This window comes from Rhizobium yanglingense, from assembly GCF_977109285.1.
The window spans coordinates 57,672-114,891 of the sequence record NZ_CDSAWY010000001.1 but is presented as its reverse complement, the minus strand read 5'-3'; the positions used below and the strand labels follow the sequence as shown (position 1 = coordinate 114,891).

Annotated in this window: 48 protein-coding genes and 7 pseudogenes (2 of these 55 only partly in view); 28 read left to right on the top strand and 27 right to left on the bottom strand. The window is 60.1% G+C overall.

Annotated features, from left to right (window positions below; all coding sequences use genetic code 11):
- Positions 1 to 868, bottom strand: the 5' portion of a protein-coding gene (locus tag ACW4PC_RS00555) for a LysR family transcriptional regulator (protein WP_455872519.1). Its footprint begins 32 nt before the window's first position; only the first 868 of its 900 coding nucleotides appear in the window; its start codon is at positions 866 to 868; its stop codon lies beyond the left edge, outside the window.
- Positions 869 to 970: 102 nt separating this feature from the next.
- On the opposite strand from ACW4PC_RS00555, the gene ACW4PC_RS00550 reads away from it, so the two are divergent.
- Positions 971 to 1,981, top strand: a complete 1,011-nt coding sequence (locus ACW4PC_RS00550) for a zinc-dependent alcohol dehydrogenase family protein (RefSeq protein WP_455872518.1) — start codon at positions 971 to 973, stop codon at positions 1,979 to 1,981.
- A 45-nt stretch (positions 1,982 to 2,026) separates the two neighbouring features.
- Here ACW4PC_RS00550 and ACW4PC_RS00545 read toward each other — a convergent pair whose 3' ends face one another.
- Both ACW4PC_RS00545 and ACW4PC_RS00540 read right to left on the bottom strand, forming a co-directional pair.
- A complete protein-coding gene (locus tag ACW4PC_RS00545; RefSeq protein WP_455872517.1) occupies positions 2,027 to 3,079 on the bottom strand; it encodes a magnesium and cobalt transport protein CorA in 1,053 nt (350 codons plus the stop codon).
- A 111-nt stretch (positions 3,080 to 3,190) separates the two neighbouring features.
- Entirely contained in the window at positions 3,191 to 3,607 is a 417-nt protein-coding gene (locus ACW4PC_RS00540) for a rhodanese-like domain-containing protein (RefSeq protein WP_455872516.1), read from the bottom strand.
- A gap of 69 nt (positions 3,608 to 3,676) precedes the next feature.
- On the opposite strand from ACW4PC_RS00540, the gene ftrA reads away from it, so the two are divergent.
- Positions 3,677 to 4,666 (top strand): transcriptional regulator FtrA, encoded by a 990-nt coding sequence (gene ftrA, locus ACW4PC_RS00535; protein ID WP_455872515.1) that lies wholly within the window; start codon positions 3,677 to 3,679, stop codon positions 4,664 to 4,666.
- 181 nt (positions 4,667 to 4,847) lie between these two features.
- On the opposite strand, the gene preA is transcribed toward ftrA, so the two are convergent.
- The 4 genes and pseudogenes from preA to ACW4PC_RS00515 all read right to left on the bottom strand — a co-directional run bounded on the left by preA (position 4,848) and on the right by ACW4PC_RS00515 (position 9,921).
- On the bottom strand, positions 4,848 to 6,161 hold the full coding sequence (preA, locus tag ACW4PC_RS00530; RefSeq protein ID WP_455872514.1) for an NAD-dependent dihydropyrimidine dehydrogenase subunit PreA: 1,314 nt from the start codon (positions 6,159 to 6,161) through the stop codon (positions 4,848 to 4,850).
- A gap of 12 nt (positions 6,162 to 6,173) precedes the next feature.
- Positions 6,174 to 7,535, bottom strand: coding sequence for an NAD(P)-dependent oxidoreductase (locus tag ACW4PC_RS00525; RefSeq protein ID WP_283068933.1), 1,362 nt, complete (start codon positions 7,533 to 7,535; stop codon positions 6,174 to 6,176).
- Between the two features lie 398 nt (positions 7,536 to 7,933).
- Positions 7,934 to 8,888, bottom strand: a pseudogene (locus tag ACW4PC_RS00520) (sensor histidine kinase).
- A gap of 238 nt (positions 8,889 to 9,126) precedes the next feature.
- Complete coding sequence (locus tag ACW4PC_RS00515) at positions 9,127 to 9,921, bottom strand: response regulator (protein WP_455872513.1); 795 nt, start codon at positions 9,919 to 9,921, stop codon at positions 9,127 to 9,129.
- Between the two features lie 269 nt (positions 9,922 to 10,190).
- Here ACW4PC_RS00515 and ACW4PC_RS00510 point away from each other — a divergent pair, with 269 nt between their 5' ends.
- From ACW4PC_RS00510 to ACW4PC_RS00495, 4 genes and pseudogenes are all read left to right on the top strand, one after another.
- Positions 10,191 to 10,397 carry a NepR family anti-sigma factor gene (locus tag ACW4PC_RS00510; RefSeq protein WP_074069245.1) on the top strand — a complete coding sequence of 69 codons (207 nt, stop codon included), beginning with the start codon at positions 10,191 to 10,193 and terminating at the stop codon, positions 10,395 to 10,397.
- Positions 10,398 to 10,407: 10 nt separating this feature from the next.
- Positions 10,408 to 10,963 (top strand): annotated as a pseudogene (locus ACW4PC_RS00505) (RNA polymerase sigma factor).
- An 81-nt stretch (positions 10,964 to 11,044) separates the two neighbouring features.
- Positions 11,045 to 11,149 (top strand): annotated as a pseudogene (locus tag ACW4PC_RS00500) (hypothetical protein); the annotation flags it as partial.
- Between the two features lie 403 nt (positions 11,150 to 11,552).
- Entirely contained in the window at positions 11,553 to 11,984 is a 432-nt protein-coding gene (locus tag ACW4PC_RS00495) for a GNAT family N-acetyltransferase (protein ID WP_455872512.1), read from the top strand.
- A 90-nt stretch (positions 11,985 to 12,074) separates the two neighbouring features.
- On the opposite strand, the gene ACW4PC_RS00490 is transcribed toward ACW4PC_RS00495, so the two are convergent.
- The 7 genes from ACW4PC_RS00490 to hemP form a co-directional block, all read right to left on the bottom strand.
- Entirely contained in the window at positions 12,075 to 12,476 is a 402-nt protein-coding gene (locus ACW4PC_RS00490; protein WP_455872511.1) for a hypothetical protein, read from the bottom strand.
- Positions 12,477 to 12,485: 9 nt separating this feature from the next.
- Positions 12,486 to 12,833, bottom strand: coding sequence for a DUF883 family protein (locus ACW4PC_RS00485; RefSeq protein ID WP_455872510.1), 348 nt, complete (start codon positions 12,831 to 12,833; stop codon positions 12,486 to 12,488).
- A gap of 146 nt (positions 12,834 to 12,979) precedes the next feature.
- Positions 12,980 to 13,774 carry a heme ABC transporter ATP-binding protein gene (locus ACW4PC_RS00480; RefSeq protein ID WP_455872509.1) on the bottom strand — a complete coding sequence of 265 codons (795 nt, stop codon included), beginning with the start codon at positions 13,772 to 13,774 and terminating at the stop codon, positions 12,980 to 12,982.
- 12 nt (positions 13,775 to 13,786) lie between these two features.
- On the bottom strand, positions 13,787 to 14,902 hold the full coding sequence (locus tag ACW4PC_RS00475; protein ID WP_455872508.1) for a FecCD family ABC transporter permease: 1,116 nt from the start codon (positions 14,900 to 14,902) through the stop codon (positions 13,787 to 13,789).
- A gap of 1 nt (position 14,903) precedes the next feature.
- Entirely contained in the window at positions 14,904 to 15,830 is a 927-nt protein-coding gene (locus tag ACW4PC_RS00470; RefSeq protein WP_455872507.1) for a heme/hemin ABC transporter substrate-binding protein, read from the bottom strand.
- Positions 15,831 to 15,842: 12 nt separating this feature from the next.
- Entirely contained in the window at positions 15,843 to 16,895 is a 1,053-nt protein-coding gene (locus ACW4PC_RS00465) for a hemin-degrading factor (RefSeq protein ID WP_455872506.1), read from the bottom strand.
- A gap of 9 nt (positions 16,896 to 16,904) precedes the next feature.
- Positions 16,905 to 17,084 (bottom strand): hemin uptake protein HemP, encoded by a 180-nt coding sequence (gene hemP, locus ACW4PC_RS00460; protein WP_455872505.1) that lies wholly within the window; start codon positions 17,082 to 17,084, stop codon positions 16,905 to 16,907.
- A gap of 143 nt (positions 17,085 to 17,227) precedes the next feature.
- Between hemP and ACW4PC_RS00455 the strand changes: the two genes are divergently transcribed.
- The 6 genes from ACW4PC_RS00455 (at position 17,228) to ACW4PC_RS00430 (ending at position 20,484) form a co-directional block, all read left to right on the top strand.
- Positions 17,228 to 17,671, top strand: coding sequence for a hypothetical protein (locus ACW4PC_RS00455; RefSeq protein ID WP_455872504.1), 444 nt, complete (start codon positions 17,228 to 17,230; stop codon positions 17,669 to 17,671).
- 62 nt (positions 17,672 to 17,733) lie between these two features.
- Positions 17,734 to 19,014 (top strand): cell envelope integrity protein TolA, encoded by a 1,281-nt coding sequence (locus tag ACW4PC_RS00450; RefSeq protein WP_455872503.1) that lies wholly within the window; start codon positions 17,734 to 17,736, stop codon positions 19,012 to 19,014.
- 109 nt (positions 19,015 to 19,123) lie between these two features.
- Positions 19,124 to 19,537, top strand: a complete 414-nt coding sequence (locus ACW4PC_RS00445) for a DUF2325 domain-containing protein (protein ID WP_039845630.1) — start codon at positions 19,124 to 19,126, stop codon at positions 19,535 to 19,537.
- Complete coding sequence (locus ACW4PC_RS00440; RefSeq protein WP_194727730.1) at positions 19,534 to 19,800, top strand: hypothetical protein; 267 nt, start codon at positions 19,534 to 19,536, stop codon at positions 19,798 to 19,800. The genes ACW4PC_RS00445 and ACW4PC_RS00440 overlap by 4 nt, the downstream gene beginning before the upstream one ends.
- 10 nt (positions 19,801 to 19,810) lie before the next feature.
- Complete coding sequence (locus ACW4PC_RS00435) at positions 19,811 to 20,125, top strand: antibiotic biosynthesis monooxygenase family protein (protein ID WP_455872502.1); 315 nt, start codon at positions 19,811 to 19,813, stop codon at positions 20,123 to 20,125.
- On the top strand, positions 20,122 to 20,484 hold the full coding sequence (locus ACW4PC_RS00430) for a bleomycin resistance protein (protein WP_455872501.1): 363 nt from the start codon (positions 20,122 to 20,124) through the stop codon (positions 20,482 to 20,484). The genes ACW4PC_RS00435 and ACW4PC_RS00430 overlap by 4 nt, the downstream gene beginning before the upstream one ends.
- A gap of 2 nt (positions 20,485 to 20,486) precedes the next feature.
- Here ACW4PC_RS00430 and ACW4PC_RS00425 read toward each other — a convergent pair whose 3' ends face one another.
- Both ACW4PC_RS00425 and ACW4PC_RS00420 read right to left on the bottom strand, forming a co-directional pair.
- Positions 20,487 to 20,858: a DUF423 domain-containing protein gene (locus tag ACW4PC_RS00425; protein WP_455872500.1), complete on the bottom strand. Its 372-nt coding sequence runs from the start codon at positions 20,856 to 20,858 to the stop codon at positions 20,487 to 20,489.
- Between the two features lie 8 nt (positions 20,859 to 20,866).
- Positions 20,867 to 21,256, bottom strand: a complete 390-nt coding sequence (locus ACW4PC_RS00420) for a group II truncated hemoglobin (protein WP_455872499.1) — start codon at positions 21,254 to 21,256, stop codon at positions 20,867 to 20,869.
- 154 nt (positions 21,257 to 21,410) lie between these two features.
- Here ACW4PC_RS00420 and ACW4PC_RS00415 point away from each other — a divergent pair, with 154 nt between their 5' ends.
- From ACW4PC_RS00415 to ACW4PC_RS00405, 3 genes are all read left to right on the top strand, one after another.
- Positions 21,411 to 21,974 carry a TetR/AcrR family transcriptional regulator gene (locus tag ACW4PC_RS00415; protein WP_455872498.1) on the top strand — a complete coding sequence of 188 codons (564 nt, stop codon included), beginning with the start codon at positions 21,411 to 21,413 and terminating at the stop codon, positions 21,972 to 21,974.
- Positions 21,975 to 21,995: 21 nt separating this feature from the next.
- A complete protein-coding gene (locus tag ACW4PC_RS00410) occupies positions 21,996 to 22,337 on the top strand; it encodes an SMR family transporter (RefSeq protein WP_455872497.1) in 342 nt (113 codons plus the stop codon).
- 188 nt (positions 22,338 to 22,525) lie between these two features.
- Entirely contained in the window at positions 22,526 to 23,569 is a 1,044-nt protein-coding gene (locus tag ACW4PC_RS00405; protein ID WP_455872496.1) for a Gfo/Idh/MocA family protein, read from the top strand.
- A 54-nt stretch (positions 23,570 to 23,623) separates the two neighbouring features.
- Here the strand turns inward: ACW4PC_RS00405 and ACW4PC_RS00400 are convergent, their stop codons facing one another.
- The gene (locus ACW4PC_RS00400) at positions 23,624 to 24,814 is read right to left on the bottom strand and encodes a glycosyltransferase (protein ID WP_455872495.1); all 1,191 of its coding nucleotides are present in this window, start codon (positions 24,812 to 24,814) and stop codon (positions 23,624 to 23,626) included.
- A 302-nt stretch (positions 24,815 to 25,116) separates the two neighbouring features.
- On the opposite strand from ACW4PC_RS00400, the gene ACW4PC_RS00395 reads away from it, so the two are divergent.
- From ACW4PC_RS00395 to ACW4PC_RS00380, 4 genes are all read left to right on the top strand, one after another.
- Positions 25,117 to 26,457: a polysaccharide biosynthesis/export family protein gene (locus tag ACW4PC_RS00395; protein ID WP_455872494.1), complete on the top strand. Its 1,341-nt coding sequence runs from the start codon at positions 25,117 to 25,119 to the stop codon at positions 26,455 to 26,457.
- A gap of 32 nt (positions 26,458 to 26,489) precedes the next feature.
- A complete protein-coding gene (locus ACW4PC_RS00390) occupies positions 26,490 to 29,750 on the top strand; it encodes a nucleotide-binding protein (protein ID WP_455872493.1) in 3,261 nt (1,086 codons plus the stop codon).
- Between the two features lie 4 nt (positions 29,751 to 29,754).
- Entirely contained in the window at positions 29,755 to 31,056 is a 1,302-nt protein-coding gene (locus ACW4PC_RS00385) for a glycosyltransferase family 4 protein (RefSeq protein ID WP_455872492.1), read from the top strand.
- Positions 31,057 to 31,265: 209 nt separating this feature from the next.
- Positions 31,266 to 31,949 (top strand): sugar transferase, encoded by a 684-nt coding sequence (locus ACW4PC_RS00380; RefSeq protein WP_455872491.1) that lies wholly within the window; start codon positions 31,266 to 31,268, stop codon positions 31,947 to 31,949.
- Positions 31,950 to 32,400: 451 nt separating this feature from the next.
- Here ACW4PC_RS00380 and ACW4PC_RS00375 read toward each other — a convergent pair whose 3' ends face one another.
- Positions 32,401 to 33,894 (bottom strand): oligosaccharide flippase family protein, encoded by a 1,494-nt coding sequence (locus ACW4PC_RS00375; protein WP_455872490.1) that lies wholly within the window; start codon positions 33,892 to 33,894, stop codon positions 32,401 to 32,403.
- 242 nt (positions 33,895 to 34,136) lie between these two features.
- Here ACW4PC_RS00375 and ACW4PC_RS00370 point away from each other — a divergent pair, with 242 nt between their 5' ends.
- Positions 34,137 to 34,931, top strand: coding sequence for a 4'-phosphopantetheinyl transferase family protein (locus tag ACW4PC_RS00370; RefSeq protein WP_455872489.1), 795 nt, complete (start codon positions 34,137 to 34,139; stop codon positions 34,929 to 34,931).
- On the opposite strand, the gene ACW4PC_RS00365 is transcribed toward ACW4PC_RS00370, so the two are convergent.
- From ACW4PC_RS00365 to ACW4PC_RS00335, 7 genes are all read right to left on the bottom strand, one after another.
- On the bottom strand, positions 34,855 to 35,217 hold the full coding sequence (locus ACW4PC_RS00365; RefSeq protein ID WP_455872582.1) for a glucosamine inositolphosphorylceramide transferase family protein: 363 nt from the start codon (positions 35,215 to 35,217) through the stop codon (positions 34,855 to 34,857). The two genes, ACW4PC_RS00370 and ACW4PC_RS00365, sit on opposite strands and share 77 nt — an antisense overlap.
- Positions 35,218 to 35,245: 28 nt before the next feature.
- Positions 35,246 to 36,451, bottom strand: a complete 1,206-nt coding sequence (locus tag ACW4PC_RS00360) for a glucosamine inositolphosphorylceramide transferase family protein (RefSeq protein WP_455872488.1) — start codon at positions 36,449 to 36,451, stop codon at positions 35,246 to 35,248.
- 210 nt (positions 36,452 to 36,661) lie between these two features.
- Positions 36,662 to 43,981: an amino acid adenylation domain-containing protein gene (locus ACW4PC_RS00355; protein ID WP_455872487.1), complete on the bottom strand. Its 7,320-nt coding sequence runs from the start codon at positions 43,979 to 43,981 to the stop codon at positions 36,662 to 36,664.
- The gene (locus ACW4PC_RS00350) at positions 43,953 to 44,102 is read right to left on the bottom strand and encodes a hypothetical protein (protein WP_455872486.1); all 150 of its coding nucleotides are present in this window, start codon (positions 44,100 to 44,102) and stop codon (positions 43,953 to 43,955) included. Before ACW4PC_RS00350 ends, ACW4PC_RS00355 begins: the two co-directional genes overlap by 29 nt.
- Positions 44,099 to 44,668, bottom strand: coding sequence for a phosphopantetheine-binding protein (locus ACW4PC_RS00345; protein WP_455872581.1), 570 nt, complete (start codon positions 44,666 to 44,668; stop codon positions 44,099 to 44,101). Before ACW4PC_RS00345 ends, ACW4PC_RS00350 begins: the two co-directional genes overlap by 4 nt.
- A gap of 46 nt (positions 44,669 to 44,714) precedes the next feature.
- The gene (locus ACW4PC_RS00340; protein ID WP_455872485.1) at positions 44,715 to 45,974 is read right to left on the bottom strand and encodes an AMP-binding protein; all 1,260 of its coding nucleotides are present in this window, start codon (positions 45,972 to 45,974) and stop codon (positions 44,715 to 44,717) included.
- 311 nt (positions 45,975 to 46,285) lie between these two features.
- The gene (locus ACW4PC_RS00335; RefSeq protein WP_455872484.1) at positions 46,286 to 47,068 is read right to left on the bottom strand and encodes a glycoside hydrolase family 16 protein; all 783 of its coding nucleotides are present in this window, start codon (positions 47,066 to 47,068) and stop codon (positions 46,286 to 46,288) included.
- Between the two features lie 217 nt (positions 47,069 to 47,285).
- Between ACW4PC_RS00335 and ACW4PC_RS00330 the strand changes: the two genes are divergently transcribed.
- The 4 genes from ACW4PC_RS00330 (at position 47,286) to ACW4PC_RS00315 (ending at position 52,100) form a co-directional block, all read left to right on the top strand.
- Complete coding sequence (locus ACW4PC_RS00330; protein ID WP_455872483.1) at positions 47,286 to 48,719, top strand: hypothetical protein; 1,434 nt, start codon at positions 47,286 to 47,288, stop codon at positions 48,717 to 48,719.
- Positions 48,716 to 49,771 (top strand): polysaccharide pyruvyl transferase family protein, encoded by a 1,056-nt coding sequence (locus ACW4PC_RS00325; protein WP_455872482.1) that lies wholly within the window; start codon positions 48,716 to 48,718, stop codon positions 49,769 to 49,771. The genes ACW4PC_RS00330 and ACW4PC_RS00325 overlap by 4 nt, the downstream gene beginning before the upstream one ends.
- Before the next feature lie 448 nt (positions 49,772 to 50,219).
- A complete protein-coding gene (locus tag ACW4PC_RS00320) occupies positions 50,220 to 50,927 on the top strand; it encodes a Crp/Fnr family transcriptional regulator (protein ID WP_455872481.1) in 708 nt (235 codons plus the stop codon).
- A gap of 384 nt (positions 50,928 to 51,311) precedes the next feature.
- Complete coding sequence (locus ACW4PC_RS00315; protein WP_455872480.1) at positions 51,312 to 52,100, top strand: DNA-binding response regulator; 789 nt, start codon at positions 51,312 to 51,314, stop codon at positions 52,098 to 52,100.
- Positions 52,101 to 52,771: 671 nt separating this feature from the next.
- On the opposite strand, the gene ACW4PC_RS00310 is transcribed toward ACW4PC_RS00315, so the two are convergent.
- Positions 52,772 to 54,184 carry an efflux transporter outer membrane subunit gene (locus tag ACW4PC_RS00310; protein ID WP_455872580.1) on the bottom strand — a complete coding sequence of 471 codons (1,413 nt, stop codon included), beginning with the start codon at positions 54,182 to 54,184 and terminating at the stop codon, positions 52,772 to 52,774.
- Positions 54,185 to 54,784: 600 nt separating this feature from the next.
- Positions 54,785 to 55,312, bottom strand: a complete 528-nt coding sequence (locus ACW4PC_RS00305) for a DUF6428 family protein (protein ID WP_455872479.1) — start codon at positions 55,310 to 55,312, stop codon at positions 54,785 to 54,787.
- 42 nt (positions 55,313 to 55,354) lie between these two features.
- Between ACW4PC_RS00305 and ACW4PC_RS00300 the strand changes: the two are divergent.
- The 4 pseudogenes from ACW4PC_RS00300 to arsC form a co-directional block, all read left to right on the top strand.
- Positions 55,355 to 55,714, top strand: a pseudogene (locus ACW4PC_RS00300) (ArsR/SmtB family transcription factor).
- Positions 55,711 to 56,242: pseudogene (locus ACW4PC_RS00295) on the top strand (arsenate reductase ArsC). Before ACW4PC_RS00300 ends, ACW4PC_RS00295 begins: the two co-directional pseudogenes overlap by 4 nt.
- Positions 56,243 to 56,244: 2 nt before the next feature.
- Positions 56,245 to 56,942 (top strand): annotated as a pseudogene (locus ACW4PC_RS00290) (aquaporin).
- Positions 56,939 to 57,220 (top strand): annotated as a pseudogene (gene arsC / locus ACW4PC_RS00285) (arsenate reductase (glutaredoxin)) (it continues 143 nt past the right edge of the window). Before ACW4PC_RS00290 ends, arsC begins: the two co-directional pseudogenes overlap by 4 nt.

The window sequence follows — 57,220 nt, the reverse complement described above, 5'->3', positions numbered from 1 at the left end:
AGGTGTCGATCACGAGCCGAACCTTCGGCTGCATTGCAGGCGACTTTACCCAGATGACATTGGCGTCAAAGGCAACAGCGGCAATATCGGTCAAGACCCGGCGAAGCTCGCCGGATGCAACGCGCTCCCGCACGAGCCAGCACGGTAGCCAGGCAAGGCCGACGCCTTGTGCCGCGGCGTCGGCGATGGTGGCAAGATCGTCGAGCCGCAGCCGGGATCGCGGCAACACCTGCCGGAAGGGTTCGGCGTTTGTCGGGAATATCCAGGTGCGGTTTCGATCCTGCCTCCCATAGACGATGCCGTCATGGGTTTCGAGGTCTTCGAGCTTGGCTGGAATGCCGCGGCGTTCCAGGTAGCCCGGCGAGGCGCAAACCGTCATGCGCTGCTGGGCGATGACGCGCACCATCAGGCCGGGATAGTCCCCGAGAGGGCCGTTGCGCACGGCAATATCGAAGCCGTCTTCGACCAGATCCACGATCCGGTCGTTGAAGGAAAGATCAAGTTCGAGATGCGGATGTTCGTCGAGAAGCTTGATGAGTATCGGCGCCACACACTGACGGCCGAAAAGAACCGGCATTGTGACCCGCAGGCGCCCGCGTACCTCCCGCTTGCCGCTTTCGAGCAGCGCTTCGCCACGCGTGATCTCCTCGACCGCGCGCAGGCAGTGCTCGTAAAAGAACTGGCCTTCCTCCGTCAGGCTCTGCGCTCTGGTCGTGCGGTGAAACAGGCGCACACCAAGCCTCTGTTCCAGCCGTGCGATCGTCTTTCCGACGGCTGAGCGCGTCAAATGAAGGCGTTCGGCGGCTGCGGAAAAGCCGCCTGCTTCCGCGACCTCGACAAACACCGATATGCCTTTGAGCTGTTCCATTATTGTATCCTTTAGGTAAACATTCTGTGGAATTAATAACGCGACTGTCGATCAAATTTCAACGATATGCTTCGGCTCCGTCAACCGAATGGAGTGAGAAGAATGTTGGCAAAGCAATGGTCGATCGACGATATCGGACCGACGAGCCTGATGGTGCGTGAAGCGGCGGTCGAAGAGGCGACCGGCAACAAGGTGCTGGTCCGTGCCGAGGCCGTATCGCTGAACTATCGCGACAAGCTGGTGCTGGAGACCGGCATGGGTCTGCCGCTGCAGTTTCCGTTCGTTCCGGCATCGGACCTTGCCGGCGTGGTCGAAGCTGTCGGCCCCGGCGTCACGCGCTTCAAGCCGGGCGACCGCGTCATCACGACCTTTCTTCCCGGGCGCATCAACGGGCCAGGCCTCGGCGATGCGCGCCACCCGCCCTACAAGACGCTCGGCGGATATTATCCGGGCGTGCTTTCCGAGTATGTGACCTTTTGCGAGGACTGGTTCGTGCACGCGCCCAAGACGCTCGATGCCGTTGAGGCGAGCACGCTGCCGTGCGCAGGTCTGACGGCGTGGTTCGCGCTCATCGAACTCGGCAGGCTGAAGGCGGGCGACAAGGTGGTCATTCAGGGAACCGGAGGGGTGGCGCTCTTCGGTCTTCAACTTGCCAAGATGCACGGTGCCGAAGTCATCATCACCTCGGCAAATGCCGAGAAGCTCGAGCGCGCCCGTGCTCTCGGCGCCGATCATGGGATCGGCAGGGAGAATTGGGCCGAAAGCGTCCTCGAACTGACGGAGGATTATGGCGCCGACCATGTCTTCGAAATCGCAGCCGGCGCCAATTTCGGCGAGTCCCTAAAGGCTGTGGCGGTCAACGGCCGGATTTCGGTGATCGGTGTCATGGATGGCTTCGATCTATCTGCGCCGGTGCAATCGCTGCTATTGAAGTCGCCGACGGTACAGGGCCTCAGTGTGGGACACCGCCGCGCGCTGGAGGACCTGGTCCGCGCCGTCGATCGCACCGGCCTGAAGCCGGTGATCGACAAGCGCTACACCTTCGACGAACTGCCAAAGGCGCTTGAGCACCTTAATCGCGGACCCTTCGGAAAGATCGTCATCGAGTTTTGAGCCGGTTTCTCCACTCCCGTCTGAGCATTCTGGCGGGAGCCCGGGCTATAGCCACTTCGCCCGGCGGAACAAGGCGAAGAGCGTTACGCACAGGGTTGCGATCACGCCCAGCACCACGAAATAGCCGTACTGGAATTTCAGTTCCGGCATTTCGTTGAAATTCATCCCGTAGATACCAGCGATCGCCGTCGGAACAGCAAGGATCGCCGCCCAGGCGGCGAGCTTGCGGGCAATCGCGGTCTGTTCGGTCTGGCCGATCATCACGCTGGCTTCGAAGGCGAAGGCGAGGACTTCACGCAGCGCGTCGATATCCTCCTGGACCCGGCGCACATGGTCTGTGACGTCGCGAAACAGCGATTGAAGCGTCGAGTCCATACCCGGAAGGTCGATATGCTCATAGCGGCGACAGACGTCCACGAGCGGCACGACGGCATTGCGCAGCCGCAGCAGCTTGCGCCGCAGCATGTAGAGGCGCTCGATGTCGACCTTCGTAAGCTGTTCGCGCAGCATCAGATCTTCGAGCGTCTCGACTTCTTCCTGCACCACTTCGATCACCGGCATGTAGTTGTCGACGATGAAATCGAGGATGGAATAGAGAATGTAGTTCTCCCCATGGGCGAGCGCGGCCGGCGTCGCCTCGCACCGCTGCCGCACCGCCAGGTAAGAGGACGATGCGCCATGGCGCACGGAAACGACATAGCCCCGGCCGACGAAAAGATGGGTTTCGCCGAAGACGATTTCGCCGTCCTTCATGTGGGCGGTACGGGCAACGATGAACATGGCGTCGCCATAAATCTCCAGCTTCGGGCGCTGATGCGGCTGGGCAGCATCCTCGATCGCCAGTGGGTGGAGATTGAACTCGGCCTGTACCTGGTGCAGCAGCATCTCGTCCGGCTCGTGCAAGCCGATCCAGACGACTGCATTCTCGTGCGTTCGCCATTCGCCGGCCTCTTCTATCCGGATATCGCGGATGCGCTGTCCCTGCTGGTAAACGGCAGCTGCCACGACCCCCGGACGGGCAGAGGGCGACGATGCCGGCGCAACCGCGCCGGTTTGCGCGCGAGCCAAGGTGCTGTTCAGATCTTTGGTTCGTTCCAAAACCGTCTATTCCTCCCACTGCGGCATCCCCGGCCGATTGCTGCCCAAACGCAAAGAACCATAGCCCCATTTTGCGAAATACGCATCCGCAATAGCGTTAAAGGAGGTCCGTCACTGCGCGGCCATTGGGGCTTCACCGTCCGTAAAGGCGAAGCCCTCGTCAGCCCAGCCGGTCATGCCGCCGATCATGACCTTGACGGAGAGGCCGAGCCGCGCCAGGCGCAGCGCCGCCTTGTCGGTGCCGTTGCAATGGGGCCCGGCGCAATAGACGACGAAGAGCGTATCGGCCGGCCACTCCGACATGCGGTGGGCGGTCATCTTGCCATGCGGCAGGTTGATCGCGCCCGGCACATGCGAGCGGGAAAAGAGCGCCGGGGATCGAACGTCGATAAGGACGAAGTCAGCCTTGCCCGAGGAAATGGAGGCCTGGACGTCCCAGCAGTCCGTTTCGAAGGCGAGCTTGCGGGCGTAGCAGGCGGCGGTTTCCTCCGGGGAGGCGGCGGGTGTTTCGCTGACGGGGCTCGGCATGGTTTTCCTTTCACGGTTCGAGTTGCCGCCGACCATCGCCGATGTTATGGCATGGTGAAATTGGCTTTAATGACGGTTAGCGTAAAGATCATGCCAAATTCGCCCAGACGGCCGCATGTCGTCGTGCTTGCCTATGACGGGCTATGCACTTTCGAATTCGGTATTGCCTACGAAGTCTTCGGTCTTCCACGTCCGGAAATGGGCGAGGGCTGGTATCATTATTCGGTCTGCGGCGTCGAACCGGGGCCGCTCCGTGCTGCGGGCGGATTGAGCGTTTCGGCCGATCGCGGCCTGGAGGTTCTGGCCGAAGCCGATCTCATCGTCGTGCCGGGCTGGCGGTCGATCGATGCGCCGGTGCCGGCGCCTTTGATCGATGCGCTGTGTCAGGCTCATGAGCGCGGTGCCCGTATCATGTCGCTCTGCTCCGGCGTTGCCGTGCTTGCCGCGTCCGGTCTTTTGAGCGGCCGGCGTGCGACGACGCACTGGCGCTATGTCGCGTCGCTCGCAGCGCGCTATCCGCAGATCGCCTTCGATGCGAGCGTTCTTTACATGGACGAGGGCAGTATCCTGACGGCCGCGGGCAGTGCGGCCGGCATTGATCTATGCTTGCACGTCGTGCGCGGTGATTTTGGCGCAGAAGCCGCAAACAGTGTGGCGCGCCGTCTGGTAGTTCCGCCGCATCGCGAAGGCGGGCAGGCGCAATTCATCAGCGCGCCCGTGCTCGAAGAGCGGGAGGGAATGCGGCTAGGGCCGCTGCTCCAATGGATGCGGGAGCGGCTGGACGAGGAGCAGTCGATCAGCCTGCTGGCGCAAAAGGCGGGCATGAGCCTGCGCACCTTCCAGCGCCGCTTCGAAAAGTCGACGGGCCTCAGTGTGGGCGAATGGCTGCTCAAAGAGCGGCTTCGCCACGCCCGCAATCTCCTGGAAAAGGAACTTGCCGCATCGCTTGACGACATCGCCGCCGCCAGCGGCTTCGGCACACTGGCGACGATGCGGCATCATTTCCGCAAGCGGCTCGGGACAAGCCCGAGTGCCTACAGGAAGTCGTTCGGGGTTTAGTTGCGGGGCGCGCGCCATGTTGCTGCCCCTCACCCTCACCCTCGCATGCGGGGAGAGGGTAGGCACCATGCTCAAGGTCGAGAAAGCCCAAACGGTGCGGCCTACTTCCTTCTCCCCGCCTGCGGGGAGAAGGTGGCGGCAGCCGGATGAGGGCATCGCCGCAGTCTTGCGAGGTCGCGACCTACTCTGCCGCCTGTCTTGCCATCGGGTTGTTCGGGTGGGTCGTCCAGTTGGCGTAGTTCGGGTCGACGAGACGGCCCGTGCGCTTGTCAAGCGCACCGGCGGGCAGGGCTTCCAGGGTGATGCAGTTTTCGACCGGGCAGACGTTGACGCAAAGGTTGCAGCCGACGCATTCGTCTTCCATCACCTCGAAATGGCGCATGCCGTTGACGAACTGCGTGATCGCCTGATGCGAGGTGTCCTCGCAGGCGATGTGACAGCGGCCACATTTGATGCAGGCGTCTTGGTCGATCTTTGCCTTGGCGACATAGTTGAGGTTCAGATACTGCCAGTCGGAGACGTTCGGAACAGCACGGCCGGTGATATCGTCGAGCGACCTGTGGCCCTTGGCGTCCATCCAGTCGGAGAGCCCGGTGATCATCTCCTGCACGATCTTGAAGCCATAGGTCATGGCCGCGGTGCAGACCTGCACGTTGCCGGCGCCGAGCGCCAGGAACTCGGCAGCATCGCGCCAGGTGGTCACCCCGCCGATACCGGAGATCGGCAGGCCATAGGTTTCCGGATCGCGGGCGATCTCGGCCACCATGTTGAGCGCAATCGGCTTCACCGCCGGGCCGCAATAACCGCCATGGCTGCCGCGGCCATCGATCGACGGTTCAGGCGAAAACGTGTCGAGATTGACCGCGGTGATCGAGTTGATCGTGTTGATCAGCGAGACGGCGTCCGTACCGCCGGCCTTGGCGGCGCGTGCCGGCTTGCGGATGTCGGTGATGTTCGGCGTCAGCTTGGTGATGACCGGCATGCGCGTGTACTGCTTGCACCAGCGCACGACCATCTCGATATATTCCGGCACCTGCCCGACCGCGGAGCCCATGCCGCGTTCGGACATTCCGTGAGGACAGCCGAAATTGAGTTCGATGCCGTCGGCGCCGGTTTCCTCCACGAGCGGCAGGATCGCCTTCCAGGCATCTTCCTCGCAGGGAACCATGATCGAGGCGATCAGGGCGCGGTCCGGCCAGTTCATCTTCACCTGCTTCATTTCGCGCAGGTTGGTGTAAAGGTCGCGGTCGGTAATGAGCTCGATATTGTTGAGACCCAGGAGGCGGCGGTCGGCGCCCCAGATCGCGCCGTAGCGCGGGCCGTTGACGTTGACGACGGGCGGGCCTTCCTCGCCGAGCGTCTTCCAGACGACGCCGCCCCAGCCCGCTTTGAAGGCGCGCTCGACGTTATAGGCCTTGTCGGTCGGCGGCGCGGAGGCCAGCCAGAACGGGTTGGGCGACTTGATGCCGACGAAATTGTTGCGGAGATCAGCCATTGTTCATTCTCCTCACGCGACGGCGACGGCTGGCTGCGCACCGGCAGCAAGCGTACGGTTGATGGATTCGGCAGCATCGCGGCCTTGCGCGACGGCAGATACGGTCAGGTCATCGCCGCCGAAGACGCAGTCGCCGCCCGCCCAGACGCCGTCGAGCGAGGTGCGACCTTCGCCGTCGATGGCGATCCGGCCGGATTCCATGCGCAGCGAACCGAGACCGGATGCTTCAAAGGTCTGGCCGATCGCCTTGAAAATCTGATCGGCGGCGATGACGCCGGTTTCGCCGGTCGTGACGAGACGGCCGTTGGCGAGCTTGGTATATTCCACCTCGATCGCGGCGACCTTGCCGTCCTGCGACAGGATGGACTTCGGCGCCAGCCAGTGGCGGATGATGACGCCCTTGGACGTCGCGAGGTCCTGCTCGAACTCCGAGGCGTTCATGTGCTCCTTGCCGCGGCGGTAGCAAATCGTCACTTCTTCGGCGCCAAGCAGTTTGGCCTGAACGGCCGCATCGATGGCGGTCATGCCGCCGCCGAGAACGACGACGCGGCGTCCGACGGCAACGTCCGCCTTGTTCGTGGCTTGACGGAGACCGGCGATGAAATCGACCGCGTCATCGACACCCGGCAGGTTCTCACCATCGACGCGCAACGCATTGACACCGGCAAGGCCGATTCCGAGGAAGACGGCGTCGTACTGAGACTGCAGATCGGCAAGCGAGAAATCACGGCCAAGCTGCTGGCCGTGGCGGACTTCGATACCGCCGATCGAAAGCACGTAATCCACTTCCTTCTGGGCAAAGTCGTCGACGGCTTTATAAGTGGCGATGCCATATTCATTCAGGCCGCCCGATTTCGACTTGCTGTCGTAGATGGCGACGTCGTGGCCTTTCACCGCAAGGCGGTGAGCGGCGGCAAGGCCGGCCGGGCCGGCGCCGACAACGGCGATCTTCTTACCGGTCGAGGCGGCGCGTTCATAAAACTGCCTGCCTGCCTGAATAGCCGTATCAGTCGCGTAACGCTGAAGGCGGCCGATCTCCACGGGCTTTTCCTCTGCGGTATTGCGCACGCAGGCCTGTTCGCAGAGCTCTTCGGTGGGACAGACGCGGGCGCACATGCCGCCCAAAATGTTCTGATCGAAGATCGTCTTGGCCGAACCGATCGGGTTGCCGGTTGCAATCTGACGGATGAAGAGCGGGATGTCGATGGAGGTGGGACAGGCCGTCATGCACGGCGCATCATAGCAAAAATAGCAGCGGTCGGCGGCCACCAGCGCCTCATGCTTGTCGAGGCGCGGGTGCAGATCGGAAAAATTAGTTTCATACTCGGCGGTCGAGAGCCGGCCGGAATGAATCCCAGTTTCCAGTCGTTCCATTGAAGTTCCCTCGTTATTGGTAAACGGCTAGTGAGAGAAAGCGTAACTCAGGATAAAAAATTTATCAAACGGTAAAATTTTGAAACGTATATTCGCATAAGTGACTGTTTTTGTTATTTTAGGTCGCGGCGTGGAGCACGTATGCTTATCCTCCATGAGGGCAGGCATTCGCCACCTTGCAAAAAAGATTCATAAAAATTCAATTTTTTTCGGATCCGGCGGAACCAAAGGTCAACGCGGTCGTTATTGCGGCATCCGGATGATGATCGCATCGACCCAACATGCGCGCCCCCAACCCATCATCCGGATTACTCACGGTCCCCTCCCGATGAGTGAAAACAGCCAGTGCGCCGCCCTCGCACTGGCTGTTTTTTGTTCTGGGCCAGCAACGGCGAAACTCAGGGGCGCTTGAGGATTTCGAATTCCGTCTCGGGGATCTGCAGGAAATATTCGATACGGCCAGGGACGAGCCGGAGCTCCGCCTTGCCGCTCATGGACGAGGGAACGACGCGTTCCAGCACGGTCTTGCCGAAGCTGTTTTCACTGAACTCGTGAATCTCTGTCCGGTTCGGCAGGATTTCCACCCAGGCGATCTCGATCGCCTTCTTGCCGTTGTGCGTCGCTTCCTTGCAGTTCAGGGTGATCGAAGACGCGCCGCCGGAAATTGCGCCGTAGGAGGCCGAATTGACGATGAGCTCATGAAGCGCCAATCCGAGATGTACGGCGGCATTCGGCGTCATATGCGCATTGATTCCGAAGATCGGCATGGAGCCTGCCGTTTCCGGCCAATAGGGTGCGAACTGCTTTTCCGCAAGGTCGAAGAGATAGGCGCCGCGCCAGCTGGAATCCGTAATCAGATCCTGCGAGTTGGAAAGCGATTGAAGGCGACCGCGGAACTTTGCAAGGAAGCTGTCGAGCGACAGCGTATTGCGGGCCGTTTGCGTCGCGATGCCCTGAATGATCGCGAGCAGATTCTTCGAGCGGTGCGACAGTTCGCGCAGCAGCGATTTCAGCACTTTTTCACGGTGTCGCAGCTCGGTGACCTCGGAGATGACCGAAAGAATCCCGAGCGAGCCACCGTTATTGATGCGCTGTACTTTGAGTTCGTAGGTCCGGACCTCGCCATCGACGTCCATATCGATCTCGGCATTCGTCGCCGTCCCGGTTTCGAGCACCTTGAACTTGAGTGTCCTCAGATAATCGCCGTGCGCCTTGCCGAAGAGGTCGCTGTCGCTGCCGCCGGCGAAAAACAGTTCGGCGAAATGGCGGGGAAGATTTTCGGCGTAGGAAAGTGTCAGCGTGGAGATCCTGGAAGAGAATCGAAATTCCGGCGCTGTTCAGCGCCCGCTCCATCATCGCGGACTTGCCCTCCAGCGCGAAAGGCTTGCCGGTTAATGGTTCTGTCGTATTCACCAGGCCGCCTTTCCTTCGATCCTTCTTGCGCAGCTGGAAAGAGGTTGCCATTTCAGGAACCCCGCTGGTCATATTATGACCAAGCGTTGGAGAAACCGTTAAAGCTGTTGCCGGAGCGGCCCAGCTAGCTGGGAACGCCTCGCAATTGGCTTTGTTCCGTCGCTTTGACGGTTCGGCTTCATGCCGCAACCTTGGTGGATTCATTGAAGAATAGCGCCTGGCTGATCAAAGCCTTGACCATGTCTGGATTGAAGGGCTTGGTGACCAGGAATGTCGGTTCCGGCCGCTCGCCTGTCAAAAGGCGCTCTGGAAAAGCGGTGATGAAAATCACGGGCACGCTTGATGTCTTCAGGATGTCGTTCACGGCGTCGATGCCGGAACTGCCGTCGGCAAGCTGGATATCCGCAAGGACCATGTTCGGCTTGGTCTTGTTGTAAAGAGCAACGGCCTCGGAATGCGTGCGGGCGATTCCAGTCACCTTGTGGCCGAGGCTTTCGACCATCTGCTCGATATCCATCGCGATCAGCGGTTCGTCTTCGATGATCATGATATCGGTTGCCACCTGGCGCGAGATCTCCTGCGAGGCCTTGTCGAGCAGGCTCATCACTTCCTGGTCGTCGCTCTCGAGGATGTCGGCGATTTCGCCGACGCGGAAATTCTCGACCGACGCGAGGATGAAGGCCTGGCGGGCAAGCGGCGAGACCTTGCTGAGGTTTACGGTCGCACGCTGCTCCCAGGCGTAAGGCGACGCCGGCTCGGGAATCTGGATGGCAGTGGAACCAAACAGTTTCGTGAACAGTTTGTAGAGTGCGACGCGGTCGTTCTCGGTATCCGGGAAAATGGAGATGTCGGCGATGATCGCTTCCAAAACTGCGGCAACGTAAGCATCACCCGAAGTCTGGGTGCCGGTAAGCGCGCGGGAATAACGACGCAAATAAGGAAGATGCGGCGCAATTCGAGTAGAAAGTGTCATTAAAAACTCCCGTCCGTAGGCCATAACTGGCTCTAATGTAGTGGAAACGTCGCGCTATTAAAAAAGTTCCAGTATATGCGGAACTTTTTTCACAGCCTTGCATTATGGTGGCGACGAATGAAGGGCGTACCGCGATTTTGAGCCTCGATGAACGGCAAGTATCTGAGCACCAACCGCCTCGAGCGGCGGAGGGTGCTGTTGGCATATCAAGCCGCAGCGCAAACGTATCGTCCATTCAGACAAAGACAACGGCGAGAAGCGACGAGTTTATGAAAAAGCAGCAGAACGAAGAACAGAACCAGCGGCGGCTGGAAATGCGCGCGAGCGATATCCTCGATCCAAACAACCAGATCGGCGTCAAACTGCGGTCCCTTTATGCAGCCGCACAGGACGAGGCGATCCCCGATCGTTTTCTCGATCTGCTCGAGAAGCTGGACCAGGCTGAGATGATGGCTTCGGCCAAACTGGCCGAATAAGGGCGAGCTGATGGATAAGGCTAAACCAAGCTTCAAACGCGAACTGCTGGCGGCGTTGCCGAGTCTGCGTGCATTCGCGATTTCGCTGATCGGCCGGCACGATCGAGCCGACGACTTGGTGCAGGACACCATCATGAAGGCCTGGGGCAAAGCAGGATCACTTCGAGATGGGCACCAACATGAAGGCCTGGCTTTTCACAATCCTGCGCAACGAACTCTATAGCCAGATGCGTAAGAGCGGCCGCGAGATCCAGGACAGCGACGGCCTTTTCACCGAATCCATGGCGATGCATCCGGCCCAATACGGCGCGCTCGACCTGCAGGATTTCAAGAAGGCGCTTGACCAACTGCCGCCGGATCAGCGCGAGGCGATCATTCTCGTCGGCGCATCAGGCTTCTCTTACGAAGAAGCCGCGGAGATCTGCGGATGCGCCGTCGGCACCATCAAGAGCCGCGTCAATCGTGCACGCCAGCGGCTCCAGGAACTGCTGCAGATCTCCGGCGAAGCGGATTTCGGCCCGGATTCGACGTCCGCGCCGCTGACGTCAAAGGCCTTCGCCTTCTGATCCACGCGTTGAATGGGAGGAAAAAACCTCCTCGATTGAACTGACTCCCGAAAGTTGGACATCAACCTTCGGGGGTTTTGCATGTCCAAGCACAGCGAAGCTTTTAAGTTTTCTGTTGTGGAGTTTTTTCAGAAGGGCGATCGTGGCTTTCGGGAGGTCGGTGCGCATTTCGGCGTCGATCATGCGACGGTGAGTAAATGGGTGGCGATCCATAAAGCTCATGGTGCTGAAGGCCTTGTAAAGAAGTTCAGCCACTACGACGCCGCGTTCAAGCTATCAGTTCTCCAGCGGATGTGGGAGCATGGGCTGTCGTGCGGCCGAAGAAGTATCGCTCCTACAAGGGCAGTCTGGGGCGCAGAGCTCCCGATCTCATCAAACGGCAGTTCAGCGCAAAGGCGATCAATCAGAAATGGGTGATCTCTCGCCAGTCATGGACCGTCAACTGTCCACCTTTATGGGATCAGTTCACAGGCGCCGGCTTTTTGTTGTGCAAGAGATGAAGACTAGCCCTGAAAACTCGAAGAGAGCCGCTGTTGATCCCGACCGAGGATTTTGCGACTCTTAGTTCAATGAGAGCGGGAGGTGTCTGATGGTGCAACGACTTGTGCGAGTGGAGGATGAGGGGGACTGGAAAGCCTATCACTCCATTCGCCGTCGAGTTTTTTTTGAGTTGCGTGGTCGCAATGACTACGATCCGTTGCACCCCGATGAGTATCGAGATGGGCACATTCCCCTATTGTACAAGATCGATGGAAATGCAGTCGGTACGGTTCGCCTAGATATCGCACATGACAACGGATTAGCCGGAACAGTCCGCCTCGTTGCCGTTCTGCCAGAGCGCCAAGGGAAAGGGGTCGGGGCTGCGATGATGCTTGAACTGGAGAAGCTGGCCTTGAGGAAAGGACTACGTCGTCTACAGGTTCACGCCGCACGGGATGCAGTAGGGTTTTACCAGAAGCAAGGCTGGGAAATGGTCGACCACCACGAGCAGTCACCTATCATGATCAAACGGATTAGCTGACTCCGCCTCCTAACGCGCTACAGACCCCTTGTGGCACTTGCTACATAATCCCGCAAAAGTGCGAGCGAAACTGGCTAGAGGTCAGGATCCCTAGTCGCGGTGTTTGGAGCCCATCAGGTTTGTTGCAACGAGCGCGGCTAGCACGCCGGCCGTCAGAAGCGGCTGTGAACGGACAAGGCTGATGCCGACGGCTGCCAGCGACTCGATCGCCAGGCGGCGCTCCTGCGCGCGACGCGCTTCCTGTGCGTTCATGATCTTCATGACGATCAGCACGACGATGCCGATCAGCAGCGCGCATGCCGCAAGAAAGAGCGCAGCACCCACTGCGCCGTAGATGTCCGCGAGCCAGATTGTCCCGGCTGTCACCGCAAGCACATAGGCGCTCAGAAGGAAGATTGCGGCGAGCACGATGAAAATACCGTTGCGCTTGGTTCGCGCAACGGTCCTGTGAAAACTGTTTCCTATCAAAAGGCTGAGGATCGGAAAGAGCATCGATCCTCCTTAGCGGCGTGCGAGGAGCGCGAGCACGAGGCCGAAGGCGGCCGCCGCACCGATCGTTGCGATCGGATGCCTGCGTACCGTATGGCGAACTTCATTTGCGCCGCGCAGATAGCTCTCCTGCAGATCGTGGAGGAGGTCTTCGCTGCGGCCAAGGAGTTCGTCATAGCCAGCAGCCGCCTGATAGCGGAGCTTTTCGCCGCGCCGTCGCGAATTCTTCGCAACCAGCTTCGTCAGGGTCGCGATTTCGTCGCGTAGGCTTTCGATCTGGTCCTCGATCGTGGATTCGATGTCGTGAAGCGTATTGTTGCCATGGCGCCGGCCGCGAATGGACGGGAGGATTGAAGCCATGATGCTCTCCTTGGAATGGGCGCGCGCAAAGTCGCGGGCCGGTTTTAAACGAGGTCAGCACCGATCATTGCAATAAGTCGTATCGCCCGGCATTGATCCAAATCATCGACACGACAACGCGCTGGCCAATCAAAAGTTCCGGCGGGTTAGCGGCCGGCAAGCGCGCTGTGAGCCAGGACAAAGGGTGTTCCGTCCATCGGAACCTGATTGATGCGCAGCGGGCATCCAAATACAGATCGCATGCGCTCGTCGGTGAGCACGTCGCTGACGCTGCCGGCAGCGGCTAGGCCCCCGGCTTTCATGAGGACGATCTGGTCCGCGAAAAGAGCGGTCAGGTTGAGATCGTGCATGACCGCGATCACGCCGCCGCCTGCGTCGCAGAACTTCCGCGCAAGGCTCATGATCGTCAGCTGATGGCTTATGTCGAGGCTGGAGACCGGCTCATCGAGCAACAGCCAGCAGGGTTTTCCATCCACGACCGGCTCGCAGATCTGGCACAGCACGCGCGCAAGCTGGACGCGCTGCTGTTCGCCGCCCGAAAGCTCCTGGTAGAAACGGCCTTCGAAGCCTCCGAGGTCGACGGCGGCGAGCGCCCGTGCCGCGATCTGCTCTGACTGTTCGGGGTGCAGGTTCAGCCCTGTCGTCAGTCCCATGCGCACGACCTCGCGCACTGTGAAGGGAAAGGAGATGGCGCTTGCCTGCGGCAGCACGCCGCGAATGGCGGCCAGCTGCCAGGGTTGCATTGTCTTGACCTCTTCGCCGTTGATGCGCACGGAGCCGTCGCAGGAAAGCTCGCCGGAGATCGCCTTCATTGTGGTCGTCTTGCCGGAGCCGTTCGGTCCGGCGATCGCCGTCAACTGGCCGGCCTTCGCCGTAAGGCTGATGTCATGCACGATTGTCTTGCCCGACAGGCGGACCGAGATGCCGGAAAGTTCGATCATCGAAATTCACTTTTAGAGCGCAAGCCGCGAGCGCTGCCGCAACAATATCCAGAGGAAGAAGGGACCGCCGACTGCAGCCGTGATGATGCCGATCGGCAATTCGGCGGGCGCGACGATGGTGCGCGCCAGAACGTCGGCGAAGATCAAGAGCGAGCCGCCGAGGAGAGCGGAGGCTGGCAGCAAATAGCGATGGTCGGGGCCGATGATCATGCGTAGCAGATGCGGCACGACAATGCCGACAAAACCGATACCACCGCTGACGGCAACCGATGCGCCGGTTGCGGCGGCAACGGTTACGATCGCGGTATTCTTCAGCCGCTGAACCGGGACGCCCATATGAAACGCCGCCGCTTCACCAAGTGTTATGGCATTCAGTCCGCGCGCCATGAAGGGCAGGACTGCGAAGGATGCCAGAATGATCGGCGCGGCGGCGGCGATCTTCATCCAGGTTGCGCCTGCGAGCGAGCCCATGGACCAGAAAGTGAGATCGCGAAGCTGCTGGTCGTTGGCGATATAGGTCAAAAGACCTGTCATCGCACCCGTCAGAGCTCCGAGCGCGATCCCCGCCAACAGCATCGTGGCGACCGAGGTCTGGCCATTGGTCGTTGCGATCCGGTAAAGCAGCAACGTCGTAACAAGGCCACCGCCGAAAGCTGCAACCGGCAGGGCATAGATCCCGAGCAGCGCAAGGAACGGCATGGCGATCGTTCCGCCGAGCACGATCATCACAACGGCGCCGAAGCTCGCTCCGGACGACACGCCGACGAGGCCGGGATCGGCAAGCGGATTGCGGAACAGTCCCTGCATCACAGCGCCGGAGACGGCGAGCGAGCCGCCGACGAGAAAGCCGAGGATGGCCCGCGGCATCCGGATGTCGAAGATGATGATCCGGTCGCGCATGTTGAGCGCCGTCTCCGAACCCGCCACGTTTGCAATCACGTCGACAATCGAGGCATCCGAGGCGCCGGTCGTCACCGAAAATAGCAGCGAGAAGACGGAACCCACCACGAGCAGGCCGATCACGAGGAGCGCCAGCCGCCCCCGATCGCCTGCCTTGCGGTGCTCGCGAAGCGCGGCTATCGAAAAAAGTGATCGTTTCTGTCCCGTCATGGCGTCCAGCAGAGCCATCTTAGCCCCCGTAGATTGCCGCGTTCAATTCGCGGACGGCGCCTGCGGTGCGCGGGCCGAAGCCGAGCAGGTGCAGGCCATCCATGCGGATGACGGCCTTCTTCTGGGCCGCGGGGGTCAGTGCCAGCGCCGGCTGCTTGAAGAGGTCGTCGTTGGCGGCCGCGTGACTGCCCTGACGGTTCATCATCAGGATCACATCGGGCTTTGCCTCGACGATCGCCTCATCAGTCACCGGCTTGTAGCCTGAGAAGCTGCCGACGGCATTGATGGCGCCCGCGAGCTTGATGATGCCATCAGCCGCCGTGTCCGTGCCGGAGGCCATGATCTTGCCGCCCTGCGTGCTGAGGATGAAAAGCACGCGCTTGCGCTCCGCTTGAGGCCGCTTGCCGGCATCGACGATCGCGGCATCCAGATCGGCGCCAACCTTGGTTTCCAGCGCCCTGGCCTTGTCGGGCACGGCAAGCAGTGTGCCGATCGTGTCGATCTTCGTCAGGATGCCTGCGCGATCGTAGGTATTCGGAACCGTCTCGAACGGCACGCTGGCGTTCTTGAGGACGGTCAGCGCTTCCGGCGGACCCGATCCTTCGACAGCGATGATCGCGGTCGGGTTGACGGCAAGGATGCCTTCCGGAGAGAGAGCCCGCATATAGCCCACGTCCGGCAGCTTCATGGCCGCTTCGGGATAGGTGCTGGTGGAATCACGGGCGATGAGGCGGCTTTCTTCGCCGAGCGCATAGACGATTTCCGTCACGTCGCCGCCGACGGCGACGAGGCGCGAGGTGTCGATCTTTTTCGGTTCCTCGGCCTGCGCCGCCCGGATGAAGCTATTCTCCGCCGTTGCAGCGGGCAGCAAAGGCAGCGCCATGACGGCCGCCGTCAGCGCCAGTTCGCAAAGCCGGAGGCGGCGCACGCTCGAAGGTATTTTCATCGTTCCGCTCCTTTACGCTGCAATGCTCGTTCCGGCCTTCGGCAGGCTTTCGATGATCTCGCGCCAATCGGTACGCTCGTCGAAACCTTCCTTCCGCTTGCCGAAGAACTGGATGATCATTTCGCCCTTGGCGTCATAGGCTTCCAGCGAAGTGACATGGCCGTCCTTGGTGGGCTTGCGCACGGCCCAGGTCTCGGCGATGTGGTCCTGGCGCAGATGCAGGTGGAAGGTGGGATCCATGATGTTGATCCAGGGTCCCATCGCCTGAACGTTGAAGATCGGGCCGGAGTGGATCTGCACGATGCCGTTGTTCGCGACAAAGCACATGATCGGCAGACCGGCTTTGACGGAGGCGTGCATCATTTCGGCCGTCGCCGTGTTGTCGAGCTTCCAGGCGTAATCGTCGCCGACCGTGCGCAGCGCGGCCTGGCGGCCGATTTTCAGGCGCTTCAGCATGCCGAAGAATTCATGTGTGTCCGTGAGTTTGCTCCAGTTGTCGCGCAGCTCGTCGCGGCCGACGTCGCCGCTCTCATCTTCTGAAGCGGAGATTTCGGCTTCGACGAATTCCTGCGACTGGTCGTCGAGCTTCAGATCAGCGACGATCGAGCGGTAGGCCTCGACGTTCGAATTCGGACGCAGATGCACCTTGTGGACCGCGTTGCCCGTCTTGTCGAAATACTGCAGGCTGAGGCGTTCCTCGTCGCCATTCTTCTTCGTGACGGCAAAGCCATAGGCCCAGCGGCTCGGGAAGATGCGAAGGTCGATGTTTTCGCCGAGCACGATTGCGCCCTGCATGCCCATTTTGATGTTTTCGAAAACGCCGATCTTTTCGTGGACGGCACTTTCATTGCGCGACAGCGCCATGACTTCGCCGAGTTCGGCCACGCGCTCCAGAAGCTTCAGCGCGCTGGCGTCAATGCGGGTCGCGGAAATACCGACTTCGGCGGCGACGAGGGCCGCTTCGGAAATGTTCAGCCGCGCTGCGATATCGCGCTCGCGGATCTGCGGATTTTCGGCGCGGAACGCGCGAATCTCGGCCGGTGCCGGTCTGGTCTCATCGGTCATCTGCTACCCTTACTTATTGAGAATGAGTTTGCCCTGCCGGGTAATTTTCATGCGGTAGACCACGCCGTCATGCCGGATCATGATCTCGTTCGCGCCGCGGAAAATGTCCGCGCTTTCGACGGTGCGAATTTCGACTGCCTCCCTCGGGAGAGGTGCATGCTTAAAGGTGTCTGGCTTCTCAACCATCATTTCGGTTGGCAATTTCCGCTGGTGCCGAGGGCTTGTTTTCCTCCGGCCTTGATACAATTATCTTGACTTTCATAGTCACCATTTTTTAAAGACGCAATAGAAGACTTAAAAACTCAAGTTTTAGAAATTAATGGAGAAGCGGTATGGCGGCGGGCAGATTTGCGGCACTTGTGGCAGGCGGATTTATGGCGGCTGGAAGTCTTTGCCCCGCTTATGCGCAGGATGCCGCCGCAGCCGTCCCCGCGAATACCCTCGAAGTCGAGTTGAATGCCCTGACGCCCTCGCAGAAGGGCTGCATGATGACCTTCGTGGCGCTCAACAAGCTCGCCGCATCCGTCAACAAGATCTCTTTCGAGCTTGCCTTCTTCAACGACAAGAACGCCGTCGACAAGATCACCGTGCTCGACTTCCGCGATCTGCCGCAGGGCAAGAAGCGGGTGCGGCAGTTCGACATGCCGAATGTGAAGTGCGAGGCCGTGACCCGCATTCTCATCAACGATACGCCGGTCTGCGACGGCCCGGCAGCGGGCGAATGCATGAAAGGTCTCGTTACCCGTTCGCAGATTTCCGTTCCCTTTGAGGGGTGAGCAACTCGCGCCGGAGATGATCTCCGGCGGGCTTCAGTTTCAAACCGGCCGGGGCAGGGCACATGGCAGTTTCAGCGAAATCCAGGTCGCGACGCGATTTCATCGTGGAGCAGGATGCTGACGGTTTGAACGACAATATGCCGGGTATCCATCCCGGTCATGAAATGCCCGAGCTGCGCAATGCGCAGCGCCAGCCCGCCGCAGAAGCCGTGATCCACTATGCGCGCCTCTCGCTGATCGAATCTTTCCCGGAACATCCGCAGGCGCAAAAGATAGCCGCGGCAGACGCGCCGCCGATGGACCATGGTACCCTTGAAAAGCAGGCAAGCGAGGCGAAGCCGAGCAAGCGACGCGTCGCCGCTGCCTGCCTGACGTCCTTTGCCTTTCACGCCATTCTCTTCACAGCCCTGGCAATCGGCTTCGTCGTGACGCCACACGACCCGGAGGAGGAAGCGGGCGAGGCCGTGAGCGTCGTCATCCTTGGCGATTCCGAAGCCGACCAGGCCTCTACCGGCGATCCGGATCTGCAGGTCGAGCCGCAACCGGAAGAAGTTGTCGCCGAAACGCTGCAGCCGCAGGCTGTCCAGCCCATGGAAGTCCAGCCGACGGAGGTTCCACCGGAAACGGTGCAGCCGACCCAGGCGGAGGCCGTGCCGCCAATGCAGGAGGTTACGCGCGTCTCCCCCGAGACGGTGACGGCGGCAGAACCTGAGGTGCTGACTTCGAATGTTCCTGCTGAGACCTCGGTCGTGCAGCCGATGGCCACGGAGACACCGGAGGAATTGAAGCCTGTCGAGCCGGTCGAGACCGCCGAAGCGCTGCCGGAGCCGGTGCAGCCGCAAGAGGCACCGACGCCGACAGCCAAGCCGAAGGCTGAAAAGCCGAAGCCGGTGGAAAAGAATCAGCCGCCGAAGAAGATGGAAAAGAAGGTTGCCGGCTCCCAAGGCGAGAACAAGCAGGATTCCAGGCGAGGGGCCAGCGACGGAAGCGAGACGGCAAATTCCGACCAGAACTCGCGCAGTGCCGGGAGCTCCGGCGGGGCCGGAAGCGCAGCCGTTGCCAACTATCCCGGCAAGGTTCAGTCGCGCATTCGCCGCGCAGTCAAGGTGCCTACGGAATATAAACGGATGAGCGCTTCGATGAGTGTCCGCGTGCGCCTGACGATCGGCGGCGACGGTTCGCTGGTGTCTCTTTCCGTCGCGCGCAGCTCCGGAATTCCCGAGCTGGATCAGGCGGTTGTGGCCGGCGTGCGCCGTGCCTCGCCTTTCCCGCCGCTGCCTTCCGAGTGGGGCAAGCCGAGCTGGACCTTCACGCAGGACGTGCAGATCTCTGGCCGGCGATAAAATATGACAAAAAATGTCAACTTTATACTTTACTCTAAAAATCAAGTTTAATAAGGTCCGTTCGCACACGTTAGAATCGTGTGACGATCAACGAGCGAACGGGTGATAAATGGCTCGGAAGGCGAAGAAGGGATCTAACCGGGAAATCCGCGTCAGCGCGGATGTGGCAGCGCAGACGGCGCAGCAATCTTCCGGCGGATCGAAACTGGATGGCCGCAGTTTCCTCTATGTCGGCGGCCGCGATTGCCAGGTGGCGCATCTTCGCCAGATCGCGAGCAGCTTCGGTGCCGAACTGATCCATCATGACGGCGGGCTGCGCGAGGCGGTCTCGCGGATCGATACGGTTCTTCCCTCCGTCGACTGCGTGTTCTGCCCGATCGACTGTATCAGCCACGATGCCTGCCTGCGGGTGAAGACCGGTTGCAAGAAGTTCGGCAAGGCCTTCATTCCGCTGCGCAATGGCAGCAAATCGAGCCTCGAGCGTGCGCTGCAGACAATGAACGAACGAGACAATTCCCGATGAAAGACCAGCGCCCTGACGGGTTCATGATGATCGGCCTGCATAAGCTCGCCGCGCAGAATGGCGACGGCCTCGTGCCCGAGCTCTACGATCTCTTGGTGAAAAATGCCGAGCGCCAGCAGCTTTATCCGAACGTGACGGAGTTTCCCGTCTGGGAAGCGCGCATGCCGGGAGAAAAGACCGATGCAGCGCTTGGCCGCGAGGCGGCAAACGGCAATAATGTCGTTGCCTTCCCGCAGGCCCGCGCGGACGGCACGAAGGTGTGAGGAGCTCCCGATGTATATTGCGATGAACCGCTTCAAGGTCGCAACCGGCGCCGAGGCGGATTTCGAGAATGTCTGGCGCAACCGCGACTCCAGTCTGGCGCAGGTGCCCGGCTTCGTCGAGTTCCGCCTGCTGCGCGGCAAGACGGATGCGGAGGAGGGCTATACGCTATTTTCGTCGCACACGGTCTGGCAGAGCGAAGAGGATTTCCAGAACTGGACGAAATCCGAGAACTTCCGCGCGGCGCACCGCAATGCGGGTGACCATAAGGTCATGTACAAGGGGCCGCCGGTATTCGAAGGTTTCAACGTCGTGGACGGCATATGAGCGATCCGGACCGTATCGAAGTTCTGCCGGTCCTGCCGTCGCTCGATATTGCCGCGACGCTTGCCTTTTATCGTGAAGAACTCGGCTTTGCGCAGATCGTGCACCAAGCGCCCGACTATCTGATCGTCAGGCGCGATGAGATGGAGCTGCATTTCTGGCGCACGGACGATGCCAGCCTGCCGGAGAAGACGTCGATCTACCTGCGTGGCGGGGGCATTGGGGCCCTCCATGCGGAATATCGCGCGAAGGGCGTCAGGCATGTGACGGATATGCAAGTGCGGCCCTGGAACATGGAGGAATTCTACATCCATGATCCGCACGGCAACCTGCTGCGCTTCGGTCGGGTGCCGCAGCGCTAAGCTTATCGTTTGGTGCGCATCAAACCGCCGGCGGCGATCGCCAGCCAGCCGAGCATCATCGCCCAGCCGCCAGTCGGCGCCGCAAAGGGGAATAGCCCGATCCCCGCAAGGCGCAGCATCACGAGATCGCCGGCAAAGAGCAGTGTGCCGACGATGATCAGAAAACCGGCCAGCCGGGCGGTTCTGATCTCCTTAATCCCAATTGCGAGACCTAATAAGGCAGGGGCGTGTGCCAGGCACATCGCGGAGGCGGAGGCTGCGAGCGCGGCTTCACCACCACCGTGGGCCGCGAGGGCGGCAAGTGCCACGCCTGCCGCGCCGAAGAGACCGGCAAAAACGAAGAAAAGCGGTGCGGCACGCGCGTTCGAGATCATGGCTGATCTTACTCCCTGTTCTGCATATGAAACGCCAGCCGTTCGATCGGCGGCCAGATGATCTCACGCAGCTTCTCGTTGACGATCGTCTCGTCCATTGCGCGGCGGAAGCAGAGCAGCCACTCGTCACGCTCGACCGGGCCGATCGCGGCGACGAAATGGCGACTGCGCAGCCGCGGATGGCCGCGTTTGTCAGTATAGAGCGGTGGCCCGCCGAGGTAGCCGGTCAGATATTCGTAGAATTTCTCCTCGCTACCTTTGAGACTCGGCGGATGGACCGCGCGGACACGCCTTGCCTCCGGCAGCGTGTCCATTAGCTCGTAAAAACGCTGCGTCAGCGCCCGCACCGTGAGGCCGCCGCCGATCGCCTGATAGAGCGTGATAACCTCTTCCATCAAATTCCGTCCCCTGAAATGCACTCCTAATGCACTGCTGCTGCGCTATTCGCAACCGGTTGCGATGCGCCGCGGCATTTCGCCCAGGATGATTGAGGCAGAGCGTGGCTGGCAGATTATGATTGACAAAACCGTCCAGACGGTATTTTTATGTAACATGTCAACTGCTCATCATCGCAAGAAACAACCTGTTCTCGTGCGCCGGCAATTGCTGGATGTCGCCGCACGCCTTGCGACGGAGCAGGGCATGGCGTCGGTGACGCTCGATGCCGTCTCCGGGGCATCCGGCATCAGCAAGGGCGGTTTGCTGCACCATTTCCCGACCAAGAACGCGCTGCTGGATGCGTTGTTCGACAGTCTGCTCGAGCGCTTCGATCAGGAACTCGATGAACTGATGCGCGCCGATCCGGCGCCGCAAGGGCGCTTCACGCGCGCCTATCTTTTCGTTTGCGCCGACATCAGCAAAAGGACGGATGACTCCCGCCACTGGACGCAGGTGACGATTGCAATGCTCGCCGAGCCGCGACTGCGCCAGCGTTGGCGGGAATGGGTGCGGGAGCGGGCGGAAGAATATGTCGGCACCGACTCGTCGATCGACGCTCAGATCGTGCGCTTTGCTGCGGACGGTCTCTGGCTTGCCGACGCGACGGAAAGCAACTTGATCGGTACTGCCGAACGCAGCGCGCTGGTTGCCCGGCTTACCGAACTCACGAAGCGCTAATTATTTCCGAAGGACAGAACCATGAGCCCGGCTGCCGTCTACGCGCTGCTTTTCGTCGCAATCATCCTGGAAGTGATCGGCACGACCGCGCTGCAGCTCTCCCAGCAGCTCACGCGTTTCTGGCCGAGCGTACTTCTCGTCGTCTGTTACACGGCTGCCTTCTACGTCCTGTCGCTCACTTTGAAGGTGATCCCGGTCGGCATTGCCTATGCGATCTGGAGCGCTTTGGGAATAGTGCTGATTTCGGTGGTCGGGTTTGTCTATTTTAAGCAGCGCCTCGATCTTCCCGCCGTGATCGGGCTCGGGTTGATCATTACCGGCGTTCTGGTCGTAAACCTCTTTTCGAAATCCATTTCTCATTGATTTCTCTCGATTTTCTCCGTTAATTGCCTCGCTTTGCAAGGGCAGCGCCAAGAGGTCTGTGTGCCGGCTGCGTTGACGAGCATCGCGGATGCCCCAAATGAGCCGGTAAGGAAGGCACTGGAGCCGATTAAAGAGCGCGGCCCGAAACCGCCCGGACTTCCAAGCCGCTCACTGCTGAGGGAGCATCCATGCGACTACTCGTTCTTGGTACGGGCGTGATGGCGAAGAACCAGTTGCGCCATTTCGCGCACATGGATGGTGTCGAGGTCGTCGGCGCGGTCGATACCGATCCCGATCGCCTGAAGCTCTTCGCCGATGAATTCGGCATCGAAAAACGTTTCCTGACATTGGACGACGCCATAGCCTGGGGTGATTTCGACGCTGCGACGAACGTCACGCCGGACCGCATTCATCACCCGACGACCATGGCGCTGATTGCTGCCGGCAAGCATGTGCTCTGCGAGAAGCCGCTGGCGGAAAACTATCCGAAGGCTCTGGAGATGACGGAAGCGGCTGAAACGGCAGGCGTCGTCAACATGGTGAACCTCACCTACCGCAACGTCGCGCCGCTGCAGCGCGCCCGCGAGATGGTACTCGCCGGCGAGCTCGGCACCATCAAGCATGTGGAAGCATCCTATCTGCAGAGCTGGCTCGTGTCGCGCGCCTGGGGCGACTGGCGCACGGAATCGACTTGGCTCTGGCGTCTTTCGACCGGCCACGGGTCGACCGGTGTGCTCGGCGATGTCGGCATCCACATCCTCGATTTTGCCGCTTATGGTGCAGCGACCGATATCGATCACGTCTTTGCCCGGTTGAAGACCTTCAACAAGGTACCGGGCGGCCAGATCGGCGAATATCTTCTGGATGCGAACGACAGCTTCACGATGTCGCTCGATTTCGCAAACGGCGCGCTCGGCGTGGTGCATGCCAGCCGCTGGGCGACGGGCCACTTGAACGAGCTGAAGCTTCGCATCTACGGCGAGAGGGGAAGTCTTGAGGTCAACCATCGCCCTTCAGGCTCGGATTTGCGCGGCTGCCTCGGCGAGAATGTCGAGAGTGCCACCTGGAGGGAGATCGAGGCCGCTCCGGTTTCGACCAACTACCAGCGCTTTGCCGAAGCGGTGATGAGCGGCCTGCAGCCTGACCCCAACTTCCGCCACGCAGCCAACCTGCAGAAGGTGATCGATCTTGCGATGATCACCGAGCGCGAACGGCGCGAACTGAAGGTGTGATTTCGGCGTGAAGCACGAAAAAGCGCTGCGCGCCCTGCCAGCGCGGACGCTCCGTCAGTGGACGATATCCGTTCCAGGCGGGGGGACGGGGAAAACGCTGTCCAGAGGAAACCGGCGGGTCTCAGCATGGGAGGTCGCAGCAAGCGCGCTCGTTCTTCTCGCCCGAAGTTCCTCCTGGATGATCGAGTCCATGCCGAACCTGAAATTCCTGGTGCTGAACCGCGCTGCGTGCGTGCGAATGGTTTCGGGATCGAAATCCTCGGCGTGTTCTTCGAACGACCGCACTGCGTCGACGATGGCTTCAACGTTCTGCTCATAGAAGAGGAGGCCTGTTTCTCCCGGCACGACCGTTTCAAGCGCTCCGCCACTGCCGAAAGCGATGACCGGCCGGCCGCTCGCCATGGCTTCCACTGGGACAAGGCCGAAATCCTCCTCTCCGGGGAAGATTAGGGCGCGGCATCGGGCCAGTTTTTCCTTGAGAACGGGAAAGGGCACCCGCCCCAGGAATTTCACGGTCGGCCCCGCGATCGACTTCAACATGGCAAGCTCTTTGCCTTCGCCGATGACGACGAGGTTGCGTCCCATCTTGGAAAAGGCCCTCACGGCGAGATCGACCCGCTTGTAGGAGACGAGCTGCCCGGCGCAAAGATAAAAGTCCTCGATGGTATCGGACGGCGCATAGTCCTCGACTGCTACCGGCGGATAGACGACCGTGGCGGAGCGTCCGTAATACTTGCCGATGCGCGCTTTTACATGGTGCGAATTCGCGACGAAACGGTCGACGCGCATGCTGGTGCTGACATCCCAGGACCGCAGAAGCGGAGCGATCACCGGAAGCATTATTCTGGAAGCGAGGCCGGCATGCGAACGATAGACGTGATAGTGGTCCCAGATATAGCGCATCGGCGAATGGCAGTAGCAGACATGTGTCGAATGCGGGGGAGCAATGATGCCTTTGGCGGGGCCGGATTCGCTTGAGATGATCAGGTCGTATCCGCTGAGGTCGAGGCTTTCGAGCGCGAAGGGCATCAGCGGAAGTAGCGACTGATAATGCCTGATGGCACCCGGCAGGCGCTGCAGAAATGACGTCTTGACGACATGTCCCCTTATTTTTTCGGAGACACGGCTTTCATCGTAAACGAGGGTGAAGATGTCGGCGTCTGGGAACATGTCGCAGAGGGCCTCCACGACCTTCTCGCCGCCGCGCATCGAAACCAGCCAGTAATGAACAATCGCGACACGCATGATGTCTCCCTCGCCAACCAGTCGGACCATCATCGTTGAAGCGGGGGACATTCCACAGAGCCTAGATTGGCCTGCAACGGCCCTAATACGGTGTAGAGCGACGGCCGAAAGACCTATGTGGAGCGGGCACTTGGCCAGAGATACCGCAACTGGGGGAAGCGGCCGGTGGTTTTCTACTCCGTCTTCCTCAGATTGGACTAAAGAAGGCTGCGTCACGGTGGATTTACTCGAATTGCATTAGGCGCATCATCGGAATTCGGCGGTTTGCCCGCTGCAGAATCACGAGGAGAACAAGTCGCGCCATGCCCATTGCTGCCGTACGCAATTCAAGAACCGCATTGCCCGGCGCCCGTCGTGTCCTCCGCTTCATCATGGCGGCAGGGCTCATTGGCACCGCGTTCACCGGACAAGCCGTCCATGCAGCAGACGACAGCTACCGCATCAGAGCGCAGACGAGGATGAAGGTCTCGGTCGTGGAATGGGTGACTTCAACGGGCGAGTACAAGGAATGGACCGCTCTCAACGGCGAATTTGCCGTGTCTCAGCGCGGCGATATCTCGATGCCGATGGTCGGCGAGATTGCCGTTCTCGGCAAGACGACGGAAGAAACGGCGCTCCTGATCGGTGAGAGGATCAAGAAACTGACGGGGCTTGCCACCGCTCCCATCGCCTCGGTTGAGATCGCCAAATATCCGATGGTCTATGTCACGGGTGCCGTCGAACGGCCGAACGAGTTCGAATTCCGGCCAGGACTGACCGTCAAGCAGGCGCTTGCCCTGGCTGGCGGACGGGAACGCCGTAACGACCGCTCCGGCGAATATGCCGACGCCGAGCAGATTCGTTACGCCGGGGAATTCAGCCGCCTCGAGCTTCAGGCAAAACAGCTCATGGCCCGCCGCGCCAGGCTGATCGCCGAGCTGAACGACAAGCCTTCGGTGGATTTTCCTCCGGAACTGACCGGCGCCCCTGAAGGTTCGGTCGTGAGCCAGATACTGAAAAGCGAAAGCGCTCTCTTCACGGCAAGAGCCGACGCCTTGCGGCACCAGCTGGAATCGGCAGCAGATCTCATGAAGCTCTTGCGAAGCGAGATCACTGTGCTCGACGAGAAGATGGTGGCGCAGGAAAGGCAAGTGCAGATCGCCCAGGATGAGCTTGTCGACATCGCAAAACTCGTTGACACCAAGATCCTGACCACCTCCCGCAAGACATCCCTCGAACGCATCGTCGCCGATATGCAGAGCGACAAGCTCGATCTGGTCGTCGCGTCCATGCAGGCCAAGCAGAAGCTGAACGAAACCGAACGCGAAGCACTCAACCTGAAGGGCCAGCGCAAGACAGAGGTGGGGCAGGAACTGCAGGTAACAGAAGCGGAGCTGGAAGACGTGCGGTTAAAGCGCTCCACGACCATTCAACTGCTGCAGGCCGCAGGCGCATCCGTTGCACGCTATGAAAGCCTCCAGGCCGTCGACGTGCAACCGCTTGAATATTGGCTGACCCGCGGCGGTGACTCGGGCACTTCTGCACCGGTTCCGGATAGCGCTGAGCTTGAGCCGGGGGATGTTCTGGACGTTCGCTACAATGTCTCCAAGAACCTGGACGGCTCGATGCTTTCGTCCGCCAATCCTCCGCCGCGGGTGCAGTAAATCACATGAATTCGAGGATCGGGCAAAACAATATGGTTGTTCACGACATCGGCAAGCTTATCCCCGGCGATCAGTTCGGCAAGAAGCAATCAGCTGACACGGAAAACATATCGTTCGGCGACATATGGCGCTTTCTGCGGCGCCACACCTTAACACTTGCCTTCTTCACGGCGGTAGGCGCTGCCGCGGGCGGTGCTTATGTCGCCACCCAGCCGCCGCTCTTCTTCGCGGCTGCCCGCCTCGTCATGGATCCCGAGCAGGGCCGGATCGCATCCCAGGATGCTTTCACTGGAACGATCATCATCGAGGCGGCTGAAATCGCCAGTCAGGTGGAGATCATCCAGTCGGAGCCGATCGCCAAAGCAGTCATCAACAAACTTAATCTCTCCGAGGATCCGGAAATCCAGGACAATGCGTCGTGGCGGTCGATCGTCAAGGACTGGCTGCAGTCGATGATCGGCGAAGCGGCTGCACCCGCCGCACCCGGCCAGGAGGCGTCGGACGAGGAGATACGCATGCGCAGGACGATGGCGTCGTTCCTGTCGCGGGTCTCGGTCGTCCGGGTAGGGCAATCCTATATCCTCGAAATCGGCTACAAATCTACCGATCCGCAAAAGGCGGCTCGCGTCGCGAACGCGCTTGCGCAAGCTTATATGGATTCGGGCGTCTCCGCGCGCGCCGCAGCAGCGCAAAGCGGGGCGAACTGGCTGGAAACCCGGTTGATCGACGTGGAGAAGCAAGCCCGGCAGGCGGCATTGGATGCAGAAGAATTCCGGGCCATGAACGGCATCATGGACCTCGGCACCACATCGTCCCTGGACCAGCAGCAACTGTCCGAAATCAGCAGCCAAGCCATGTCCGCAAGCGCCGAGACAGCTGCCGCGTCCGCCAAGCTCGATACCCTCAATCGGCTGATGGCGGGGGAAGCGGTTGGCGGCAGCGTTCAGGAGACGATCGACAACCCCCGCATACAGAAACTCCAGGAGGACGTCAGCCTTGCTACGTCGAGGCTGAACAATCTGATAAGCCGCTACGATCCCGGCAATCCCGCGATCGCGACCGCCAAAGAGGAAGTTGCACGGCTAACCGGCGATATCAGGAACGAACTGGTCCGCATCCAGGAAGTATACAAAACGAACCTGCAGGTCGCGCAAACTCGCGAACGCCTCCTCAATGACCAGATGGCGGCGCTGACTGCTACCGGCACGGACAAAAACCTGGCGCGTGTGAAACTCACCGAAATGGAAAGCCGTGCGACGACCTATCGCCGCATCTATGAAGGAATTCTCCAACAACTGACCGGCACGTTGCAGAAGCAGTCTTTCCCGCTCGGAGATGCCCGTATCGTGACGGCCGCGTCCGCGCCGCTGACGAAGAGCTCGCCGAAACCCTCCATCATCCTGCCCTTCACCACGCTGATGGGCCTGGCCGGTGGTCTCCTGCTCGCGGTGCTTTTTGATGGAAGGGGCAAGGGGATTCACTTGAACTCCAGGCTGCGGCAGGAACTCGGTATAACGTCGCTCGGAAGCCTGCCTCTTCAGGGCGCAACGGCAGTTTTGCCCGCCGGGGCGAAGGCGGCAAACCTGCAGGCCGCGATGTCGCTGCGGGGTGTGCTCGATGCGCCCTATTCCGATTTCACCGAAGCCTTGCGAGGCGTGAAAAACTCCATTGGTTCGGCATTCCGCCCCAATTCGCCAATGGTTATCGGCATCACGTCGGTCGGCAGCGGCGAGGGAAAGACGACGGTTGCGGCGAACCTCGCGCAGCTCTACCAGAATGAAGGCACGCCGGTCGTCCTCGTCGATGCCGATTTCCAAAAAGGCTTCCTGAGCAAAGTGGTCGGTGCCGCCGGGGAGGACTTCGGGCTCGGCTTGCTGCGGATGGATCATGTCGGCACGCATGAGCCGCAAGCTGCCGAACATGTCGTGGCGGGTCACGATGAGCACGGCCGCAGGAGCAGGAGAAACAAGGACGATGAGCATGCTGAAGCCTCCGCGCTGGTTCCCGTGCTGACCGTCGAGGAGACAAGGCGGTCTGCCGCATGCCACCAGATATTCGGTCATCTTGCCGCGCTCAAGACGGAAATTGAGCTGCTCCGCCAGAACTACGGCGTCGTCATCGTCGATCTTGCGGCATTCGAGGGCTCGGCGGATACCCGGCATATCTTCAACTATCTGGATGGCGTCGCCATTGTCGTCGGCAAGCCGAAGAAAATGACCATCGAGCGGCTGTCGGCCGCGCTTGCGAGCTTCGGCACGTCGCGGGTGAACCTGCTCGGGATCATCGCCAATCGCAGCGGCAGCACGAAGCGTTCACCGGGAAAGCCTGCTTCGTCGCGGCCGAACGAACCTGCCGTAAAGCCGGCCGCTCCCCATCTGGCCCTCAATGACAAGCCGCGCGGGCGCCCGCTCAAGGTGGCTGTCGGCATCGCGAGTTCGGGCAGGCGCGAAATCCTTTCTGCCGTGCTTCCCCATATATCGCACCAGACGCGTCAGCCCGAGGAGGTCGTCATCTGCGTGCCCTCGCTTGAGGATGTCGAGCGAACGAGCCTTTCCTCGCTCGCATGCCCGGTCAGGGTACTGGTTTCAGAGCGCGGACTTTGCCTTCAGCGCAATACAATTCTTGACAGCATCGTCGATGCGGATGTGGTGCTCTTCCTCGACGACGATTTCCTGATGACGCCCACTTATATCGAGGACACTGAGCTGCTGTTTCGCAGCCGGCGCGATATCGTCATGTCGACGGGCACGGTCATCGCCGACGGGATTACCGGGGCGGGGATCTCGGTCTGCGACGGCCTGAAACTCGTGCAGAAGGTTCGCCGCCCGCAGAAACGGGAGAAATCCTTCAAGCCGATCTATAACGCCTATGGCTGCAACATGGCTGTCCGTGTTTCGGCGATCGTGGCTTCAGGCGTCCGGTTCGACGAGAATCTGCCGTTTTACGGCTGGCTTGAAGATGTCGACTTCAGCCGCATGATGGCGCGATATGGCGAAGTCATTTGCGCCGACCATCTGCAGGGCGTGCATCTCGGCACGAAGGCCGGTCGAACGACCGGCATCAAGTTCGGATATTCGCAGATCGCCAATCCCATCTATCTCGTGCGCAAGAACACCCTGAGTTCGGGACGGGCGGCTGCGCAAATGGGCCGGAACCTGGCCGCCAATCTTGTCAAAGCCTGGCGCCCCGAACCCTGGGTCGACCGGAAAGGGCGTCTGAAGGGCAATGCGATCGCAATTTTCCATCTTCTGATGGGCAGGCTTGCCCCGCAGAATATCAGGACGATGGGGTAGGATCGTGATTCAGCGCCATCCCGATCGTGTTGTCGTCATCAATGACCGTTCGACAAAGGTCGGGGGAGCCTCCAACCTTGCCATTCTGTCGGCGAATTTGCTCAAACGCGCCGGCATTCCCGTAACCTATCTGGCGGGCGACGCGGCCGGAAGCGAGCTGCCGGCGGACGACACCATCAATCTCGGCGGCGCACCGCTGACCGCCCAGGGGCGGATCGCAGCCTCGATCAACGGGCTTTACAACAGGCAGGCGCTCGAGGCCGTGCGCGAGGTCATCGATAGTGCCGACACGGCCTCGACCATCTATCACGTTCATGGCTGGTCGAAGATCCTTTCGCCTTCCATCTTCCAGGCCTTGTGGTCCGTCCGCCAGCGCGTGGTTCTGCATGCGCACGATTATTTCCTGTGCTGCCCAAACGGCGGCTTTGCGAACTACCGGAAAAACACCGTCTGCACGCTTACGCCGATGTCGGTGCCGTGCATGATGACGCAATGCGACAAACGCGGCTATCACGAGAAGATCTGGCGTTCTGCACGCCACTTGCTGCGTGAGCGGCTCTATCCGACGGACGAGCTCCCGGCCAATATCGTCATCGTGCATCAGCGGATGCGTGAATATTTCGAGCGCGCCGGCATCTGCACCGATCATATCGAGACCATTCGCAATCCGGTGGAGCCGTTTCTGCGCAGAGGGGCTGAACCCTGGACGATGCGGGATTTCTTCTTCGTGGGAAGGCTCGAGCCGGAAAAAGGGTTCGAGGATGCCGCGCGGGCGGCGCGGCTTGCCAATGTGAGGCTCCAGATCGTTGGCGATGGCGCAGGACGGTCGATATTGGAACGCGACTATCCTGAAGTCGTCATCCACGGCTGGAAAGCGAAAGGGGAGATGCACGAACTCCTGCGCAATGCGCGCGCCATCGTCGTGTCGTCGCGCGTGCCGGAACCATTCGCGCTTGCAGCCGTCGAAGCGATCGGAAGCGGAATTCCCGTCATTGTGCCGGACGCCGCCTTGTTGGGAAACGAGCTTGAGGAATTCGGTTGTGCGCTGACATTCAGGACGGGGAATATCGGATCGCTGGCGACGGCGATGCGACGGCTCGCAGCCGATGATGCGCTGGTACGCTCCATGAGCTTGAACGGCCTCAGCAAGGCGCCTGGGCTTGCCCATTCGCCGGAAACCTGGGGCGAAGCACTGATCGCTCTCTACGGCCGGATCTTGGCGCGAACGAGCTTGGCTGGCGTTGCCGGCCGGCTACCTGAACGATCCGGCAATCGACCCGCCGCCTACCGCCACCCGTTCATTTAATTGAACGGCATCAAGCAGATACCCTTATTGAAAGCGGTTGTGTCCTCTCGTGTATCGACAGTTTTAAGAGGTGAACCAATCAATGGTCCGGCCATCGGTATTCGGGGCCTACTTCTATCTGACTAAGGCTTAGCCGTTCTGGTCAATTGTCTATTCTGGCCGACACTGCCAACCTTAACTGTGGGTTGAGATACAAACGGGGTTTCAAAATGCTATCGTTCTTTGATGGCGTTGCTCAGGACGGGCAATCGGCTCGGCTACGACGGCCGACGTCGAGAGATTATCGCCTGAAGCGTGCCGGGGACATCCTGATTTCCGGATCGGCGCTGGTTTTCTTTCTGCCTTTTTTTGCGCTTATCGCGGTGGCCCTGCTGCTGGTTGATGGGCGGCCGCTCATATTCCGACACGAGCGTGTCGGCCGCTACGGCCGTTCATTCCCATGCCTGAAATTCCGCTCGATGCGGAAGGACGCCGATGCGCGGCTGGCCAGCATTCTCGCCACCGATCCCGTGCGGCGCGCCGAATGGAATGAAACCCAGAAGCTGGTCAACGACCCGCGCGTCCATTGGCTTGGAAAATATCTCCGGATGACGAGTCTCGACGAGCTGCCGCAGCTCTGGAACGTCTTTTGCGGCGATATGAGCCTTGTCGGGCCGCGGCCGATCGTGGCCGATGAAATGGAGCGTTACGGCCGTCGGATCCATTACTATCTCGCCATGACGCCGGGCCTTACCGGTCTATGGCAGGTGCACCGGAACAAGGACACGACCTATGATGAACGGGTGCAGTTCGACGTGGACTATTATCACAGCTGCTCGATGTCGGCTGACTTGAAGATTATCTGGAAAACGATCGGCATCGTTCTTTTCGCGCGCAACGAATCTACCAGATGAATAAGGCCATCACGGCGCCCCATATCACCAGGCAAAAGAGAATAGCCGCCCACCGCAGAACGAATTTTGCGGTGGGATAACGCGTGTGTTCGAAAGGGACTTTTGAATGCATCCGTCCGGCCTCCTGCCGACGTTTCAACACCAAGACCCCTTGGTTTCGAAACTGGTTGGGCTTAGACGCCTTGCTTCGCGCAACTTCAAACTGAACTGCCCGCAAAACGTTCGTCGCTTCGACGAAGACAACAGCAAGCATGAATGTCAATCGACATGCCAATTATGCGTCCGGTTGGTGCCCCTTTTATGGCGATTCTCCTGTATCTCGCAAGTCTACTTGGCTTTCCGATCGGTTTTATAGCCTGAAACATAAGGGCAGCAGAGGCTATATTTTGACAGCGGCTTGCGCCTTCGATCAGGCAAACCGATAGATTATGAACAGGCCGAACTGCATCCATTAAATGGCCGGCCTGAACCTCTTTCTCAGATATTGCATGACGAAGTCGTATTCATGCAGTCCTTCGGACGAAGGCATGCGGGCCATGAAAAACATGCTGCCAAGATAGACAAGCGCTGCAGCGGCAGCCGTTGCAATCGATAGCCACAACTGCCGCAGAGGATGGTCAGCGGAGTCGCCGAGATAGATTCCCGGCACCAGGCAGAGCGCCATCAGCAAGATCGGAGCGAAATATTTGACCCCTTCCTTGGCTTGCCGGGCAAGGCTCAGGCCGATCGATGCACGGACGATGGCAAGCGAAGTGGTGAGGCTTATCGCGGCGGCGATCGCCTGTCCGGCCAGTATGCCATACAGCCCGTAAGCATATCCGAGCGCGCAGATCAGCATCAATTTGGTGCAAAGCTCGATGACGTTCTTGACGACGATCAGATGCATCTTGTCGGCCAGGAAGCAAATGGAATTCACGAGTGCCGTGGGAAGGCTGATGATGGCGATCAGCGGCAGGCATGTGAGGATGAAGGCGGCACCATGCCAGGAGGGCCCAAGCAATATCGTGACGACCACATCCGCGAGGATCGACAGAAGCACGAGCGCCGGCGCGACCAGGAAGACGATCGTGCTTGTGGCGCGCAGATAGGCTTCACCGAGCTTTTCATGCGACGGAATCTGCGAGAATGCGACGAGAAACGGCCTGAAGAGCGGTTGGACCACCGACTGATAGGGAACGGCAGTAATGTCGCTTGCAACGGAATAGCGGCCGAAGGAAACCAGGTCCATAAAGCGTGGCAGGAGGAGTTTTTCGAGCTGCCAGTTCACCGATTGGAGGATTTGCGACAGCATGTACCATCCGACAATGGGCGCAAACATTGACCAGTCCTTGAGTGACAGAACTGGCCGCTGTGGCGCGTAGATATAGGAGACGATTATCATCAGCATCGGGCCGACAACCGTGCCAACCGCGATCGCCCAGTAGCTTCCGGTATACAGGGCCATGGCTACGGCAGCGCACAAGGAGGCTAGCTTGCCCGCAGCCTCCAGGATGAAGTCCGGGCGAAAATCGAAGCGCTGTGTAAAAAGTATCAGCTTCGGGCTCTTAAGTCCGCGCATGACAGGCGCCAGCGAAAGCACGCAGATCAGGGTGGTCAGCCGCGGCTCGTCATAGAACAATGCGAGCGGATAGGCGAGCGCACACAGCAGCATGCCAACGATCAGACCCCTTGTCAGACCGATCGTCAGAGCTGTGTCGAACATATCCTTGGTTGGCGACGGGTCTCTGATGAGTGCGGCGGCAACCGGCATCTCGAAAATCGCCTCGGCTATGAGAACCGAGGACATCGCCATAGCCACCAGTCCAAAATCCGATGGGCCGAGCAGCCGGGCGAGACACAGGAGCGTTACGAAATCCAGTGCCTTCGAAGCCAACTTGCTGCCGACCGTCCAGGTGCCGGCTTTTGCCGTCCGGCTGGATAGCGACGATGGCTCACGCGAACTCATTAAATACTACTCCATCGGTGCCGGCACTTTGAAGATTACCAAAATACGGCGAAGGCCGGAGCATGGCCAAGGTGCCTATAAGCGTAACTCTCTACCGACTTTGGATAGCTTGCCTGTCGGGCCGCAGACCAGACAAACTGGTGCTCCGTGCAGGTGACGCCTGCTGCCATTCTGAGCTTGGCTGGCAGACAAACGGCGGTCCTGATCGCTCTCTATGAACTGTCGGCAGGGGGGTGGGGGTAATGCGTGACGGCTTGAGCGCTGATGTCATCGATATCTGGATATGGAACCTGGAGGAGGCGAGCCCTTCGCAGGCACCGTATCTCGCAACGCCATTGACGGCCCGCGAGCTCGATGCGGCAGCGCGCTTTGTTCACGAGCGTGATCGCCGCAGGTTTATTGCAGGCCGGTCGGGGCTGCGCCGAATTGTCGGCAGCTACCTCGGGATTGAGCCCAACCGCCTCAACCTGAGCTACAATGCCTATGGCAAGCCGCGCATCGCAGCGTCGAACGGCAGGATGTTGCATTTCAACCTCAGCCATTGCGGCGCAATGGCGGCCTTTGCGGTATCAAGCTGCTACCAGGTCGGGATAGACATAGAAGAGGTTCGGCCTCTGAAGGAAGACAATGTCAGCCGTTTCCTGTCGCCGAAGGAGGAAATGACCCTCGCTGCACTTCCGGCCGCAGAGTATCGTCGGGCCTTTTATTCCGTCTGGACACGCAAAGAAGCCTTCGTCAAGGCGATCGGCGTCGGTCTCTCGTTTCCTCTGGATGCATTCGACGTCACCGTTGGCGATGGTCTTCCGCCGCGCCTTGAGCGCCTGGATGCAGACGGAAATACGCCGGGGGATTGGAGTCTGTTCGACCTCGAAATGCCAACTCCATTTGTCGGGACGCTTGCGGCGCTGACCGGCGGAAGGCATGTCCGCCTGAACTATCGAGACGAAAACGCCCTGTTCTTCATGTCAAGCGCGCATCCAGAACGTAACGATTGGCCACCTCATCAAAATGATGGCAGCCAAGCAGGCCTTTCTTGAAGTCCGGCGTAATCGTTCGTATGCACCGCTCGCTGTAGCTGTCGAGGCTCAGCTCGTCGATTTCCATGATGTTCAGTCCATATCCGTAGATGCCATAGGCATTGCGCTGCGACGGCCTATAGAGGCGGCCGCCGCGTTCGAACATGCGTCCGGCATTTCGCGCGAGCGTGCTGTCTATGACGACCGGATTATGCCGATGCGGCGTCACGCGCTCGAGCTTTGGACCGTCGACCTCGAAAACATAGAGTTCGCTGCAGTGATCTTCATAGTCATGGAAATCCGACAGATTGGTGAAAAGCCACCATTTTCCTCCACTAACTCATCAGCACGCTGTCGGCGGCCGACCTGCCTTCGAGCGCCGTCGAGTACAATTCCCATTTCAGCGGAAATTCGACGCAGCGCCAGATCTGGATCTGGCGCGATTGGTGCCGCTCGGGCATCATGAAAATATCCTCGCCATCCCTGAAGACAAAAGGATAGGAAAGGTGGTGCTCGCAACGCAAGGCTATCCCGAGGTGTTCGAGCTTGTCTCCGCGGAAGCGCCCGACGGCAATGTGGGCATTCTTCTGGCCATCCGCATAGGCTTCGCAGAAGAGGTAACATTCGTTCTCGTGTTCGAAAAGGAACGGATCCGCCTTGATCTCGTTCATCGTTGGCGGAATTTCAACGGATTGGTGTGGGTCGAAATCCTCGATGTGACCCCCGCCGGTATAAAGAGCCCAAACGGACGAACCGGAATGAAGCTTCTTTCTCAGCATTTTGATGCAACGTGCGGCGAGGTCGCCAGCAAGCGTAGCAACGTAGCGGCCAAGGTCTGAAGTGGACGGCGGGGGGATTGCCGGGATGGGCCGGCGGGCGATCACATGCAGTTGCCGTGTTTCGGCAAGGCGTCTCAATTCGCGCATAAGCAAGGTCACGCCACGCTCCTTTATGGAGGCGGCAACGCGCGCAGCACTTGTCTTGGTATTGAAGAGGGACGACGCGATGACGTCAACGCTTCCACCCGGTCCTGCGGATTTATAAAGCAAGAGCTCGACCGATGCCGCCTTCGAAATAGTGCCACGATAGGCGAACCAGTCGACATTGTCCGAGACCTGATCGCTGCAACTCAACGCCCATTCTCCGAACGGCAAGGCATCACTTACGCCTGATGGCAGGCCCGAGGGCGTCATACGAATGACGATGTCCACTTCCAGGTCCTGCATGAGGCGTCGAAGGATGTCCTGGCTCTCCGCCATTTCTAAATCGCGCGATCCCATGTCGTCGAACCGCTGGGTCTCCGGCGAAAAGGATTTCGGCAGATAAGGGGTCTCATGGGTAAGGAACCTGCGTTCCAGGCGGGCCTCGAGTGCGAAGAGCTTCGGCACCCGAACCTTAGGTGCCGCCTGATGCACGATGATGCTTGCAAGGTCAAAAAGAGGCTCGGAAGCAAGCCGGTCAAGCACCATCAATTGCCATGCTTCGAGCCGATCCCTCGACTTTGCCAGGACCGCAACTTTCAAAGGTCTGTGTGCTGCCATTCCCATCCACGCGTGCTCCCAAAATTGACGAACGTCTGACGGATTGCGCTCAGTGAGCTATTCCGCCTGATGACACGTCCGAGGAGACTCCAAGGCGCGCAGATATGAGATTTGCCAGGGCCTTGCCGGAATCTACCAGCGAGTCCTCATGCCATCCTTCCAGGTCGAGCACTGGCGTGTCCTCGGCGACGGCGTTGCTCCAGCCGAACCTCAACTTTCGTGCCCGGTTATTGTGCGCCTGACTGCGCACCAGGACAATTGATGAATTTCTCTGATCGCCGGGTCATTGTGTTGCGCGGCTGCGGAATTCATGAACGCAGTGACCATCGCATTGGCGCGATCCGATTCCAAAGGTTCGGCACTTTTCACGTGAAGAAGCTGCATCAGCTTCCATGAGATGTTGAAGTGCCTGAAGTAATCCTGGGCGGTAATGTCCCCTCTCACGAGCTTGCTGGTGAAGTGCAAGACCCGCTTCGCGCGCCTCTCCGTCTGCCACCACATTAGGCGGCTCTTGGTCAGCGATGATACGAACGTGGGGCACCAGCTATCGATGGCAGCGGTACAGCGTACGTCTATGCCGATTTCGCGCAACTGCCGGCTGATCTCCATGACCAAAATGCCGTTCACACACAGACCGACCAGGGCCAAACGACGGGTTCCCGCCGGAATTTTCATCGCTTCGATCGCTTGTCTGGCTATATCTTCCACCGACATATCCGCCGGTGCGCTCGTCAAATCAGCGCTGAACATGTTCAGGTTATGAACGGAAATGCTGTCGTCGATCTCGGTGGCGAGCGCGTAATACAGGAATGGATGATTGAACGTATAGACAACAGCATCGCTGCTGCCTGTCTTGCATGTCACCAATTCCCAAAGGGACGAATCCGTGTCAACGCCGTCGAGTGTCTTGGCGATTTTTGCCGTGAAATCCTGGAATGTCCGAAATTTGGAAATCATTTCGGGATTTGGAACGATCTTGTAGGCCGCCTCTACTTCTTGCAGGAGTTTTGCTGCGAGAACGGAGTTGCCGCCGACGGCAAAGAAATCGTCATCAGGCCGCAGTTGATCAACGTTCAAGACGCTGCACCATATTGAGGACAGGCGTTTGGACAGCTTCTCTCGCCGCCGGATCTGCTGTTCGGCAAACCTGGCCAATTGCGCGATAGACGGGTAGCGCAAGAGGTGCTTGGCTTCCAGCGGGAGATTGGCGTCCAGCATGCGCGCTGCCATGCGGAAAATCGTGAGGGAGTCGGCTCCAAGCGCATAGAGATTGTCGTCCACGCCGATATCCTGGCTGCCGAGTATGTCCTGCCAAATAGCCGCAAGTTGCACTTCCATCGGAGTGCGCGGTTTGGTCTTTTTAACCTCGGTGCTGTGGGCAGGAATTCCACGCTGCTGCAACGTCTTGCGATCAAGCTTGCCATTGCCTGTCTGCGGCAATTCGCTGACGGTCACCCAGTAGGTCGGCACCATGTAGCGGGGCAGCTTCGCCGTGACAAAGTCCGAGAGCTCGGTTGCGCTCGGCTCGGCGCCTGCTTCCGGTACGATGTATCCAACGAGCAATTTGCCGTCACTCTTTTTCTCCGCAGCGACGACCGCGCATTGGCGCACGCCGGGAGCCTTCGAAACGACGGCTTCGATATCGCCGAGTTCGATACGGAAGCCGCGGAGCTTGATCTGCTGGTCTCGGCGTCCGAGCAGTTGCAGCGAACCGTTCGCAAGGCGGCGTCCGACATCGCCGGTCCGATAGAGCCGCGTTGGCTGGTTCGGGCCGAAGGAGATCGGAACGAAGGCCTTCTCGGTCAGATCCAGCCGGTCGAAGTAGCCGTTCGCCAGGCCGTCGCCGCCAATGCACAGCTCGCCGGTGACGCCGATGGGCGCGATGTCGTTGTTGCGGTCGACGATGTAAAGCTGGGTATTGGCAATCGGATGGCCGATGGTGATCGGTGCCTCCGCGTCGGTAATGCGCGCGACGGACGACCAGACCGTCGTCTCCGTCGGGCCGTACATGTTCCAGAGCTCGCCGCCGATTTTCAGCAGGGATTTGGCCAGTTCTTTCGGCATAGGCTCTCCGCCGCACAGCATCTTGAGGTGCGGTTTGTCCTCTAGGCCGGCCTCGACAAGCATCTGCCAGAGCGTTGGGGTCGCCTGAAGCACGGTCGCACCGCTCTTTTCCACGAGATCGACAATGGCGAAGCCATCCTGCACCTGCTGCCGGTCGGCAATCACCATCTTCCCACCGGTAACGAGCGGCAGGTAGAGCTCGAGCCCGGCGATGTCGAACGAGATCGTCGTCACCGCAAGGATCGTATCCCGATCGGTGAAACCGGGCTCCTTCGCCATGGAGAGGAGGAAGTTCGTCAGCGCCCGATGGGACACTTCGACGCCCTTGGGTGCCCCGGTCGAGCCGGAGGTAAAGATGACATATGCAGGGGCAGCGGAATTGGGCGGCAGAGCGTCAAGCGCAGTGCTGGTCATTCGGCCTATCGCCTTTGCTTCCTCGTCGATGCGAATAACGGGAATGTCTGCGGGGGCGAGCGACGCCATGGCATCGCTGTCGCATATCAGGCCGCCGACGCGCGCGACGTCGAGGGTCTGGCAAAGGCGCTCTTCAGGATGGGAAAGATCCATGGGCACGTAGGTGTGCCCGGCCTTCATGATCGCCAGCAGCGCCACGACCATCTCTAGCGACCGGTCGACGAGCAGTGCGATGCGCTGGCCGGGCTCGGGAATCGCCTCTTGAATATACCGGGCAAACTGATTGGAGCGGGCTTCCAGCCTGCCGTAAGTGATGGAGTGGCCGCCATGTTCGGCTGCAACCGCATCGGGCTGCTTCGACGCCTTGCGGGCGAAGAGGGAGACCACGTCCTCATCGCGCGGATAGTTTGCCGCCGTGTCGTTCAAGCCGGCGATCAGCCAGCCGCGTTCGTCGTCGCTCAATAACGGCAGCCTCGAGATCTCGACGTCGATGTTCCTGGACAGGGCTTCGGCGAGCGTTGCGAAATGCTGGATCCAGCGCTCGATTGTCGATCGGTCGAAGACCTCCGCATTGTATTCGACATCGATGCGGACGGCGTTTTCTTCTTCGAACGCGCAGAAGAACATGTCGAAGTTGGAAAAGCCCTTCACGTTGTTGGCCATGTTTGCCGTCAGGTTCCCGAAGGGCTGATCTGCTGCGGTGTGGTCCAGATTGAACTGGATTTCTGTCAATGGCAGGCGGCGCGAATCCCGCTTTACGCCGAGTTTGCGCACGAGCGTGCCATAGGTGCAGGACTGATGCTCCACCGCCTGCAGAACAAGCCGCTGCGTTGCCCTCAGATGCTCGCCGAAGGATGTCTGTGATGCGACGTTCTGGCGGATTGGCAGGAGATTGACGCAATGGCCGAAAAGGATCGCTTCTCCGATCAGGTTCTGACCGGCTGCAGGAACCGCAATCACGATGTCCTCCTGCCTGGAAAGCCGGGAGACGACGACCTGCAGCATTGCCAGCAAGGTTGAAAACAGCGTTGCGCCGGACTGCGCTCCAGCTTTTTTCAGCGCCTTGTAGACATCGCCCTCGATGTAGCCCGTGCAGGTGCCACTGGCGAAGTTGCGATGTTCGCGCCGCGTCCGGTCCAACGGCAGTTCCGGCAGTTCCGGAATCTCCTTGCACTGATCGAGCCAGAACTGCTCGTCCTTCTCGGATTTTTCGGGTGTGGGCGCAAGCTTCGTCGCATAGGTGGCAAAGGAGAGCGCCGGCTCGAATTGCGGCGTCTCGCCGTTGCGGAAAGCCGCATAGGCTATCGCTAGCTCGTCGAGAAGCACGCTGATCGACCAGCCGTCGCAGATGATGTGGTGTCCGCTGAAGACGAAGACATGCTTGTCGACTGCCAGACGCGCGATGAAGGCGCGGGCAAGCGGGCCGTCGACGAGGTCGAAGGGCGTCCTTGCATCCTCGTCGAGCATCTCCCGAAGCTGCGCTTCGCCGTCGGGCCGGCCGGCCAAATCCACCAGCGGCGCCTTCAGCGCGAAATCGTCTGCGAAACGGAAGTAATCGCCAGCGCGACTGAAGCGGATTCGAAGCGCATCATGGCGATCCGTCACAAGGCTCAGTGCCTTTGAAAAGGCAGCTTTGTCGAACTCGCCGTCCAGCATCAGCGAAATGGACAGGTTAAAGGAGCAGGACGCTTCATCGCCGGTCTGGGCTGCCAGCCAGATTTCCGTCTGAGCTTCCGTGAGCGGGACGGAACCCAGCCTTTCTGCGGGCGTGACCGGCGCATCTACCGTTTCGGGCGGGGCAGCAGCAGCTGGAGCCGGAGCAATTGACAGTACCGCCTGCGCCAGGCTTACGGCTCCGGCGCCTTCTGCCACCGCCACCGGTGGAGAGGTCGCCGACGATTGCATCAACTGGAGCTGCTGGGCGAAGAGTGATTGGAGCAGTTGAATCTGCGATTGAATGAGGGCCTGCACTTCGCCCATCGATGCGGACGGCGAAGGGGTAGGCGCAAGAGGCATCTGCGACGCGGCAGAAACCGCCGCTGGTGCAAGAAGATGCGCCGCAGGAGGCGATGCTGCCGGCGCTTTCTCCGGCATTTTCTCATCGAGATGTTTCGCCAGGTTGGCGATCGACGGAATGTTGCTCAGAAGATCGCGGAACGAAATCTTGACCCGGTAGTCCTTCTCGATCCTCTGCGCGAATTGCCCGATGAAGAGGGAATCGAAGCCCAGCTCGATAAATGTCGCGGCGACGTCGGCCGGCCTCAATGCATTGCCCGACATCTCGGCGAGAGTGGCCAGCAATTCGCACTCAAGCGCAGGGATACGATCGGCGGAAGAGGGGGCGCTCGTTGGAGCGACGCTGACAGTTGCCGGCACTTGGATCGCAGCGGAAGGTTCGACCACGATTTGCAGCTCTGAGCGAGGCAGCGCGTAAGAGCCTGCATTGCGGCGCGCCGATGGAGGCGCATCGATCCAGTGACGCTGGCGCTGGAACGGGTAGACCGGCAGATCAAGGTGTGCCGTTGCGCCGTTGGGCAGTTCTGGCCATTCGAGGACGCAGCCAGCCATCCACAATCTGCCTTGGGCGCCGGCGAAGACATCGGCAGCTTCGGGCGCGCGATCGTGTTCGGGCAGCGACTGGATCACGGTATTCAGATTGTCCCGTGCAACGGTCTGCGAAGCAAATACGGAGAGCGTCCGCCCTGGACCAACCTCCAGGAGTATGGGTTTCTTCCCGTCGCAAAGCTTTGCGAGGCCAGCGGCGAAATGAACGGCGTCGCGGCAGTGCCTTGCCCAGTAATCCGGCGAAGTGCCCTGTTGCGCCGTCTGCCAGTCTCCGGTCACGCAAGAGATATAGGGAAGCGTTGCGGTTCCGTAGGTTACCTTGGCTGTCTCCTCGTAAAGTGCGGCTGCCGCCTCGTCCATCATCGGCGAATGGAAGGCATGCGACGTGTGCAGGCGGCTGAAGGCAATGCCGCCAGCTTCGAGCGCTGAACAAACCTCGTCGATCTCCGAAAACGGGCCGGAGATAACCGACAGCTTCGGAGCATTGACGGCGGCGATCTCGACATCGCCTTTCAGGTAAGCGGAGACGGTTTGCGCGTCGGCCCGAACCGAAACCATCGCGCCTTGCGGCTGGCTTTGCATGAGACGCCCGCGGCTTGCGACAAGCCGGAGTCCGTCTTCGAAAGAAATCACGTTGGCAAGCGTTGCCGCTACGAACTCGCCGACGCTATGGCCGATCATCGCGTAGGGCCTGAGGCCTCGGCTCATCCACAGCCGTGCCAGCGCATATTCGACGAGATAGAGGCAGGGCTGCGCGATGCGAGTGTTGCGCTGTTCGTCAGCCATCGACTCCGGCACCGGTCCGCAATGGCAGATGAAAATCCGAAGATCAAGGCCGAGCATAGGTTTCAAGAGTTCGGCGCCCCTGTCGATCCAGCGTGCGAATTCCGGTTCGCTGTCATAGAGTCCAGCACCCATGCCGACATATTGCGCGCCTTGTCCCGGAAACATGAACGCGACCGGAGGGGCGTCCGAGGCGATGCAATCCGCAGTGCGTTCCGCACCGAGCTTTTCCCGCGCCTCTTCGACGGTTCGGGCCGATATCGCAAAGCGATGGCTGAACTCACATCTGCCGTTCTGCAGCGTTGCGGCGACGTCTGCGAGCGAAATCTCCGGGCGCTCGCTCAGGTGAGCGCTGAGATTGGCGCGCATAGCCGACAAGGCTGCCTGATTGCGTGCCGACAGCGGCAGGATGTACGGCTTGGTGACGTCTGAGCATGCCTGGCGGTCTTCGCCAATCGCTTCTTCGAGAATGACGTGGACGTTCGTGCCGCCGACGCCGAAGGCGCTTACGCCTGCGCGGCGCGGATGTCCCTGTGCCGGCCAGTCCGTCATTTCGGTGGGAATATAAAAGGGGCTCTCCTCGATATTGAGCCGAGGATTGGGGCGGCTGTAGTTGGGCATCGGCGGAATCTTGCCGCGATGAAGCATCAGCGCTGTCTTGATGAGACCGGATACGCCTGCAGCACAGTCCATATGCCCGACATTGCCCTTCACTGAACCGAGCGCACAGCTCTCCCGCGCGTCCGCAATGTCGAGATAGGCCTCCTTCAGGCCGCCGAACTCGATAGGATCGCCCAGGGGCGTCGCTGTCCCGTGGCATTCGACGTATCCGATCGATGCGGCTGGCACTCCTGCATTTGCCAGGGCGGCGGAGATCGCCTCGGCCTGTCCGCGGACGCTCGGTGCGGTGAAACCGACTTTGTCGGAGCCATCATTGTTGATGCCGTAGCCGCGGATGACTGCGAAGATGCGATCGCGGTCCCTTCGCGCGTCTTCCAGCCTCTTCAGGAGTACGACGCCTGCGCCGCTTGCAAAGACGGTTCCATCCGCGTTCGCATCGAACGGCCGGCAGGTGCCGTCGGCCGAAGCCATGCCGCCTTCCTGGTAGATATATCCCCGTTTTTGCGGCAGCGTGATGGACACGCCGCCAGCGAGCGCCATGTCGCAAGCATAGGTCTGTAGGTTCTGGCAGGCCTGCGACACGGCAAGCAGCGAGGTCGAGCAGGCCGATTGCAGCGTGAAGGCGGGGCCACGCAGATCGAACTTGTAGGCAATACGAGTTGCGAGCGCGTCGTTGAGCGCTCCTACCAGCTGCTGAAAACAGCCGATCTGATAATTGGAGACAAATTCCTCCGCCTTGGCACGATCGCCAAGGACGTTGTTGATCAGATAGGTCGGCATCGACGAGCCGGCAAAGACGCCGATCATGCCCGCATAGCGATGCGGATCGTAGCCGCCGTTTTCGAGCGCTTCCCAGCAGATTTCCAGGAAGACGCGATGCTGCGGATCGGTGAGTGCTGCCTCACGTGCAAACATGCCGAAGAATTCGGCGTCGAACATGTCCACGTCCGGAAGATGCGGGCGGGCAGCGACATAATTTGCGGCGGCGCGTTCTTCGTCGGTGAAGCAATCTTCGATTTCGTCCGGCGCGAATATCGAAAAGGCATTCCGGCCGTCACGGACGAGCTCCCAAAGCGCTTCCACGGCAGGGTGCGCCCGGGAAGCGCCCGGACATGCCGACGATCGCGATGCCGCCCGGACCCTGATCGTCCTCGATATCAATTCGATCGAGATCGGCGTGGGCGGTTTCGTGAATTCCCGTCATGAAGCGCTCCTTCGGAACTGGGACATGGTTTTCCTCTGAAGTGCCGCCCGCTGGGCAGCGGCGATGGATCGCGCGGTGTTCTGGGATTTCCCCTCGATATGGCGGGCAAGCTCGCGGATGGTCGAATGCTTGAACAGTGCGACGACATCCACGGCGTGCCCGAGCCTTGCTTCCAGGCCCGCATGCACCTGCAGAAGCTGGAGAGAGGTGCCACCGAGATCGAAGAAGTTTCTGTCGAGATCGATCCCTTCGGCACCCAACGCCTCGCTCCAGAGCTGCGTCAGTAGCGTTTCCGCTTGCGTGCTTGCCACGGCTTCCGCATCGGGCCGAGCGGCCCCGACCGGCGGTGGGCGGAGGCTCGCGCGGTCGACCTTGCCGGCCGGGGTGAGCGGGAATGCATCGACCACGACGGTCGCACTCGGAATCATGTAGATCGGAGGTGTGGTGCGCAGCCTCGACATGACCTCTTGTGCGAAAGCCGGATCGCTAAGCGCAATTTCCGCGCGCGGGCGCAGATAGGCGACGATACGTTTCAGGGAGGGACCCTGGAGGTGGCAGAGAACGATGGCGTCGGAAAGTGCCGGGTCGTTCCTCAGTGCGGTCTCTATCTCGTCAAGCTCGATGCGCTTGCCGTTGATCTTGACCTGGCGGTCGCGGCGTCCCTTGAAGCTTCACCGTGCCGTCGGGCTGGAGAAGGGCGATATCGCCGGTCAGATAGCAGCGTTTCGGGCCGGCCTGCGTGGCGACCATGACGAATTTCTCCGCGGTGCGCTCCGGACAACGGAAATAGTCGATCGCCAAGCCGTCGCCGGATATCGCAAGCTGCCCCTCGCGGCCGGGCGGAAGTTCCCGCAATTCCTCGTCCAAAATGCAGATCCCGGTATGGGCGATCGCCTTGCCGATCGGCAGCTCCGCCTGCGCAAAGTCTGGCGGTACGGTGAAGGCCGCTGCAAACACAGTAGTTTCGGTCGGGCCGTAGGCGTTGCTCAGCCGGCAGTCGGGATAGCGCTGGAGGAATTGCCGGGCATGCACCGGAGAGCCCACGTCGCCGCCGAAAAGCACATGGCGCAGCCTCGGCAGATCGCCCCCTGCATAGTCCGCGAAGAGATTGAACAGCCCCGTGGTGAGAAAGGTCATACTGACGCCGGTGTCGCGCATGACCCCTGCAAGGCGCGCCAGGGAGAAATCGGCATCGGGCATGACGGCGATCGTGCATCCGTTCAGCAGCGCGCCCCAGATTTCGAAAGTCGTCGCGTCAAAGGCGATTGTAGCGGCGTGAAGGATGACGTCGTCACGTCTGAAATCGATATAGTTCTGATCGAGGACGACCCGCGCGATACTGCGGTGGGCAATCGTAACGCCCTTCGGCCGGCCCGTGGAACCGGACGTGTACATGATGTAAGCCGGGTCACTGCCAGTGACCTCGATGGCCGGCCGTTTGGCGACGGCGCCGTGCGCGAGCCTTCCGATCACAACGCCTGCATCGATGATTGTGCCGCGCAGGTCGGGGACGGAGTTGGCCCTTCCAGCGGATGCCGCATCGACGAAGACAACCTTGGGGGCGCACTCGGCGGCGACATAGGCGAGATGCTCTTCGGGATAGGCCGGATCGAGCGGTACATAGACGCCGCCGGCCTTCAGGATCGAAAGCATGCAAATGACGGTATTGAGCGCGCGCGGAAGCAGCATGCCCACGACATCGCCCTTTCGGATTCCGAGCTCCGCAAGGCGTCCCGCCAGGGCGTCGGACAATCTGTCGAGCTCATCGTAGGTGAGACGCTCGTCGCCGAAGACAATCGCCGTCGCCTGCGGAGCGATGCGAGCCTGCTGACGTACGATGTCCTGGAGAGAGCGGTCCCGGTCATAAGACACAACAACATCGGCTTCGTTCGTTTCAAGAAACGCCGGATCAGTCACTGATTTGCCCCCAATCATTGCCCTGCAGGAGATCGTCCAATCGAAAGAATGAGGAGACAGGATTTCATGATCGAGGAAAATCGCCAGTTGATCATTGGGATGACTGCAAGTGCACGAAAGTCTTAGAGGGCCGGTTTTCCCATACCCTGTCCCATGTGGCAGGCGCCCGCGCACCCCTGCTAACGCCTTGTGACACATGCGTTTTTTAAGAGTGCGAACGGATAATTGATCGGATGCGGGGGTGAGCCTGCGGTCAGTGCGGAGCGTCACCTGACGCTGTAAGCGCGAATGTAATCCACGAACATACGCGAAGGATCGGGAACGTCCATTTCGCCAGCGTCTTTCGCCAGTCCCAGATTGACAAGGATATACATCGGCTGGCGGTGCTCCGGCTGGGTTTTAGTTTTCCAGACCAGCTTCTCGTCGAAATACATGCGGATGAATTCGGAATCTATTTTCACGCCATATGTATGAAAGTCGGTGGGCCTTGCGTCGCGGAACACCTCGATGCGCGAGAAATCCGAATAATGCCCGCCACCGCGGTGCCAGACATGGACGGTCGAAGAATATCCTTCCGGTTTGTCTCCGTAGAATTCAAGAACATCGATCTCGGCGGTCGATTTCGACCTATCCTTGCCAATCAGCCAGAAAGCTGGCCACACGCCGGGCCCGATGGGCAGCTGGGCGCGCGTCTCGAAATATCCGTAGCACTGCGAAAACCCATTTCCCTTGGGGTCAACGGAGGCAAGCAGCCCGGAACGCCAATCGCCCTGGGCGTTGCGGGCCGCCTCGATGCGCAGAACGCCGTCGGTGACGACAAACGGAAAACCGAGTTCGGGATTGGCAAAACGGGCACCGCCGAAATCGCCGGACCACGGCGTATGAGCGATCCAGCGGGTCCCAGGCCCCCAGGCCGACACGCTGAGATCGTCGAAGTTGTCTTCGAAAGTCAGCTTCATCTCCTCGGTATCGATTTGATCGCCGGTGTCGCCGGGCACGCAGTCTTCGGCATGTGCCAGGCCGGCGCACAGAAGCGCGGCAGCGATCACGATGCCAAGCCGCCGGCCAGACGATCGCGGCCAGCCTGTACGACGAAGACAGGTTTTGGGCGTAAACGTTCTCATGCCGCGGACCGTACCGACGCGCACTTTGGCGGGAAAGGGCTCAATTCGACCGAAGGACTACCGCAAAGGGCTTAAGGCGGACGTAAATACAAGCCGCTTCGGCGCATGATAGCTTTCCCGTTGAGGCAACTGGGTGCGGCGGATGCGGGTCGAATTCATTGGGCTGATGACCATTCTGCTGGGGGCAATTCTGGTGTTCGCCCCGGTCAGGCATTCTTTCACATGGATGATGCTGTCGACTGCATTCGGCGCGGCGGCTGCCATTGCGCTGCCCGGAATGGGCGGAGCGTCAATCCTGGTGCCCAACCTCTTTCTGCTGTTTTTCGTTCTGCGCATCTTCATGGCATTCGGCGAGGGACAGATCTTCGCTGCAGTCTCTCCCTCGCGCGCTGGATTCATCCTGCTGGTATTGACGGTCTTCGGTCTGTTTACGGCATTGTTCTTTCCGCGGTTGTTTCAAGGAATGACGGAAACCATGATCGTCGAGCGGTCAGTCGGCCTGCGAAACATAATCTCGCTCGTGCCGCTGCGTGCCTCGTCGAGCAATATAACGCAGACCGTCTATGCCGTGGGTGGCCTGGTGGCGTTCGCCAGCACCTTTGCCTTCTTCAGGCGCGCTGGCGCGCACGAAGATCTCATCAAAGCCGTGTTGGTCACCGCGACGGTGACATTGAGCTTCGCACTGGCCGACATCGTCACCTATTTCACGCGAACCGAATATCTGCTCGGCTTCGTCAGGACGGCAAACTACGCGCTGCTGACCGCTGCCGAAAAAGGCGGGCTGAAGAGGATTTCGGGGACTTTTCCGGAAGCATCGGCATTTGCTGGCTATACGCTGGTGCTGTTTGCCATCATCGCCAGCCTCTGGCTCGAAGGCGTCCGTGGCCGGGCTATCGGCCCTTTGACGTGGCTTTTGTTCATCGCATTGCTCTTTTCGACATCGGCGACGGGGCTTATCGGTCTTGCGATTATTGTTCCGGTCCTTGTTTTGCGGTCGTTTTTCGGGTCGCCCGCTGACCGATCTCGCCAGCCGGCGCTCTTTATTGCCGGCTCGGTCGCGGCGGCCCCGCTCATCGTGTTTCTTGTCCTGGCGACGCTGCCCGGCCTTTCGGCAGGCGTTGCCGGCTTCTTCGACCAGATGCTGTTTTCCAAAGTCGACAGCCAGTCGGGACAAGAGCGTGCGGAATGGAATGCCGTTGCCTACAAGACGTTCCTCGACACGTTCGGTTTCGGTGCGGGGCTGGGCAGTGCGCGGGCCTCCAGCTTCGTGCTGGTGCTGCTGTCCAATATCGGGGTGCTCGGCGCGTTTTTGTTCGCGCTGTTCATCTGGTCCGTACTGTCGCTGAAGCCGGCTGTTGGATCGTCGCAGCCGAATGAATGCGGTGCGGCAATACGCGCCGCGAAAATGGGGATCCTGGCGGTGCTGGTCACGGCTTCCACATCCGGAACCGTCTATGATCTCGGGCTGATGATCTACATTCTTGCCGGCGCCACGACCGCCCTGACTGCGCCCTATCCGCTCCGCGCGAGGGCCTCTGCCTCTGATACCATGAGCTTACTGGAGAGGCGGTCATGAGCAGGATGCCCTTCAAGGTCGTCGTCTTCAACGTCAAATACAGCGAAAACCTTGGCGACGGCATATTGGCTTTTTGCATTGAGCACGGCCTTTCGCAAACGGGCGGCGGCATCGAGGTGGAGACTGTCGATCTTGCCGGCCGTCGCGGGTTCGGCGGTGCAAGCAGCAGCCGGCGTCGGTATCTGCTCAAGCTGCTTCAAAGGTTGCCAAAGCCCGCGCGGCGGCTGGCTGTCGGGTTCGTCGTCCGGCGCGCGCTCCGCAGACAGCGTGGGGAATGGGAACGCAAGATCGCCGCGGCGGATGCAGTCGTCATCGGGGGCGGCAATCTTTTCCAGGACGACGACCTGAATTTTCCGTTAAAGATCGGAACAGTTCTGGATTGCGTTCGGCGCTTCGACCGCCCGCTTGCGATTTATGCTGTCGGCGTAAGCTCCGATTGGTCAGAGCCAGCCAGGCGACTGTTCGCCCGCATCGGCGGCGTGCGGCTGCTGCATGCCTCGGTGCGCGACAGGTTTGCTTACGATAGCTGGCGCCGTCATTTTCCGGCTGGTCCAGTTCCGGACATCATTCCTGATCCGGGGCTCCTGATCGCCCAGATAGCCGATACAACGCGCGGACCGAGCGCGGGGAAGATGGTCGCCATCTGCGTCACGGAACCGGTCGTACTCACGCGCCATGCCAGCCAGACAGGCCCGATACCGCTTGGGGATGCGGCTGGGTACCGCAAGCTTATAAACGCGCTGATCGAGGACGGGTTCAGCGTCATACTGTTTTGCAACGGCGCCACGGAAGATCACATTTTCGCGAGGACGATCGTGAACGAAGGTTCGATGGTACGTCATCTGACCTCAGGCGTACTCCATCTTGCCGATCGGCCCGCGGACGTAGGGCAGTTGCTGCGGCTGCTGAATGCCGCGGATGCCATCGTTTCCCATCGCCTCCACGCCTGCATCGCCGCCTATTCCCTGCGCATTGCGCATGTCGGACTTAGCTGGGATAAAAAGGTCGAGGGCTTTCCGCTCCGTCGGGCGCGAAGCCTATTTTGTGGATGAAGAGCATGTACTGGTGAGCGAAATTCCCGCTCTTCTAAAAGCCGCGCTCGCCCAAGGTATTGATCAGGAAAGATATAATCTGACGATCGACTGCGCCGAAACGGGAATGCGGCGCTTGCGATTTGCGCTGCGGCCAGGCCTTATCAGCGAATATCCGATGTCGGACGACGTGCGAGGCATTGCGGCCGGCCCTCGTTGAATTCCTCATTGAAAGAACAGATGGTTCCCTGGCTTGCCGATCACAGCAAAGCGGTGTTTCCCGTCGTCCGCAAAAGATTCAATGTATGCGCGTAAAGTCCTGCGGCAGGCTGCAACACCGCACTCCCAAGCAACTTAAGCAATATGGAGTAAGCGACACGGCAAAAGACGCATGATATTGTGTATTTTCCAACCTTAAGATTATACTTTTGTTCAATCAAAGCGGATGTTCGCTTACGGGGTTTGGGGAATGGTAACACTGACCACCGCGGAATATGAGCTTTCGGCAAGTCGTCATCTCAAGCGTCGCGAATTTGCGGGGGGAGCGTACCGCGGTTATCAAGCTGGCGAAACGATCTTCGAGGTCGGAAATCGCCGGGCTCGCATCTTCTATCTGGTCAGCGGCTGGATAATATCCTGGAAGCTGCTTCCAAATGGCACACGCATGGTGTCCGATTTTTCGCTTCCCGGCGATATCGTCTGGACTGCTTCGGCGGAATTGTCGCGCGAGACGATGCAGGCGCTCTCCAACATCCGCATTTACGAACTGCCGGCGCTCGGCGATCGAAAGCCCGAGAGCGCTTCGAACGACCTGCACCGCGCGCTGCTCCTGGAGATGGTGCGCCGTCAAGCCCGGCTGACCGAAAGAATGGCGAATATCGGGCGCCGCGATGCTCTTGCCCGGACGGCGCATCTTCTTCTCGAGCTGGCCGTTCGGCTGGGTGTCTTCCAGCACGAGTCGGCGGACGGTTTTGAGTGTCCGCTGACACAGGCCGAAATCGGTGATGCCGTCGGTCTTTCGACCGTCCATATCAATCGCGTGCTGAAAGATATGCGGCTCAGCGGCCTGCTTGTATTCAAAAGTGGCGTCGTCGAATTCCTCGACAGGAAGAAACTCGAGGAACTTGTCGATTTCGACCCAAGCTACCTGGCGCCGCCGGCGGAGCGCCGGCTTTAAATTCCTGAAATACTTCCAGGTGTTTTGGGGGCTATTCGAAAGAAGAGCCGACAGGGCATCTCTGTGGATAATTCTATAAAATATGAGGATTATTCACAATAATCGTAGCTCTTTGTGGCTAAAGTGATTAGGGGCAATGTTGTTGTGCGGTAAGAAATAAGTTTTAGATGTGATCTTTTATGAGTAGTGGTTAACATATGTTAATGCCGACATTTATAATTAATGCAAGTTTAATGTTGGGCGTTTGGATTTCATACGACTGTAAAAGTACTTTAGATCGAGCCCTTAAGTTTGATCTAATCGTATGATTTGCAAGTAAAGCGTATGTATTTCAAATTGGTCTCTAGTTTTGGCTGCCAATTTTGTTGAGAGTAGGAGTCGGCTATGAACGGGCAACAAATAACCAACGAAAATACTGGTATCGCAAGGGCAACCCGCCTCATTTCCTTGAAGGCGAGGGATCCGGTACGGAGTTTGTCGTCGGCGAATTTCGTCACGACGGAAGAGCATGCGGAGTATCTGCTGCTGATCAATTCGCGGGCGCTTGACCGGGAGTGCTTGTCACGCAGCCTTCGCGAGTATCAACCGGCCTTGAACATCATTTCCGCCAATTCGCTGGAGGACTGGCAGAACCAGCTTATCCAGCATGATCCCGCCGTCATCCTTTTGATGATCGGCGGAAAGAAGATCACGGATGCCGATGTGGGCCAAGCGATCGCGAAATTGACCGAGAAGTTCAAATCCAGCCCTGTCGTCGTGGGGGCGGAAAGCGACGAACTTTCGCAAATCCTCAAAGCGCTGGAATTAGGCGCCCGAGGCTACATACCCACCACTGTTAGTATTGGCGTTGCTGCAGAAGCGATCGGCCTGGCCCAGGCCGGGGGAATTTTCATTCCCGCGAGCAGCATTCTTGCTGCGAGGCACGTGATCAGTGCTGTCAGCAACGGCATGAACTGCACCGATGAACTCTTCACGCCGCGTGAAGCGGTCGTGGCGGAAGCCTTGCTGCGTGGCAAGGCCAACAAGATCATCGCGTATGAAATGAAGCTTCTGCGAAAGTACGGTAAAGGTTCACATCCGCAACATCATGAAAAAGCTGAATGCAACCAACCGGACGGAGGTCGCCTACAAGATCAGGGATTTCATGCATTGATCATGCGTGGTTGCTGCTGAACTCCACGAACTGCTGTGAAGGCTTCGCATGCTTTCGCGGGTAGGGCCGTCTCGAGTGCCACCTGGGTAAGGGGTGGAATGCGCGGTTCTCCCCGAAGGCGCCGAGTTTTGATGCTTGATGGCTAAGAAGGAAGTGGATCTGAGTATCCCCGGCGCCCCTACAAGCGGGGACGCTGTTATTCTTCATAAGACTGAAGACTGCTCGATATCTTGGGGGCCGAAAAAGCCGGGCTCGCTTCAGCAATGAAGCGAGCCCTTCCGCAAGGAGCTTTTTCGCGGTCATTAGCCCGCGAGTATTAGCTGCCGCATTTGGAATTGGCTCTACTCGGTACTGCCCCCGATCCCGAGGCAAGGATGCCATACTACTGCACGAAATCAACTAATCCCTTTGGGTGATAACCGGGCGGGCCGGTTCTTGTCTTCTTCCGGCACAGAAAGCGCGTTTGCGCGATCGTCATAGAGCGTATCGGGCGTAGGGCCGGCTTATCCGTTTGTAGAAATGTTCAAGACCGGGAATTCGTGGTCTGATGCTTGAGAGCGGTATCATCCTTGCGAGACCGTCTCGTTACTCCTCCGATGAAGAGAGAAGGGCTCGTCAATAGGCAGGACGGGTCCTTTTCCTTGACCGCGAGCGGTCGCGCCGCATTTCTTTTCATCGTGATTCGGCTTTATCAGCCCTTTGTGGGTCCCTTTGCCACGGTGGCGGAGACAGAGTTGACCTTGCCGCCCGGGGCATAGCCGCCGCCGATGGCGACGTTGAGGGAGACGTAGTCCCTGGCCATCTGCTGCACGGACGCCGCCAGGCTTGCCTGGGCCAGCGACACCTGGCGCTGGGCGTCGAGCACGTCGAGCAGCGAGGAGGCGCCGTCCTTGTAGCTTGCCGTCGACAGTTCCAGCAATTCCTGCGTCGTCTTGACCTGGGCGCGCAGCGCTTCCACCGTCTGGGCGTCGCGGCGCACCGCCGACAGCGCGTTCTCCACCTCCTCGACGGCGTTGAGCACCGCTGCCTTCCAGGCGAGATAGGCGGTCTTGGCGTCCGACTTGGCAATGTCGACATTGGCGCGCAGGCGGCCGCCGTCGAAGATCGGCAGGTTGAGCGTCGGGCCGAAGGACCAGGTGGTCAGGCCGCCGCCGCTGCCACCGGCCGGGTTGACCCAGGTCGGCGAGATCGAGCCGGACAGCGCGATCGACGGATAAAGCTGCGATTGGGCGACGCCGATATTGGCGGTCGCCGCTGCCAGATTGCGCTCGGCCACGCGGATGTCGGGACGGTTGCGGATCAGGTCGGCCGGGACGCCGGAGATGATGCCGGCACGGTAGACCGGCTGGGCGGCCCCCTTCTGCAGTTCGGCCATCAGCGAGGAGGCCGGCAGGCCGAGCAGCGTGGCGATGTGATGCGCCGAGACGCGGAAGTTGGTTTCCAGACCGGGGATTTCGGCCTGCGTCGACTGCACCAGGCCCTCGGCCTGGACGACGTCGAGCCTGGAGGCGGCCCCGGCTTCCAGCTGGAACTTGGTGAGGTCGTAGGTCTCCCGGCGCGATTGCAGGTTGGCCTTCGACAGCGCAATGCGCTCCTGGTAGAAGCGGGCGTCGATATAGGTCGAGACGAGATCCTGCAGGAAGGCAAGCCGGGCTACGTCGGCGCTGGCATAGGCCGAATCGAGCGAGGCAAGCGCGCTTTCCTTGGAGCGGCGGTACTGGCCGAAGAGATCGAGCAGCCAGGAGACATTGGCCTCGCCGCCGGAGGTGTTGAGAGCACCCACCCGGGTGCGCTCCGAGCCCATCTGGCCCGAGACCGTGTGCGAGGCGCCGACCACCAGGCTCGGCAGCGAACCGGCCCCGGCGACCGTCACATTCGAGGACGCCGAATTGATGCGCTCCATCGCCTGCAGCACGTCGAGGTTCTGGTCGATGCCGCGCGCCACCAGGCTGTCGAGCTGCTTGTCGCGATAGGCCGACCACCAGGCCACCGTCGCAACATCACCGATATTCTTGGTGCTGCCCTCACCGAATTTCGCCGGCAGCGGCATCTCCGGAGGCGTGTGGTCCGGTCCGCTCACGCAGCCCGCCAGCAAAGACGCGATTACGAAATACGCTGCGCTACGAGCAGTGCTGTTCGCCCCCTCAACCTGCCGACCTCCTTGGTTTTGCCAAAAGTACGCTGGACGTGGTTAATGAAGCGTTGCATCTGCGCGCTCGGTTCGACCTGCGGCCGGAATGCGCCGATGCGGAGGGCTTGGTCTGGGGCCGGGGCAACCATCTAAAGCTCACGTCTGGCGGGTAGACCCGCCGACGGGGTGCGCGGAGAGGCCGGCGCAAAAACCGGTGCGACGGAAACGAAAAGCGTCGTTCGGGTCGACACAGGCGCTCGTCGGCGCCTGGAGGCAGGACGAGGCATTGGTGCAAGGCATCAGGCGAGAGGTCTTGCCCGCCGTCCTGGCTGCTTGAGGACGGGAGCTTTGCCGCGACGAATCTCTGCGTCGGCCCGGGTGGCGGTTCAAAGATCGGATATATGGCGACGCCCACAGCAAGGCTGACGGAAACGCACGTTACAATGTAAAACAGTACAAACCTCATGGCACGTATAACGGCAGTGTCCCGACGACATATCAACCTGCCCAATATGATTAGGAAGGGCCGGAGATAACTGTCGCTGATGTGGGCCGTTGGCTTTTCAGTGCCTTCTAGGCGCAGCAGGTATCTTTGCCATGCGTGGGCCCGCAGCAGGCTTCAGTCTTTCGTGCTTCCTCTTTGAGCCAGCGGTCGCGCGGCTTGCAGCTTGCCGGGCGAGGCTGCAAGTTGCGACGTGCACCGATGCCACCCACAAGGGCCGGCATGGCCGCGCAATAAAGCTGCATTGGCCGCACGCCGTCGCTGACTTCGAATGTCAGCCTTGCAGAACCGTCAAGCTTCACATGCTCGGTCACCTTGCGGATGATTGCATGGAATTTTCCAGCCGGCATATGCGTGCGGTCGTCCTCGTCGATGTCCCATAGCTGGATGAAAATCTCTCGCCATGCTTCCGGGTTGGCGCCGCAGTCGAGCGCTGCGAACTCACCGGCCTTGACTTCGGTGACGTGGTAGCCCGGTTTCACCGGTCGGCCGTCGTAATGGAAAACCAAGGGCAAATCCTTGGCGCCTGCCAGGAAGTCGAGAAGCAGGCCGAGGCTGATGTCGCGGTCCTGCATTTTGCTGTTGTCGATCGCGTTCATTTGCATTAATCCTAATTTCAACGGTTCAAGGATTATTGAAATATGGATCAACGTCAAGCGCTGAGCGCCTTCGCCGCGCTCGCCCAGGAAACCCGCCTGCAGATCGTCCGCATGCTGGTGGTCGCGGGTCCAGACGGCATGGCCGCCGGCATGGTTGCGGAGAAGACGGCCGTCTCGCCGTCGAACTATCTCCTTCCATCTGAAGGAGCTCGAACGATCCGGCCTCATCAGCCAGAAGCGCGAATCCCGCTCGATCATCTACACCGCCAATTACGAATGCGCTGGGCGGTCTGCATCCGCTTCCTGATGGAAGACTGCTGCGCCGGGAACCCTGAAATCTGCGCACCTGTGGCGGCGGTCGTCGCATGCTGCGCGCCTAAAGTGGAGGAGAAACTGCAATGACTGCCGACCGTGTCTACCATGTGCTGTTCCTGTGCACCGGCAATTCCGCCCGCTCGATCCTGGCGGAGTCCATTCTCAACGCCGAAGGCAAGGGCCGCTTCCGGGCGTTTTCGGCAGGGAGCCAACCCAAGGGTAAGGTCAATCCCTATGCGCTGAAGGAGCTTGCAGGCGCTGGGCTATCCTTCGACCGGCTTCAGCTCGAAGAGCTGGGACGTGTTTGCCGAGGCGGGCGCGCCGGAAATGGATTTCATCTTCACGGTCTGCGACAGCGCCGCGGGCGAAGCCTGCCCGGTCTGGATCGGCCATCCGATGACTGCCCACTGGGGCGTCGAGGATCCGGCCGCTGTCGAGGGCAGCGAAGTCGAGAAGGGCCGGGCTTTCGCGCAGGCCGCACGGTTCCTGAAGAACCGGATCATGGCTTTCCTGAGCCTGCCTTTGTCGTCGATCGACAAGCTCGCTCTGGAGCAGCACCTGCGCCAGATCGGCGCCATGGAAGGTTCGACGAGCAAGCCGGTGAAGGCAGGATAACGATGATGTTCGATCTGCCGCGCCGCCTGGTGTCCGAGGGCCTAGGCACAGCCACTTCTCGTCGCGACCGTGGTCGGGTCGGGCATCATGGCGACATCGCTGACGCAGGATGTGGGACTGGCGCTGCTCGGCAACACGCTGGCGACCGGCGCGATCCTGGTGGTGCTGATCACCATCCTCGCGCCGGTTTCCGGCAGCCCACTTCAATCCGGCGGTCTCGCTGGTCTTCGCGATATCGCGCGTAGCTGCCGAAGCGCGATTTCTTCTGCTACGTCCTGGCCCAGGTTGCTGGCGGCACCATCGGGACGATCGCGGCCCATCTGATGTTCGATCTTCCGCTCGTCCAGCTGTCGACAAAGGTGCGCACCGGCGGCGGCAGTGGTTTTCCGAAGGCGTCGCGACCTTCGGCCTGCGTGGCGGTGATCCTCGCCGGCATCCGCTTCGAGCAGAAGGCGGTGCCATGGCTGGTCGGGGCTCTATATCACCGCCGCCTACTGGTTCACCGCTTCGACTTCCTTCGCCAATCCGGCCGTCGCCTTCGCCCGCTCGCTGACCGACACCTTCTCCGGCATCCGTCCGGTCGATCTTCCGGGCTTCTGGGTCGCCGAAATCGCCGGCGCGGTCGCGGCGCTCTTTCCTGTTCACCTGGCTGCTGCAGCCGGGTGCATCGTCAACCCTTTCACCTGAGGCAAAGCTATGAACGCCACCATCTACCACAATCCAGGCTTGCGGCACGTCGCGCAACACGCTGGCGATGATCCGCAATGCCGGGATCGAGCCGACGATCATCGAGTATCTGAAGACCCCGCCGTCGCGCGCGGAGCTGGTCAAGATGATCGCCGACGCCGGCCTGACGGTGCGCGCAGGCCATCCGCGAGAAGGGTACGCCCTACGCGGAGCTCGGGCTCGATGACGCGGCCCTGACCGACGATCAGCTTCTCGACGCGATGTTGAAAGATCCGATCCTCATCAACCGGC

Bases quoted from the DNA above. Each gene is read 5' to 3' on its own strand.
- ACW4PC_RS00450 (WP_455872503.1), top strand. From the start codon at position 17,734: ATGGCAGTTTCAGCGAAATCCAGGTCGCGACGCGATTTCATCGTGGAG.
- ACW4PC_RS00325 (WP_455872482.1), top strand. From the start codon at position 48,716: ATGAGCAGGATGCCCTTCAAGGTCGTCGTCTTCAACGTCAAATACAGC.
- ACW4PC_RS00375 (WP_455872490.1), bottom strand. From the start codon at position 33,894: ATGAGTTCGCGTGAGCCATCGTCGCTATCCAGCCGGACGGCAAAAGCC.
- ACW4PC_RS00330 (WP_455872483.1), top strand. From the start codon at position 47,286: ATGCGGGTCGAATTCATTGGGCTGATGACCATTCTGCTGGGGGCAATT.
- ACW4PC_RS00400 (WP_455872495.1), bottom strand. From the start codon at position 24,814: ATGCGTGTCGCGATTGTTCATTACTGGCTGGTTTCGATGCGCGGCGGC.
- ACW4PC_RS00405 (WP_455872496.1), top strand. From the start codon at position 22,526: ATGCGACTACTCGTTCTTGGTACGGGCGTGATGGCGAAGAACCAGTTG.
- ACW4PC_RS00525 (WP_283068933.1), bottom strand. From the start codon at position 7,535: ATGGAACGACTGGAAACTGGGATTCATTCCGGCCGGCTCTCGACCGCC.
- ftrA (WP_455872515.1), top strand. From the start codon at position 3,677: ATGACGGTTAGCGTAAAGATCATGCCAAATTCGCCCAGACGGCCGCAT.
- ACW4PC_RS00470 (WP_455872507.1), bottom strand. From the start codon at position 15,830: ATGAAAATACCTTCGAGCGTGCGCCGCCTCCGGCTTTGCGAACTGGCG.
- ACW4PC_RS00425 (WP_455872500.1), bottom strand. From the start codon at position 20,858: ATGATCTCGAACGCGCGTGCCGCACCGCTTTTCTTCGTTTTTGCCGGT.
- ACW4PC_RS00415 (WP_455872498.1), top strand. From the start codon at position 21,411: ATGTCAACTGCTCATCATCGCAAGAAACAACCTGTTCTCGTGCGCCGG.
- ACW4PC_RS00370 (WP_455872489.1), top strand. From the start codon at position 34,137: ATGCGTGACGGCTTGAGCGCTGATGTCATCGATATCTGGATATGGAAC.
- ACW4PC_RS00350 (WP_455872486.1), bottom strand. From the start codon at position 44,102: ATGACGGGAATTCACGAAACCGCCCACGCCGATCTCGATCGAATTGAT.
- ACW4PC_RS00305 (WP_455872479.1), bottom strand. From the start codon at position 55,312: ATGAACGCGATCGACAACAGCAAAATGCAGGACCGCGACATCAGCCTC.
- ACW4PC_RS00510 (WP_074069245.1), top strand. From the start codon at position 10,191: ATGAAAAAGCAGCAGAACGAAGAACAGAACCAGCGGCGGCTGGAAATG.
- ACW4PC_RS00390 (WP_455872493.1), top strand. From the start codon at position 26,490: ATGGTTGTTCACGACATCGGCAAGCTTATCCCCGGCGATCAGTTCGGC.
- ACW4PC_RS00495 (WP_455872512.1), top strand. From the start codon at position 11,553: ATGGTGCAACGACTTGTGCGAGTGGAGGATGAGGGGGACTGGAAAGCC.
- ACW4PC_RS00360 (WP_455872488.1), bottom strand. From the start codon at position 36,451: ATGGCAGCACACAGACCTTTGAAAGTTGCGGTCCTGGCAAAGTCGAGG.
- ACW4PC_RS00485 (WP_455872510.1), bottom strand. From the start codon at position 12,833: ATGGCTTCAATCCTCCCGTCCATTCGCGGCCGGCGCCATGGCAACAAT.
- ACW4PC_RS00445 (WP_039845630.1), top strand. From the start codon at position 19,124: ATGGCTCGGAAGGCGAAGAAGGGATCTAACCGGGAAATCCGCGTCAGC.
- ACW4PC_RS00315 (WP_455872480.1), top strand. From the start codon at position 51,312: ATGAACGGGCAACAAATAACCAACGAAAATACTGGTATCGCAAGGGCA.
- ACW4PC_RS00515 (WP_455872513.1), bottom strand. From the start codon at position 9,921: ATGACACTTTCTACTCGAATTGCGCCGCATCTTCCTTATTTGCGTCGT.
- ACW4PC_RS00540 (WP_455872516.1), bottom strand. From the start codon at position 3,607: ATGCCGAGCCCCGTCAGCGAAACACCCGCCGCCTCCCCGGAGGAAACC.
- ACW4PC_RS00395 (WP_455872494.1), top strand. From the start codon at position 25,117: ATGCCCATTGCTGCCGTACGCAATTCAAGAACCGCATTGCCCGGCGCC.
- ACW4PC_RS00435 (WP_455872502.1), top strand. From the start codon at position 19,811: ATGTATATTGCGATGAACCGCTTCAAGGTCGCAACCGGCGCCGAGGCG.
- preA (WP_455872514.1), bottom strand. From the start codon at position 6,161: ATGGCTGATCTCCGCAACAATTTCGTCGGCATCAAGTCGCCCAACCCG.
- ACW4PC_RS00320 (WP_455872481.1), top strand. From the start codon at position 50,220: ATGGTAACACTGACCACCGCGGAATATGAGCTTTCGGCAAGTCGTCAT.
- ACW4PC_RS00490 (WP_455872511.1), bottom strand. From the start codon at position 12,476: ATGCTCTTTCCGATCCTCAGCCTTTTGATAGGAAACAGTTTTCACAGG.
- ACW4PC_RS00475 (WP_455872508.1), bottom strand. From the start codon at position 14,902: ATGGCTCTGCTGGACGCCATGACGGGACAGAAACGATCACTTTTTTCG.
- ACW4PC_RS00440 (WP_194727730.1), top strand. From the start codon at position 19,534: ATGAAAGACCAGCGCCCTGACGGGTTCATGATGATCGGCCTGCATAAG.
- ACW4PC_RS00430 (WP_455872501.1), top strand. From the start codon at position 20,122: ATGAGCGATCCGGACCGTATCGAAGTTCTGCCGGTCCTGCCGTCGCTC.
- ACW4PC_RS00380 (WP_455872491.1), top strand. From the start codon at position 31,266: ATGCTATCGTTCTTTGATGGCGTTGCTCAGGACGGGCAATCGGCTCGG.
- ACW4PC_RS00480 (WP_455872509.1), bottom strand. From the start codon at position 13,774: ATGATCGAACTTTCCGGCATCTCGGTCCGCCTGTCGGGCAAGACAATC.
- ACW4PC_RS00465 (WP_455872506.1), bottom strand. From the start codon at position 16,895: ATGACCGATGAGACCAGACCGGCACCGGCCGAGATTCGCGCGTTCCGC.
- hemP (WP_455872505.1), bottom strand. From the start codon at position 17,084: ATGATGGTTGAGAAGCCAGACACCTTTAAGCATGCACCTCTCCCGAGG.
- ACW4PC_RS00455 (WP_455872504.1), top strand. From the start codon at position 17,228: ATGGCGGCGGGCAGATTTGCGGCACTTGTGGCAGGCGGATTTATGGCG.
- ACW4PC_RS00410 (WP_455872497.1), top strand. From the start codon at position 21,996: ATGAGCCCGGCTGCCGTCTACGCGCTGCTTTTCGTCGCAATCATCCTG.
- ACW4PC_RS00550 (WP_455872518.1), top strand. From the start codon at position 971: ATGTTGGCAAAGCAATGGTCGATCGACGATATCGGACCGACGAGCCTG.